This window comes from Kitasatospora sp. NPDC059673 (assembly GCF_042734215.1).
Taxonomy (GTDB): Bacteria; Actinomycetota; Actinomycetes; order Streptomycetales; family Streptomycetaceae; genus Kitasatospora.
In genome coordinates, this window is sequence record NZ_JBHWEN010000026.1 from 55658 (window position 1) to 98563 (window position 42906).

The 42906-nt window shown below is 73.4% G+C and carries 38 protein-coding genes and 1 pseudogene (1 of these 39 running past the window's edge); 22 read left to right on the forward strand and 17 right to left on the reverse strand.

The window, feature by feature from the left end; translation table 11 throughout:
• Both ACFV18_RS26365 and ACFV18_RS26370 read right to left on the reverse strand, forming a co-directional pair.
• Positions 1 to 1189: the 5' portion of an NtaA/DmoA family FMN-dependent monooxygenase gene (locus ACFV18_RS26365; RefSeq protein WP_380487227.1), read on the reverse strand. The gene continues 158 nt to the left of window position 1, outside the view; 1189 of the gene's 1347 nt are visible here — the first part of the coding sequence; its start codon is at positions 1187 to 1189; the stop codon falls past the left edge of the window.
• Between the two features lie 53 nt (positions 1190 to 1242).
• A complete protein-coding gene (locus tag ACFV18_RS26370; RefSeq protein ID WP_380487229.1) occupies positions 1243 to 2172 on the reverse strand; it encodes a ribokinase in 930 nt (309 codons plus the stop codon).
• A gap of 290 nt (positions 2173 to 2462) precedes the next feature.
• Here ACFV18_RS26370 and ACFV18_RS26375 point away from each other — a divergent pair, with 290 nt between their 5' ends.
• Positions 2463 to 3455, forward strand: coding sequence for a LacI family DNA-binding transcriptional regulator (locus ACFV18_RS26375; protein ID WP_380487231.1), 993 nt, complete (start codon positions 2463 to 2465; stop codon positions 3453 to 3455).
• Between the two features lie 159 nt (positions 3456 to 3614).
• Here ACFV18_RS26375 and mgtA read toward each other — a convergent pair whose 3' ends face one another.
• The 4 genes from mgtA to ACFV18_RS26395 form a co-directional block, all read right to left on the reverse strand.
• Positions 3615 to 6272 (reverse strand): magnesium-translocating P-type ATPase, encoded by a 2658-nt coding sequence (gene mgtA, locus ACFV18_RS26380; RefSeq protein WP_380487233.1) that lies wholly within the window; start codon positions 6270 to 6272, stop codon positions 3615 to 3617.
• Positions 6273 to 6304: 32 nt separating this feature from the next.
• The gene (locus ACFV18_RS26385; protein WP_380487235.1) at positions 6305 to 6811 is read right to left on the reverse strand and encodes a universal stress protein; all 507 of its coding nucleotides are present in this window, start codon (positions 6809 to 6811) and stop codon (positions 6305 to 6307) included.
• Positions 6812 to 6865: 54 nt separating this feature from the next.
• Positions 6866 to 7882, reverse strand: coding sequence for an alcohol dehydrogenase AdhP (gene adhP, locus ACFV18_RS26390; protein WP_380487237.1), 1017 nt, complete (start codon positions 7880 to 7882; stop codon positions 6866 to 6868).
• Positions 7883 to 8032: 150 nt separating this feature from the next.
• The gene (locus ACFV18_RS26395; protein WP_380487238.1) at positions 8033 to 8905 is read right to left on the reverse strand and encodes a universal stress protein; all 873 of its coding nucleotides are present in this window, start codon (positions 8903 to 8905) and stop codon (positions 8033 to 8035) included.
• A gap of 319 nt (positions 8906 to 9224) precedes the next feature.
• Between ACFV18_RS26395 and ACFV18_RS26400 the strand changes: the two genes are divergently transcribed.
• Together ACFV18_RS26400 and ACFV18_RS26405 are read left to right on the forward strand one after the other, a co-directional pair.
• Positions 9225 to 10073: a universal stress protein gene (locus ACFV18_RS26400; RefSeq protein ID WP_380487240.1), complete on the forward strand. Its 849-nt coding sequence runs from the start codon at positions 9225 to 9227 to the stop codon at positions 10071 to 10073.
• A 586-nt stretch (positions 10074 to 10659) separates the two neighbouring features.
• On the forward strand, positions 10660 to 11121 hold the full coding sequence (locus tag ACFV18_RS26405) for a hypothetical protein (RefSeq protein ID WP_380487242.1): 462 nt from the start codon (positions 10660 to 10662) through the stop codon (positions 11119 to 11121).
• Between the two features lie 64 nt (positions 11122 to 11185).
• Here ACFV18_RS26405 and ACFV18_RS26410 read toward each other — a convergent pair whose 3' ends face one another.
• From ACFV18_RS26410 to ACFV18_RS26430, 5 genes are all read right to left on the reverse strand, one after another.
• Positions 11186 to 12304, reverse strand: coding sequence for a hypothetical protein (locus tag ACFV18_RS26410; protein ID WP_380487243.1), 1119 nt, complete (start codon positions 12302 to 12304; stop codon positions 11186 to 11188).
• 28 nt (positions 12305 to 12332) lie between these two features.
• Complete coding sequence (locus ACFV18_RS26415) at positions 12333 to 12455, reverse strand: hypothetical protein (protein ID WP_380487245.1); 123 nt, start codon at positions 12453 to 12455, stop codon at positions 12333 to 12335.
• Positions 12456 to 12478: 23 nt separating this feature from the next.
• Positions 12479 to 13219 (reverse strand): VOC family protein, encoded by a 741-nt coding sequence (locus ACFV18_RS26420; RefSeq protein WP_380487247.1) that lies wholly within the window; start codon positions 13217 to 13219, stop codon positions 12479 to 12481.
• Positions 13220 to 13338: 119 nt separating this feature from the next.
• Complete coding sequence (locus ACFV18_RS26425; RefSeq protein WP_380487249.1) at positions 13339 to 13440, reverse strand: hypothetical protein; 102 nt, start codon at positions 13438 to 13440, stop codon at positions 13339 to 13341.
• A gap of 18 nt (positions 13441 to 13458) precedes the next feature.
• Complete coding sequence (locus ACFV18_RS26430) at positions 13459 to 13863, reverse strand: nuclear transport factor 2 family protein (RefSeq protein ID WP_380487251.1); 405 nt, start codon at positions 13861 to 13863, stop codon at positions 13459 to 13461.
• A 92-nt stretch (positions 13864 to 13955) separates the two neighbouring features.
• Here ACFV18_RS26430 and ACFV18_RS26435 point away from each other — a divergent pair, with 92 nt between their 5' ends.
• The gene (locus tag ACFV18_RS26435) at positions 13956 to 14543 is read left to right on the forward strand and encodes a TetR/AcrR family transcriptional regulator (RefSeq protein WP_380487253.1); all 588 of its coding nucleotides are present in this window, start codon (positions 13956 to 13958) and stop codon (positions 14541 to 14543) included.
• Positions 14544 to 14550: 7 nt separating this feature from the next.
• Here ACFV18_RS26435 and ACFV18_RS26440 read toward each other — a convergent pair whose 3' ends face one another.
• On the reverse strand, positions 14551 to 15747 hold the full coding sequence (locus tag ACFV18_RS26440; protein WP_380487254.1) for a hypothetical protein: 1197 nt from the start codon (positions 15745 to 15747) through the stop codon (positions 14551 to 14553).
• Positions 15748 to 15852: 105 nt separating this feature from the next.
• Here ACFV18_RS26440 and argC point away from each other — a divergent pair, with 105 nt between their 5' ends.
• The 7 genes from argC to argH all read left to right on the forward strand — a co-directional run bounded on the left by argC (position 15853) and on the right by argH (position 23605).
• Positions 15853 to 16881: an N-acetyl-gamma-glutamyl-phosphate reductase gene (gene argC, locus ACFV18_RS26445; protein ID WP_380487256.1), complete on the forward strand. Its 1029-nt coding sequence runs from the start codon at positions 15853 to 15855 to the stop codon at positions 16879 to 16881.
• A gap of 14 nt (positions 16882 to 16895) precedes the next feature.
• Positions 16896 to 18050 carry a bifunctional glutamate N-acetyltransferase/amino-acid acetyltransferase ArgJ gene (gene argJ, locus ACFV18_RS26450; protein WP_380487305.1) on the forward strand — a complete coding sequence of 385 codons (1155 nt, stop codon included), beginning with the start codon at positions 16896 to 16898 and terminating at the stop codon, positions 18048 to 18050.
• A 22-nt stretch (positions 18051 to 18072) separates the two neighbouring features.
• Positions 18073 to 19005, forward strand: coding sequence for an acetylglutamate kinase (gene argB, locus ACFV18_RS26455; RefSeq protein ID WP_380487258.1), 933 nt, complete (start codon positions 18073 to 18075; stop codon positions 19003 to 19005).
• The gene (locus ACFV18_RS26460) at positions 19002 to 20219 is read left to right on the forward strand and encodes an acetylornithine transaminase (protein WP_380487260.1); all 1218 of its coding nucleotides are present in this window, start codon (positions 19002 to 19004) and stop codon (positions 20217 to 20219) included. The genes argB and ACFV18_RS26460 overlap by 4 nt, the downstream gene beginning before the upstream one ends.
• A 25-nt stretch (positions 20220 to 20244) precedes the next feature.
• On the forward strand, positions 20245 to 20790 hold the full coding sequence (locus ACFV18_RS26465; protein ID WP_380487262.1) for an arginine repressor: 546 nt from the start codon (positions 20245 to 20247) through the stop codon (positions 20788 to 20790).
• 108 nt (positions 20791 to 20898) lie between these two features.
• The gene (locus tag ACFV18_RS26470) at positions 20899 to 22092 is read left to right on the forward strand and encodes an argininosuccinate synthase (RefSeq protein WP_043908647.1); all 1194 of its coding nucleotides are present in this window, start codon (positions 20899 to 20901) and stop codon (positions 22090 to 22092) included.
• A gap of 91 nt (positions 22093 to 22183) precedes the next feature.
• Complete coding sequence (gene argH / locus ACFV18_RS26475) at positions 22184 to 23605, forward strand: argininosuccinate lyase (protein ID WP_380487264.1); 1422 nt, start codon at positions 22184 to 22186, stop codon at positions 23603 to 23605.
• 46 nt (positions 23606 to 23651) lie between these two features.
• On the opposite strand, the gene ACFV18_RS26480 is transcribed toward argH, so the two are convergent.
• Positions 23652 to 24920, reverse strand: coding sequence for a VanZ family protein (locus ACFV18_RS26480; RefSeq protein WP_380487266.1), 1269 nt, complete (start codon positions 24918 to 24920; stop codon positions 23652 to 23654).
• A 73-nt stretch (positions 24921 to 24993) separates the two neighbouring features.
• Positions 24994 to 25479: a hypothetical protein gene (locus tag ACFV18_RS26485; protein ID WP_380487268.1), complete on the reverse strand. Its 486-nt coding sequence runs from the start codon at positions 25477 to 25479 to the stop codon at positions 24994 to 24996.
• Between the two features lie 349 nt (positions 25480 to 25828).
• Here ACFV18_RS26485 and ACFV18_RS26490 point away from each other — a divergent pair, with 349 nt between their 5' ends.
• The 11 genes from ACFV18_RS26490 to ACFV18_RS26540 all read left to right on the forward strand — a co-directional run bounded on the left by ACFV18_RS26490 (position 25829) and on the right by ACFV18_RS26540 (position 40790).
• A complete protein-coding gene (locus ACFV18_RS26490) occupies positions 25829 to 27193 on the forward strand; it encodes an FAD-binding oxidoreductase (RefSeq protein WP_380487269.1) in 1365 nt (454 codons plus the stop codon).
• Positions 27194 to 27484: 291 nt separating this feature from the next.
• Positions 27485 to 27976, forward strand: coding sequence for a GNAT family N-acetyltransferase (locus ACFV18_RS26495; RefSeq protein WP_380487271.1), 492 nt, complete (start codon positions 27485 to 27487; stop codon positions 27974 to 27976).
• Between the two features lie 421 nt (positions 27977 to 28397).
• On the forward strand, positions 28398 to 29441 hold the full coding sequence (locus tag ACFV18_RS26500; protein WP_380487273.1) for a methionine ABC transporter ATP-binding protein: 1044 nt from the start codon (positions 28398 to 28400) through the stop codon (positions 29439 to 29441).
• Positions 29438 to 30217, forward strand: coding sequence for a methionine ABC transporter permease (locus tag ACFV18_RS26505; RefSeq protein WP_380487275.1), 780 nt, complete (start codon positions 29438 to 29440; stop codon positions 30215 to 30217). Before ACFV18_RS26500 ends, ACFV18_RS26505 begins: the two co-directional genes overlap by 4 nt.
• 69 nt (positions 30218 to 30286) lie before the next feature.
• Positions 30287 to 31123: a MetQ/NlpA family ABC transporter substrate-binding protein gene (locus ACFV18_RS26510; protein WP_380487277.1), complete on the forward strand. Its 837-nt coding sequence runs from the start codon at positions 30287 to 30289 to the stop codon at positions 31121 to 31123.
• Between the two features lie 155 nt (positions 31124 to 31278).
• Positions 31279 to 31905: a GNAT family N-acetyltransferase gene (locus ACFV18_RS26515; protein WP_380487279.1), complete on the forward strand. Its 627-nt coding sequence runs from the start codon at positions 31279 to 31281 to the stop codon at positions 31903 to 31905.
• A gap of 162 nt (positions 31906 to 32067) precedes the next feature.
• Entirely contained in the window at positions 32068 to 33306 is a 1239-nt protein-coding gene (cbiE, locus tag ACFV18_RS26520; RefSeq protein WP_380487281.1) for a precorrin-6y C5,15-methyltransferase (decarboxylating) subunit CbiE, read from the forward strand.
• A 405-nt stretch (positions 33307 to 33711) separates the two neighbouring features.
• Positions 33712 to 37602: a nicotinate-nucleotide--dimethylbenzimidazole phosphoribosyltransferase gene (gene cobT, locus ACFV18_RS26525; protein WP_380487283.1), complete on the forward strand. Its 3891-nt coding sequence runs from the start codon at positions 33712 to 33714 to the stop codon at positions 37600 to 37602.
• A gap of 126 nt (positions 37603 to 37728) precedes the next feature.
• Positions 37729 to 38958, forward strand: a complete 1230-nt coding sequence (cobA, locus tag ACFV18_RS26530; RefSeq protein ID WP_380487285.1) for a uroporphyrinogen-III C-methyltransferase — start codon at positions 37729 to 37731, stop codon at positions 38956 to 38958.
• A 211-nt stretch (positions 38959 to 39169) separates the two neighbouring features.
• The gene (locus ACFV18_RS26535; RefSeq protein WP_380487287.1) at positions 39170 to 39973 is read left to right on the forward strand and encodes a TrmH family RNA methyltransferase; all 804 of its coding nucleotides are present in this window, start codon (positions 39170 to 39172) and stop codon (positions 39971 to 39973) included.
• A 64-nt stretch (positions 39974 to 40037) separates the two neighbouring features.
• Positions 40038 to 40790: a hypothetical protein gene (locus ACFV18_RS26540; protein ID WP_380487289.1), complete on the forward strand. Its 753-nt coding sequence runs from the start codon at positions 40038 to 40040 to the stop codon at positions 40788 to 40790.
• A 15-nt stretch (positions 40791 to 40805) separates the two neighbouring features.
• Here the strand turns inward: ACFV18_RS26540 and ACFV18_RS26545 are convergent, their stop codons facing one another.
• The 3 genes and pseudogenes from ACFV18_RS26545 to ACFV18_RS26555 form a co-directional block, all read right to left on the reverse strand.
• The gene (locus tag ACFV18_RS26545; protein ID WP_380487291.1) at positions 40806 to 41174 is read right to left on the reverse strand and encodes a hypothetical protein; all 369 of its coding nucleotides are present in this window, start codon (positions 41172 to 41174) and stop codon (positions 40806 to 40808) included.
• A 71-nt stretch (positions 41175 to 41245) separates the two neighbouring features.
• Entirely contained in the window at positions 41246 to 41803 is a 558-nt protein-coding gene (locus tag ACFV18_RS26550; RefSeq protein ID WP_380487293.1) for a hypothetical protein, read from the reverse strand.
• An 80-nt stretch (positions 41804 to 41883) separates the two neighbouring features.
• A pseudogene (locus ACFV18_RS26555) lies at positions 41884 to 42906 on the reverse strand (hypothetical protein); the annotation flags it as partial.

The following is a 42906-nucleotide window of genomic DNA, read 5'->3' on the forward strand; positions in this document are numbered from 1 at the left end:
AGGCCGGCTGCACGGGCGGCGAGAGCAGGAAGCCGTCCAGGTCCGCGCCCTCGGCGAGCGCGCAGATCTCGTCGGCGATCTCCTCGGCGGTGCCGACCACCGGGCGGGCGCCGACGCCGTGGGTGTGCCAGTCGGCGAGCACATCGCCGACCGTCTTGTCGGCGAACCGGGCGACCTGGGTCTGCGACATCTCGGTGGACAGCTCGCTCATCGGGGTGTCCGGCGCGTACGAGGACAGGTCCAGGCCGGTGAACATCGCGTACGAGGCGACGGTGACCTCCGGGCGCTGCGCGTCCAGGATCCGCTGCCAGCGGCGCTCGGCGTCCTGGGTGCTCGCGCCGACCACGCAGGAGAACGCCGACATGATCTTGACCTGGTCGGCGGAGCGGCCGGCCTTCACGGCCTCCTCGCGGATCGCCCTGGTGTGGCCCGCCAGCTGCTCGACGCTGCCGCTGCCGACGAACATGCACTCGCCGTGCCGCCCGCCGACCCGACGGCCCGCCGGGGACGCGCCGGCCTGGAACAGCACCGGGGTGCCCTGCGGGGAACGGGCCGTGTTGCCGTAGCCGTACGAGCGGAAGTACGGGCCCTGGTGCTCGACCAGGTGCACCTTCGCCGGGTCGGCGAACCGGCCGGCCTTGTCCTTCTCCAGGGCGTCCGGCTCCCAGGCGCCCTCCCAGTACTTGTAGACCAGGTCGAGGAAGTCCTCGGCCATCGCGTACCGGTCGTCGTGCGCCACCATGTCCATTCCGAAGGCCTTCACGGCGGTGTCGGCGGTGCCGGTGGTGACGATGTTCCAGCCCAGCCGGCCGCCGGACAGCTGGTCCAGGGTGGCCAGGCGGCGGGCGAACCCGTACGGCGGCTCGACCAGCACCGACCCCGTCACCACCAGGCCGAGGTCGGTGGTCGAGGCGAGCAGCGCCGAGGCGATCACGAACGGGTCCAGGCGCGGCAGGTCGAGGGTCTCCTCGGTGGCGATCGGCGGGCGTACCCCGTTGATCTCCGACCAGCCCCAGGCGTCCGCCAGGAACAGGAAGTCCAGCTTGGCGTCCTCGCAGAGCTGCGCGACCTCGCGCCAGTAGCCGAGAGTGTCGAACAGGTGCCGACGGCTGTCGGGGTGGCGCCAGGTGGCGGTGCCGCTCGCGTTGGTCTGGGCGTTCTCGAACAGTCCGAGCTTGAGGCTGCGCATGGGTGTTCTCCGTTGAACTGGTGATGCCTGGGAGCAGTAAAGTCTGTGTGACGTCAGTGAGCTGACGGTACGTCAGGGTCGGTCGGGGGAGAGTCGAGCTGCGCCGCGAACGGCATCGAGGACTGCGCGCCGAGCCCGGTGACGGCCAACGAGGCTGCCCGGACGGCGCGTTCGGCGGCGGCGAGCAGATCGGCGCCGCGGGCGAGGGAGTCGGCGAGCGCCCCGCAGAAGGTGTCGCCGGCGCCGACCGTGTCGACCGCGTCCACCTCGGGGGCGGGCAGGTGGACGGCGGGCCGGCCGGCCTGCTTGACCAGTGCCCCGTCCACGCCGAGCGTCACCACCACGGCCCCGCAAGGCAGTTGGGCATTCTCCAGCAGCTCGCGGGCGCCGTCGGGGCCGGTCGGACGCTCGACGCCCAGCAGGGTGGCGAGCTCGCCCAGGTTGGGGACCAGGACGTCCACCGCCGCCAGCACCTCCCGTTCGACCGGCCGGGCCGGGGCCGGGTTGAGGACGACCGTGCCGCCCTGCTGCCGGGCCCGCAGTGCTGCGGCGGCGACCACCTCGGATGCGATCTCGTGCTGCAGCAGCAGCACATCGCTCGCGGAGCCCGCGAGCCGCTCCGGCAGGTCGGCGACCGTGAGCGCCGCGTTCGCGCCCGGGTTGACCACGATGGTGTTCTCGCCCGCCCGGTCGACCACCACCGAGGCGATCCCGGTGTTGGCGTCCTCGGCCGGGAGCACCGCCGCGACGTCCACACCCTCGGCGGCCAGCGCCCGCAGAATCGGTTCCGCGTCCGCCCCGACCCGGGCCACCAGCCGCACCCGCGAACCGAGCCGGGCGGCCGCCACGGCCTGGTTGGCACCCTTGCCGCCGACACCCTCCACGAAGCCCTCCGCGAGCACGGTCTCGCCGGGTCGCGGCAGGTCCTGAACGGTCAGCACAAGATCGCGGTTGACCGAACCGACGACGGTGATGGACGGCATCTGTGCTCCTTGGGAGCTCCTCGGGAGATCGATTTCCCACACTCTGGCCCAGGCCCCGCCGACCGTCAAGTACCCTCGTGCTGCGCATTCCGCCAGCTCGGACATACCGGTCCGGCGCCGCCCGATCCGAGACCGCGCCGACATCGTTTCGACACCGAACCCGCGTCGGCGCCGCACCACGACCGTTCCCGACACCGCACCAGCACCGGCCCCGACACCGCACCACGACCCCACCCGACACCGCAGCAGCACCGTTCCCGACACCGTTTCCGACCGGGGAGGACCCCCACGTGACAGCGCCCCGACTCCTCGACGTGGCCGCAGCCGCCGGCGTCTCCCGCGCGACCGCGTCACGCGTCCTGGCCGGCACCCCGCGCAACGTCGACCCCGCACTCGCCCGCCGCGTCGAGGACGCCGCCCGCGAACTCGGCTACCGCACCAACCACTCCGCGAGGGCGCTGCGCACCGGCACCACCGGCACCGTCGGCGTGGTCGTCCCCTCCCTCGCCAACCCCTACTTCGTCCAACTCGCCGACGCCATCGCCCAGCAGGTCCGCGCCGCGGGCGGGCAGTTGGTCGTCTCCGACGCCGCGAACTCGGCGCAGATCGAGGCCGAGCAGATCGAGACCCTGCTCGGCGGACGGGTGGACGGGCTGGTCGTCGTCCCCGTCTCGGCCGCCGCCTCCGGCCCCGCCGTACGGGCCGCCGCCGAGCGGGCGCCGGTGGTCCTGTTCGACCGCTGGGCGGGCGGCTCCGGCACGGTCGCGGTCACCCTCGACAACGCCGCCGCGATGCGACTGCTCCTCGACCACCTCGACGCCCTCGGCCGCCACCGGATCGCCCTGGTCGCCGCCGATCAGGCGTCCTCCTCCGGCGCCGAACGCCTCGCCGCCTTCACCGCCGCCCGCGGCGAGGACGCCACCACCGTCCTGCTCCCCAGCTTCACCACCGACGCCGGCCGCACCGCCGGGCGGCGGATCGCCGAGCAGCGCGACGGCATCGACGCCGTCGTCTGCGGCGCGGACGTCCTCGCCGTGGGCCTGGTCAGCACGCTGCAGCGTTCGGCGGTGTCGGTGCCCGGGGAGATCGCCGTCACCGGCTTCGACGACACCGAGATACTCGAACTCCTCGACCCGCCGATCACCTCCATCCGCCACCCGCTCGCCGCGATGGCCGAACGCGCCCTGACGCTTCTTCAGGCCCCCGCCAGGGAACGGACCGAGACCGTGGAGCGCTTCGCCCCGCAGCTGGTCGTCCGGGCCTCCACCGACGCGAACGCCTGACGGCGCGTCGGGCGGGCGCCTGCCCGGCTGAACGGTGGCCGCCTCCCCGGCGGGGCCGAATACCGGTGGACCTCGATGCGGCCGCCCCCATGGTGCTCGCCTGCCCGCGCGCCGGTCACCGTCCTCGGCGCGGCGCGGCGGCATGCCGAGGCGCCCGGCTCAGCTCAGTGGCCCGGGGTGGCTGAAGCGGCTGGCCCTGCGGTGGATGCGGTGGGCCTGCTGCCGGTGGCGGGGTGCGCGCGGCAGCTCCACGGCGGCGGGGCGGGTGAAGAACCACCGCTTGACGCCCTCGATCAGGACGAGGTAGACGACGACCATCGTCACCAGGGCGAGGAAGAAGGCGGGCGGCAGAGCCGTGAATCCCAGCGTCGCGGCCACGGGTGAGAACGGGAGCGCGACGCCCAGGGCCACCACACCGAGCGACGCGGCCAGCAGCGGGATGCTCGGGCGGCTGCGCAGGAACGGGATCCGGTGGGTGCGGATGGCGAAGATCACCAGGGTCTGGGTGGCGAGGGATTCCACGAACCAGCCGGAGCGGAACAGCTCGGGCCCGGCGTGGAAGACGCCGAGCATCACCCAGAAGGTGAGGAAGTCGAAGAGCGAGCTGACCGGGCCGAAGCACAGCATGAAGCGGCGGATGAAGGCGATGTCCCAGTGCGAGGGGGCGCGCAGCTGCTCCTCGTCGACCCGGTCGGTGGGGATGGTGAGCTGGCCGGTGTCGTAGAGGAGGTTGTTGAGCAGGATCTGCGAGGGCAGCATCGGCAGGAACGGCAGCACCAGGGAGGCGCCGGCGGCGCTGAACATGTTGCCGAAGTTGCTGGAGGTGCCCATCAGCACGTACTTGATCGTGTTGGCGAAGATCCGCCGGCCCTCGGCGACGCCCTCGGCGAGCACACCCAGGTCCTTCTCCAGCAGGACGGCGTCGGCGGCGTCCTTGGCCACGTCGGTGGCGCTGTCCACGGAGACGCCGATGTCGGCGGCGTGCAGGGCCAGTGCGTCGTTGACGCCGTCGCCGAGGAAGCCCACGGCCCGGCCGCTGCCGCGCAGGGCGCGCACGACGCGGGCCTTGTCGTCGGGGGAGACCCGGGCGAAGACGGTGGCCTTGGCGGCGGCGTCGGCCAGTTGCTCGTCGCTCAGGGCGGAGATCTCCCGGCCGGTGAGGGTGGTTCCGGCGGGCAGTCCGAGGTCGGCGCACACCTTCTCGGCCACCACCGGATTGTCGCCGGTGCAGATCTTGACGGTGATGCCGAGGTCGGCGAGCCGGCGCAGGGATTCGGCGGCGCCCTGCTTGGGCGGGTCGCGGAAGACCAGGAACCCGGCCAGGTGCAGCCCGGTCTCGTCCCGCGTCGCGATCGCGTCGAGGCCGTCGGCGTCCTTGGCGGCCACCGCGACGACCCGGTGGCCGGCGGCGAAGAGGCCGGTCAGCACGGGGGCGGCCTCGGCGGGGACGGCGGCGCAGCGGGCGAGCACGGCTTCCGGCGCGCCCTTGGTGACGAGTACCCGGGTACCGTCCGGCCGCTGGAGGAGGGCGGAGGAGAGCTGACGCTCGTGGTCGAAGGGCAGGCCGGCCAGCCGCCGGTGTCCGGCCGTCAGTTCGGCGGCTCCGGGGGCCTGCCAGAGTGCGGTGTCCAGGGGGTTGTCGCCCAGGTGCTCGCCGTCCAGGTCTCCTTCGGTGGCGAGCAGGCCGAGCAGCAGCACGTCCTCCCCGGCGGCGCCGGCGGGGTCGAGGGCGCTCTCGAAGGTGATCCGGCCCTCGGTGAGGGTGCCGGTCTTGTCGGTCACCAGGATGTCCATGTCGCCGAGGTCCTCGATGCACACCAGGCGCTTGACCAGGACCTTGCGGCGGGCGAGGCGGCGGGAGCCCGCTGCCAGGCTGGTGCTGACCACGGCGGGCAGCAGCTGCGGGGTGATCCCGACGGCGATGGCCAGCGAGAACAGCAGAGCGTCCAGCAGCGGCCGGTGCAGCACCGTGTTGATCACGAAGATGCCGGTGGTGAGGACGGCGGCGACCTGGAGCAGGAGGACCGAGAACCGGCGCAGGCCGACCTGGAACGCGGTCTCCGGCTGCCGCTCCCCGAGGCCGAGCGCGATCCGGCCGAACTCGGCGCGCCCGCCGGTGGCGACCACCACCCCGGTGCCGCTGCCCGCGTGCACCACCGTGCCCATCAGCGCGCAGCAGGACAGCTCCGCCAGCTCCGGTTCGCCGTCCACCGCGGCCAGGTCCTTGTCCACCGGGGCGGATTCGCCGGTGAGGATGCTCTCGTCGCACTGGAGGCCGGTGCGTTCCAGCACCCGCACGTCGGCGGGCACGATCTGGCCGAGGGCCAGCCGCACCACGTCGCCGGGGACCAGGCCGGTGACATCCACCTCCTGCTCGTGGCCGTCGCGCAGCACCACGGCGGTGCGCCGCACCTGCGAGTGCAGGGCCTGCGCGGCCCGTTCGGCCCGGTACTCGTTGGCGAACCCGAGGGCGACGCTCAGCAGCAGGATCACGCCGATGATCACCGCGTCGGTGCGCTCGCCGAAGAAGAACGACACCACCGCGGCGGCCAGCAGCAGGAGCAGCAGGGCGCTGCGCAGCTGGCGGCCGAGCACCGCCAGGGCCCGCACCTGGTGGGTGCGGACCGCGTTTGGGCCGCCGGCCGCGAGCCGCCGCCCGGCTTCCGCGCCGGACAGCCCGGCGCGGGTGCTGCCCAGGCGGGCGAGCACCTGCGCGGCGTCCTGCGTGGCGGCCTGGCGGGCGGGCATCCCGGCGGCGGTGTCCTGCTGCCCGGCAGCCGGATGCACCGGGCCCGGCAGGGTGAGGGTCCGGTGCATCGGCTGGAACTCCTGTCCGTTGGGGGTTCGGGTCACCGACCGGTGGCGGGCACGTCGGTGTGCTCGGCGCGGGCGGTGTCGCGGGCGGTGTCCTGCTGTTCAGTGTCCCGGACGACGACGACCGGGCAGGTGGCGTGCTGGACGCAGTGCTGGCCGACCGAGCCGAGCAGCGCCCCGGTGAAGCCACCGTGGCCCCGGCTGCCGATGACCAGGAGTTCGGCACCCTTGGCGGCGTCCAGCAGGACGCGGGCCGCGTTGCCGCGCTCCACCCGGCGGCTTATCCCGACCGGGTGGGCCGGGTCCTTCTCCTCCTCGGCGACCTGGGCGAGCGTCTGCTCGGCGGCCGCGGTGAAGTCCGCGTCGGTCAGCGTCATTCCCCAGCCGTAGATGGCCGGGAACTCCCAGGAGATCACCGCTTCCACGGTGGCACCCGTCAGGGCCGCCTGGCGTACTGCCCAGCGCAGGGCGGCCCGGGACGCCTCCGAGCCGTCCACCCCCACCACGATGCGCCGCTGTGCCGTGCTGTCGGTCCCGTTCATGCTGGTGTCCTTCCGATCGCTGGGTTGTCGGGTTGTGCGGTTGCGCGGTGCGGTTCAGTCGCGCAGGTCGAAGACGAGGCGGGCGGCGACCTTGCCGTCCAGGACCTCGGTGATGCAGGCGTTGACGTCCTCCAGGCGACGGCTCTCGCGGATCACCCGGGTGCGGCCGAGGGCGTGCAGGGCGAACACCTCGGCGAGGTCCTGGCGGGTGCCGACGATGGATCCGACCACCTTGGTGCCGTTCAGCACCGTCTCGAAGACCGGCAGGGTCAGCTCGCCCTCGGCGGGCAGCGCGACCAGGACGAGGGTGCCGCCGCGCCGCAGCGCGCCGTACGCGGCGCGGAAGGAGTCGTTGCTGACGGCGAGGGCGATCGCCGCGTCCGCCCCGCCGAGCCGCTGCACCTCGGCGGCGACGTCCTGGACCCGGGCGTCGATCACGTGGTCGGCGCCGAGCTCGCGGGCGAGGGCCAGCTTGTCGTCGGTGACATCGACCGCGATGGTCTCGGCCCCGAAGATCCGGGCGTACTGCAGCGCCAGGTGGCCGAGGCCGCCGATGCCGGAGACCAGGACGCGGGTGCCGGGCCGGGCGCCGGAGACCTTGAGCGCCTTGTAGGTGGTGACGCCGGCGCAGGTGAGCGGAGCGGCGTCCAGCGGATCGACCCCGTCGGGGACGGGGACGACGTAGTCGCCGTGGGCGACGGCGTACTCGGCGTAGCCGCCGTCCACCGAGTACCCGCTGTTCTGCTGGCTGGTGCAGAGGGTCTCCCAGCCGTCCACGCAGTGGTCGCAGCGGCCGCAGGCCTCGGCGAGCCAGGGGATGGCGACCCGCTCGCCGACCCGGACGTGCCGCACGTTCTCGCCGGTCGCCTCGACGATGCCGACTCCCTCGTGCCCGGGGACGAACGGCGGGTTCGGCTTGACCGGCCAGTCGCCGCGGGCGGCGTGGATGTCGGTGTGGCACAGCCCGCAGGCCTCCAGCCGGACCAGCACCTGGTGCGGTGCCGGGGCCGGCACCGGCCGGTCCTCGATGACGAGCGGTGCGGTGAAGTCGCGGACGACGGCGGCCTTCATGGTGTTCCTGCCCTTCGTACGGAACGGCGGCGGTTTCCGGTCCGCGCCGGTTCTGCTGTGTCTCCATCCCACCGCCCGGGCCCGCCGTTCACAGGGGTCGAGCGGTGCACTCGCGGCGGGCTGAAGGTCCCCGGCCGCCGAGGCCGCTGGTCACCGGGGCTGCGCCGGGTCGTGCGGGACGACGGCCACCGGGCCGTGGGCGTGGTGGACGACCGCGTGTGCCAGGTGTCCCAGGTGCGGCGCGGCCAGCGGATGCGCGGGGGCGCGCCGGCCCAGGACCACCAGGGAGGCGTTGCGCGAGGCCTCCAGCAGGGCCCGGGACGCGTCCCAGCCGGTCACCTCCGCCACCGTGCGCACCCCGGGGAACTTCTCCTGCCACGGGGCCAGCGCGTCCTGCAGGCGGACCGTCTTCGCCTCCACCAGCGACCGCCGGATCTCCGCCGGCTCGATCGGGGCGTCGGTCCGCAGCGGCCCGCGCGGCTCCGCCCCGCCCTCCAAGGCCCGCAGCACGGCCCCGCGCCGGGCGGCCTCCTCGAAGGCGAACCCGAGGACGGCGCCGGACGGCCGCTCCCCCCGCACGCCGACCACGACCTCGCCGGGGCCGTCCGGGTCCGCGGCGCCTGTCGGCACCAGGACGACCGGGCACCGTGCCTCCGCGGCCGTGCGCAGCGCGACGGAACCGAGGAGCCGCCCGGCGACCTGGCCCGATCCCCGGGAACCGAGTACCAGCAGCCACTGCTTCTCACCGGCGGCGGCCAGCACGGACCACGGCTCGCCGGGGATCTCCTCGCAGGAGACGTCCAGCCCCGGCAGGGCGTGCACGAGTTCGGCCCGGAGCGCCGTCACAGACTCCGGCAGCCGGTGACCGGCCGGTTCGCGGTGCCCGAAGGCGCTGCCCGACGGCGCCGCCACGTACACCAGCCGGAGGGCGACGCCGCGCCGGAGCGCGTCGGCCGCCGCCCAGCGGGCCGCTGCGGCGCTCTCGGCAGAGCCGTCGACACCGGCCACGACGGAATCGCACATGGTGAACCTCCAGGGGGTGCGGATGGTCCGGGCGGCGGTCCGCCCGGCCTCGTGCTCCCGTCAGCGTCGCCGTGGCCCCGGCCGCCCGGACAGGGGTCGGAAGCCCCCGGCAGGTCCCGAAGGTCCCACGGGCCGTCGCCCGTCCCGGGCGGCCCCGCCGGACGGCCCGCACCGGCGCCCCGACCGGGCGGGACCATGGACCCGGCCCCGGGGCCGGGCAGGCCCTGGACTCGGAGGGGGCGCCTCGGCCAGGATGATCACGGACCCCCGGCGACCACGCCCGGGGCCGCCCCGAGCAACGGAGAGCAGGGACACCGCCATGGGCACGTTCGTTCTGGCCGGCACCGACGGTTCGGCCGAGAGCACCGCCGCAGCGCACTGGGCGGCCGACGAGGCGCTGCGCCGCGGCCTCGCCCTGCGCCTCGTCCACGCCTGGACCTGGGAGGACGACCTGCACGCCGATCCCAGCCAGCCGGCGTCCGTGCGCACCCTGGCGGAGCGCATGCTGGCCGACACCGCGCAGCAGGTGCGCGAGGCCCATCCGGGGCTGGAGCTGCACACCGGCCTGCTGACCGGCGGCGAGCCCGCCGCCGACCTGGTCGCCGCCGCCGCCGAGGCGGAGCTGCTCGCCGTCGGTTCGCTGGGCCTGGGCCGCTTCGAGGGCCTGCTGGTGGGGTCGATAGGCCTCGACGTCGCGGCGCGCTGCGAGGTGCCGGTCGTGCTGGTGCGGGCCGCGCAGCCGCAGCCGGGCGAGGCCCCCGGCGAGGTGGTCGTCGGGATCGACACCCACGCCCCGGCGGACGCCGTCGTCGAATTCGCCTTCCGCGCGGCCGAGGCCCGCGGCGCGGTGCTGCGCGCCGTCCACGGCTGGACTCCGCCCCCGGTCTGGGGCTACGCGGGCGGGGTGGCGCCGGAGACCGAGACCGAACAGTTCCGCGTCCTCGAGGCGGAACTGCTCACCCAGGCGCTCAGCGGGTGGCGGGCCAAGTACCCGCAGGTCACGGTGGTCGAGGACAGCCGGATCGGCAGCGGTGCCGGGGCAGTGGTGGACGCCTCCGCCGGCGCCGCCCTGGTGGTGGTCGGCCGCCGCCGCCACCGCCTGGGCCGGGTCGCCCACGCCGTCAGCCACCACGCCAAGTCGCCGGTCGCCATCGTCCCGCACGACTGACCCGACGCACCTGCCCGGCGCGTGGCCGGACAGCAGAACGCCCCGCTCGGCGCTTGCCCGAGCGGGGCGTTGCCGCTGTCGGGTCGCCCGCCGGGCCGGGCCTGGTTGACGGTGGCCCCATCGGCGCAGATGCCTGACGTATCGTCAACTGGCTCTCCCCTGGCCCTGGTTGCATCACACCACCGACGGCCGACGCGGGTCCGTCGGGTCGATCGCCTGCTCGTCGAAGAGCTGCTCCAGCGCCTCGTGCCCGTGCGTGCGACGGAACGCGATCTCGCTGGCCCCGCCGTGACGATCCGCAGTCCAGGGACGGCCTCCGGGCGGTGCGGGTGCACGTGCTGGGCGGCGGCGGAACGGACCTCGTGGCCCGCGAAGAAGGCCCGGACGTGCGACTCCACGGCCTCGGCCGGCTGCTGATCATGCGGTACTTCGAACATGCCTGCGATGGTCGCATGCCCGCGCCGGGCGCCACCCGCTCCCGTGCTCGGAGGCTTGAGTACCCGTACTCAGGCAGGGCCCGCCGGCGCCCGACGATACTTCGGGTACGTCGGGACTTCAGGGCCCGACCGCGACGGAGGGGAACATCATGAAGCGTGCGCGATTCGCGTGGGTGGCCGCGGTGGCGGCCGTTGTGGTGGCGGCGGGACCGGTGGCCGCCGGCGCGGTTCAGAGCGGGGACACCGACCGCGGGACGCCCGGAACGGGGGAGATCCTGCCGCACCCCGGCCCGGACGGGCTGATCTGGATCCCGGACTGGATCGGCAACGGCGGAGCCGTCACCGGCGGCGCCTTCCAGGGCGGCCCGCCCGTCACCGTCACGGTCGGCTGCCAGGGCGGCAACGGCAGTGCCGGTGAGGCGCGAGTCACCTACACGCCGTACTACGGCGACACCACCCCGGTCGAGTTCACCGTCTCCTGCCCGGCGGACACCGTCGGCCGGGGCTCGACCGTGGTGACGGCCGAACAGGGCCGGTCCTTCTCCGTCCAGGTGGAGACCTCGTCCCCCGACGTGCACTGGGGCCTGACGGTCACCCAGCCGGACGCCTGACCGGCGCCGGGCCGCACCGAACTGCTGCACCGGTGCGGCCCGGACCGGCCAACGTCCAACCGCCTTACGACATGGCCTGGTTGTCGTCGAGCTCCTGGTACTCCCAGGTGCCGCCGCCATCGGTGTACACCAGGTGTTCCTCCAACTCGCCCTCCAGCGGCACCTCGTCCGTCTCCGCCAGGAACACCGTGACGTCATCGGTCGGTTCGGGTACGGGGGCCGCCGGGCGCACCGACAGCAGGGCCAGTTCGCCGTTCGTGCGGGCGACCAGCAGGTCGCCGCTCGCGGTGGCGGCCAGCGCGGACACCGGGGCATCGGCCGGGAACGCGTGCTCGGTGGTTTCCTGCGCCTCGACGTCGAGTTCGAGCAGCGAGCCGGTGGGAGTGCCGATCCACAGTACGCCGGGCCGGGCGTCCCAGGCGAGGTTGTCGGGCGGCCACGGCTCCGACTGGTCCTCGGAGAACGTCCTCGTCAGGACCCTTCGCAGGGAGGGGAACGCGAAGACGTCGACCGATTCGAAGTAGGAGTTGCCGCGGATCGCGAGATGCCGACCGTTGGCGCTGAACAGCGGGGTGCCGTAGCCGTCGGCGGTGAAGACCAGCGCATGCCGCAACTGCCGCATCGCCTGGGCGTCCCCGTCGCCGGGCCGGGCGAACAGGCAGAAGGTGGCGGCCTGGTCGCTGACCAGGGTGGCGACCAGCTCCCCGGACGGGTGAACACCGACGCCGGTGTCCCAGTACGGGCCCGGAGTGGCGGCACCGGTGGCGAGATCGAGAACGTGCGAGCTGTCGCCGGACGGCTTCGCCCACAGCGCGCGGCCGTCCGGGCTGAACGCCAGGTGGTGGTAGACGGCCGGGGCCTGCGCGGCTGCCGCCGGACCGTCGGGCGTCCAGCGCGTCAGGGTGTTGCCGTCGGCGACGACGAGCAGGGGCTGTTCGGGATGCCACGCCACCGGGGGAGGGCCGTCGGGCCGCCACCAGTCGGCCGGATCCGGCTCGGGCGCCAACCCGAGGTCCACGGGAGCGAGTTCGCGCACCTGCCCGCCACCGCAGTCCCAGATCCGGACCAGGCGGCAGCCCGTTGCCGCGCCGGCCACCAGCGGAAGCCGGGGGTGGCGGGTGAGCCGCTCGACGGGGAGCCGGTCGTCAGCCGACAGGCGGGCCAGCAGGGCGAGTTGGGTCATGGCGCCACCGTAGCGGCGGGGTGTGACGTCAACGCCGGATCCGGACCGGACTGCGCGAGGTCCTGGCCGTGGTGGATTCCACCTGGCTCAGCAGCGCGTCGATGGATCTGCGCAGGTCGGCGAGGGAGATGGACAGCGGCTCACCCGTCATGGCGCCATCCTGGCGGACCGGCGTCAGTGCGGGGCGAGCACGCAGAACTCGTGGCCGTCCGGGTCGGTGAGGACCGTCCACGGCACCTCGCCCTGGCCGAGGTCGAGGGGCGTCGCGCCGAGCGCCCGGACGCGGGCGACCTCCGTGGACTGGTCGTCGCCGGGGTGGGGCAGCAGGTCGAGGTGGAGGCGGTCGGGGGCGGTGCGGCCGTCGGAGGAGCGGAGGAACTCCAGGTAGGGGCCGGTTCCGGTGGCGGCGCGCAGCGACGCGTGGTCGTCGGCGACCTCGTGCACCGTCCAGTCGATCGCTTCGCCCCAGAACCGGGCCATCTCCCGGGGGTCCGCGCAGTCGACCACGATCGCGGCGATCGGGCCGGTGTCCCGGTAGACCTCGCGGGGCTCCAGCACGCAGAACTCGTTGCCCTCGGGGTCCGCGAGGACCGTCCACGGCACCTCGCCCTGGCCGAGGTCGACCGGCGTCGCGCCGAGCGCCAGCAGGCGGGCGATCAGCTCCGCCTGGTGGGCGGGGGAGGCGGTGGCGAGGTCGAGGTGGGTGCGGTTCTTGACGGCGGACTTGCCCTCCGGGACGGGCACCAGGTCGAGGGCGACCGCGACCGGATCCGGCCAGACCGGCTCGCCGGGCGGCGCGACGTACGTGGTCACACCGGGATGGTGGGCCGTCCAGCCGAGGGCCTGCGCCCAGAAACGGCCGAGCGCCACCGGGTCGACGGCCTTGACGATCAGATGGGCGGGTCGCAGTGCCATGCCGGCGATCCTATGCACCGCGACCCGCCCCGGGCTGATCGGACGTCACGTCGTGACCGCGACCCGGAGCCGCGTGCCCGGGCAGCCCCGGCCCGGTACCGGCGGACCCGGGCCGTCGGTCACGCCCGGTGGCTGATGAGCACCTTGCCGAAGGCGGCTCCTGACGCGTAGTGGCGAAAGGCCTCCGGGGCTTCGTCGAACGGGACGGCCCGGTCGATCACCGGGCGCGGCCGCCGCTGCTACGCACGGGCGGACACCGGGCCGTCGGCGGCCGGCGGGACGGCATCGCCGGTCTTGCTGTAGCCGAGGGCCTCCACGATCAGGCCGTCCTCGACGCGCATGAGGTTCACGCCCCGCACGGAGTCGGCGGGCCCGTCGCCGAAGCGGTAGCGCCAGCGGATCGTCGCGCGGTCGCCCGCCACGGTGACGTCCTCGGGCCGGAACTGGGTGGTGCGGTCGGCCGCGAGCGCCCGCCAGAAGGCGAGGCAGGCCTCCCGGCCTTCGAGGCGTTCACCGTCCGGTGCCGGCTGGATCGCCTCCATGACGCAGTGCTCGCCCAGCAGGTCGTCGAGGGCGTCGGGGTCGTGGTGGACGAAGGCGTGGTTGAAGCGGTCGATGACATCGGTGGTCGTGCGAGCAGGCATGAGGATCCACTCCGTCGTAGATAGAACGGTCGGTCTACCAGGAATGTATAGAACGGTTGATCTACCGGTCAACCACTGGCAGGCTGGCACCCATGAGCACCCGGACGGAACCAGGACCGCGCGAGCGCCTGCTGGAGGCGGCACAGGAACTGACCTACCGCCACGGCGTCGGTGTGGGGGTGGACGCCCTGCTGAAGGGCGCGAATGCGGCCCGCCGCTCCCTGTACGAGCACTTCGGCGGGAAGGACGGCCTGATCGCCGAGGTCCTTCGCCGGAGCGCCGCCGAGGACGAGGCCGCGTACCGGCAGACCATGGCCGACGCCGGCGACGACCCGCGCGAGCGCCTGCTGGCCGTCTTCGACAAGCTCGCCGACGTCGTCACCGGGCCGGACTTCCGAGGCTGCCGGTACCTCGCCGCCGACCTGGCCCTGGCCGACCCCGACCACCCGGGCCACGCCGTCACCCGCTCCTACCGGGCGCGCGTGAGCCGGCTCCTGGCGGCCGAACTCGTCAGGCTCGGCCATCCCCGACCGGACCGCGCCGCCGATCAGCTGCTGCTCCTGATCGACGGAGCCCTGGCGGCCGCGGCCACCCGCCCGGACACCGACCCGGTCGCCTCCGCGCGGGAGCTGGCCGTCCAGATCCTCGAAGCCGGGACGGCCCGGCCCGCCCGGGGCTGATCGGACGTCAGGTGGCCCGAGCGCCCCGGAACCGGTTCATGCCGGCCTGGATCCGCAGCCAGGTCGGATCGCCGGGGCCGGTCTCGGTGACTTCCGCGAGCTCGTCGTCCGTCCAGCTGCGGGTGCCGTCGGTGACGGTCAGGTGCTCCTCCAGCTCGCCGTCCAGGGGTGCGTCTTCCGTTCCCGCGAGGAACGCCGCGACGTCGTCGTTCGGTTCGACGGCGGGCGCGACGGGCGCGGGCCGCACCGACAGCAGGACGAGTTCGCCGTCGTCGCGGGCGACCAGCAGGTCGCCGCTGGCGGTGGCGGCCAGGGCGGCGATCGGGGTGCCGTCGGGGGAGGCGTGCTCGGTGGCTTCCTGGGCCTCGACGTCGAGTTCGAGGAGCGAGCCGGTCGGCGTGCCGATCCACAGCACGCCGGGCCGGGCGCCCCAGGCGAGGTTGTCGCGCGGCCACTCCACGGAGTGGTCCTCGGCGAGCGTCGTCGACAGGGCCTTCCGCAGCGAGGGGAAGGCGAAGACCTCCAGCATGTCCACGTACGCGTTGCCGCGGATCGCGAAGTGCCGTCCGTCGGAGCTGAACAACGGGGCGCCGTAGCCGTCGCAGTCCAGGATCAGCGCCTGTCGCAGCGTCCGCATCGTCGCCGCGGGACCGTCGCCGGGGCGGGCGAACAGGCAGTAGGTGGCGCCCTGGTCGCTGGCCAGGGTGGCGGCCAGCTCGCCGGACGGGTGGACGGAGACGCCGGTGTCCCAGGGCCGGGCGGTGCCGGTGACCGCGCCGGTGGCGGGGTCGAGGACGTCCGAAGCCGCCCAGCCCTGGTCGGCGGAGGGCGTGGCCCACAGCGTGCCGCCGTCCGGGCTGAACGCCAGCGCGTCGTACGCCGTCCCGGCGGGGGTGCGCACCGGATCCGACGACCCGTCGGGGGTCCACCGCAGCAGGAACTCCCCGTCGGCCACGGCCAGCAGCGGCAGGTGCGGATGCCAGGCCACCGCCTGCGGCGCCGAGTCGCCCCAGGGCGCGGTGCCCGGCTCGACGTCGAGCGCGGCAAGCTCGCGCAGCCGCCCCTCGCCCCAGCCGAAGATGCGGACGGTACGGCAGTCGGTCGACGTGCCGACGGCCAGCGGCAGCCGCGGGTGGCAGCTCAGCTGCTCCACCGGGAAGTCGCTGTCGTCCAGTAGGCGGTCCAGTACGGCGAGTTCGGTCATGGCGGCAGGCTAGGACGGGTGTACGACAGCCGGTACGACAGTCGTCATTCTTGCATGATTTTGCTGGACTGCGTATATTCATGCTGGGCTTCAGGAGGGAATGCCATGGTATTGCGAGTTGCCGTCGCCGGAGCGAGCGGATACGCGGGCGGTGAGGTGCTGCGCCTGCTGCAGGGGCATCCGGAGGTGGAGATCGGGGCGCTGACCGGCGGCTCCAACGCGGGTCAGCGCTTCGGTGCGCTGCAGCCGCACCTGATCGGGCTGGCCGACCGGGTGCTGGAGCCGACGAACGCGCAGACGCTGGCGGGGCACGACATCGTGTTCCTCGGCCTGCCGCACGGCCAGTCCGCCGAGATCGCCGCCCAGCTCGGCGAGGACGTCCTCGTCGTGGACCTCGGCGCCGACCACCGGCTGAGGTCGGCGGCCGACTGGGAGCAGTTCTACGGCTCCCCGCACGCCGGCACCTGGCCCTACGGCCTGCCCGAACTGCCGGGCCACCGTGACGCGTTGAAAGGCAGCAGGCGGATCGCGGTGCCGGGCTGCTACCCGACGGCCGTGACGCTCGCGATGTTCCCGATGTTCGCCGCGGGCCTGGCCGAGCCGGAGGCGGTGATCACCGCCGCGTCCGGTACCTCCGGCGCCGGAAAGGCCGCCAAGGCGCACCTGCTGGGCAGCGAGGTGATGGGCTCGATGAGCCCGTACGGCGTCGGCGGCGGCCACCGGCACACCCCGGAGATGGCGCAGAACCTCACCCCGCTCGCGGGCGAGCCGGTCACCGTCTCCTTCACCCCGACGCTCGCGCCGATGCCGCGCGGCATCCTCGCCACCTGCTCCGCCAAGGCGAAGCCCGGCACCACGGCCGAGAAACTCAGAGCCGCGTACGAGCAGGCGTACGGCGACGAGCCGTTCGTCCACCTGCTGCCCGAGGGCCAGTGGCCGCACACCTCCTCGGTCTACGGCTCGAACGCGGCCGTGCTGCAGGTGGTGCTGGACGAGCACGCCGGGCGGATCATCGCGATCAGCGCGATCGACAACCTGGTGAAGGGCACCGCCGGTGGCGCGGTGCAGAGCATGAACATCGCCCTCGGACTGCCCGAGGAGCTCGGCCTCCCGCTGAACGGAGTCGCACCATGACGGACACCCAGAACATCGGCGTCACCGCGGCGAAGGGCTTCCGCGCGGCGGGCGTCACCGCCGGCATCAAGGCGTCCGGCACCCCGGATCTCGCGCTGGTCGTCAACGACGGCCCGCTGCACGCCGCCGCCGGCGTGTTCACCTCCAACCGGGTGCACGCCGCGCCGGTGAAGTGGTCGCGGCAGGTGCTGAAGGACGGCGAGCTGACCGCCGTCGTCCTCAACTCCGGTGGCGCGAACGCCTGCACCGGCCCGGAGGGCTTCCAGGACACCCACGCCACCGCCGAGAAGGTCGCCGCCGAACTCGGCGTCGGCGCGATCGAGGTCGCGGTCTGCTCCACCGGCCTGATCGGCGTCCGGCTGCCGATGGACAAGCTGCTGCCCGGCATCGAGCAGGCCGCAAAGGCGCTCAGCACCACCGGCGGCGAGGCCGCCGCGATCGCCATCAAGACCACCGACACCGTGCACAAGACCGCCCAGGTCACCAGCCCGGCCGGCTGGACGGTCGGCGGCATGGCCAAGGGCGCGGGCATGCTCGCCCCGGGCCTGGCCACCATGCTGGTCGTGGTCACCACCGACGCCGTGGTCGAGTCCGCGCAGCTGGACGCCGCGCTGCGCGACGCCACCCGCACCACCTTCGACCGGGTCGACTCCGACGGCTGCATGTCCACCAACGACACGGTGCTGCTGCTCGCCTCCGGCGCGTCCCAGGTCACCCCCGAGCAGGCCGAGTTCGCCGAGGCCGTGCGCACCGTCTGCGCCGACCTGGCCCGCCGGCTGATCGGCGACGCCGAGGGCGCGTCCAAGGACATCCGGATCGACATCGTGAACGCCGCCACCGAGGACGAGGCCGTCGACGTCGCCCGCACCATCTCCCGCAGCAACCTGCTCAAGTGCGCCATCCACGGCGAGGACCCGAACTGGGGCCGGGTGCTGTCCGCGATCGGCACCACCTCCGCCGCCTTCGACCCCGACCAGCTGGACGTCGCCATCAACGGCGTCTGGGTGTGCCGGAACGGCGGCGTTGGCGAGGACCGCGACCTGGTCTCCATGAAGGGCCGCGAGGTCGTCATCACCGCCGACCTGAAGGCCGGCCGGGCCAGTGCCAGCATCTGGACCAACGACCTGACCGCCGAGTACGTGCACGAGAACAGCGCCTACTCCAGCTGACCCGGGGGAATCGACACAAGCCATGCAGATCGCACCCAAGGGCGAACAGGCCCGCAGCAACGCCGCCCTGCCCAAGGCCCGCACCCTGATCGAGGCGCTGCCCTGGCTGGAGCGCTTCCACGGCAAGACCGTCGTCATCAAGTTCGGCGGCAACGCCATGGTGGACGAGGACCTGAAGGCCGCCTTCGCCCAGGACGTGGTCTTCCTCCGCTACGCCGGCCTGCACCCCGTCGTGGTGCACGGCGGCGGCCCGCAGATCAGCGCCCAGCTCGACCGGCTCGGCCTGGAGTCCTCGTTCACCGCCGGCCTGCGCGTCACCACCCCCGAGACCATGGACGTGGTCCGGATGGTGCTCGCCGGACAGGTCCAGCGCGAACTGGTCGGCCTGCTCAACGCCCACGGCCCGTTCGCCGTCGGCATGACCGGCGAGGACGCCCACACCATGACCGCCGTCAAGCGCTACGCCGTGGTCGAGGGCGAACAGGTCGACATCGGCCTGGTCGGCGACATCGTCAACATCGAGGCCGGCGCGGTCAAGGCACTGATCGCCGACGGCCGCATCCCGGTGATCTCCTCGATCGCCCGCGGCGCCGACGGCCACGTCTACAACATCAACGCCGACACCGCCGCCTCCGCCCTGGCGTCCGCGCTCGGCGCCGAGATGCTGGTCGTACTCACCGACGTCGAGGGCCTCTACAAGGACTGGCCGAACTCCGACGACGTGATCAGCCAGCTCAGCGCCTCCGAACTGGAGGAGATGCTGCCGACCCTGGCCAGCGGCATGCTCCCCAAGATGGAGGGCTGCCTGCGCGCCGTCCGCTCCGGCGTGGGCACCGCCCGCGTGCTGGACGGCCGGGTCCAGCACAGCCTGCTGCTGGAGATCTTCACCGACGAGGGCATCGGCACCATGGTCGTGCCCGACGACGAGACCACCGTCCTGGGGGGCCTGGCATGAGCAACGAACCGGTCAGCAGCAACGCGTCGATCACCGAGCGGTACCGGCACACCCTGATGCACAACTACGGCACCCCGCGCATCCCGCTGGTCCGCGGCGAGGGCGCCCTGCTGTGGGACGCCGACGGCAACGAGTACCTCGACCTGGTCGGCGGCATCGCCGTCAACGCGCTCGGCACCGCGCACCCGGCGATCGTCACCGCCGTCACCGAGCAGATCGCCACCCTCGGCCACGTCTCCAACCTGTTCATGGCCGAGCCGACCATCCAACTCGCCGAAAAGCTCGTCGAGTTGGCCGGCCGCCCGGCGCGGGTGTTCTTCTGCAACTCCGGCGCCGAGGCCAACGAGGCCGCCTTCAAGATCTCCCGGCTGACCGGCCGCACCCACCTGGTCTCCGTCCAGGGCGCCTTCCACGGCCGCACCATGGGCGCCCTCGCGCTCACCGCCCAGCCCGCCAAGCAGGAACCCTTCAAGCCACTGCCCGGCGAGGTCACGCACGTCCCGCTCGGCGACATCGAAGCCCTGCGCCAGGCCGTCACCACCGACACCGCCGCCGTCTTCATCGAGCCCATCCAGGGCGAGAACGGCGCCATCCCGATGCCCCCGGGCTACCTGTCGGCCGCCCGCGAGATCACCCGCGCCACCGGCACCCTGCTGGTCCTGGACGAGATCCAGACCGGCATCGGCCGCACCGGCCACTGGTACGCCCACCAGGCCGAGGACGGCGCCGACCCGGACATCGTCACCCTCGCCAAGGGCCTCGGCGGCGGTCTGCCGATCGGCGCCGTGCTCGCCTTCGGCGACACCGCCGAACTCCTCGCCCCCGGCCAGCACGGCACCACCTTCGGCGGCAACCCCGTGGTCGCCGCCGCCGGCCTCGCCGTGCTGCGCACCATCGAGGAGCAGGGCCTGCTGGAGCACGCCACCAAGCTCGGCGAGCGCCTGCGCCACGGCATCGAGGCGATCGGCGACCCCCTGGTCGCACAGGTGCGCGGCAAGGGCCTGCTGCTGGGTATCGTGCTCACGCAGCCCGTCGCCGCCCAGGTCCAGGCCGCCGCGCAGGACGCAGGTTTCCTGGTCAACGCGGCCGTCGCGGACGCCGTACGGCTGGTTCCGCCGCTGATCCTGACCGAGGAGCAGGCCGACCGGTTCCTCGCCGCACTGCCCGCGATCCTCCGAACGGTCCGCGAAACGGCCCCCGACGCGAACAGCTGAGCGTCTTTCAGGAGAATCTTCAGTTATGACCGAACCCCGCCCCGAGTCGACCGCGGCACCCACGCCGCAGGTCCCGCAGACCCGCACCGCGCGCCACCGCCGCATCGTGGACCTGCTGACCCGTCAGCCCGTCCGCTCGCAGAGCCAGCTGGCCAAGCTGCTCGCCGACGACGGCCTCGTGGTCACCCAGGCCACCCTCTCCCGGGACCTGGACGAACTCGGAGCGGTGAAGATCCGCAACCGGGACGGCGCGCTCATCTACGCCGTCCCGGCCGAGGGCGGCGACCGCACCCCGCGCGCCCCCATGGGCGAGTCCGCCAGCGAGGCCCGGATGGCCCGGCTGGCGGGCGAGCTGATGGTCTCCGCGACCGCCTCCGGCAACCTGGTCGTGCTGCGCACCCCGCCCGGCGCCGCCCAGTTCCTGGCCTCCGCGATCGACACCGCCGAGGTGTTCGAGATCATCGGCACCATCGCCGGCGACGACACCGTCCTGCTGATCAGCCGCGACGCGGCCGGCGGCCAGGCGCTCGCCGACCACCTGATGCAGCTCGCCCAGGCCAAGTCGCAGTAGCCCTCCACCCCTTTCCGTTCCACCGAGTGCCACCGGTTTGGCAATGCATACGCACTCGTGCATACTTATGCCTAACGCCGCATGAAACCTGTACTGAAGGAGAAAGCCGTGACTGAGCGCGTCGTACTCGCCTACTCGGGCGGTCTGGACACGTCCGTCTGCATCGGCTGGATCGCCGAGGAGACCGGCGCCGAGGTCATCGCCGTCGCGGTCGACGTCGGCCAGGGCGGCGAGGACCTGGAGGTCATCCGCCAGCGCGCGCTCGACTGCGGCGCCGTCGAGGCCGAGGTCGCCGACGCCCGCGACGAGTTCGCGAACGAGTACTGCCTGCCCGCCCTCAAGGCCAACGCCCTCTACCAGGGCCAGTACCCGCTGGTCTCCGCGCTGTCCCGGCCGGTGATCGTCAAGCACCTGGTCGCCGCCGCGCAGAAGCACGGCGCCACCACCGTCGCCCACGGCTGCACCGGCAAGGGCAACGACCAGGTCCGCTTCGAGGTCGGCATCCAGTCGCTGGCCCCGAACCTGAAGTGCATCGCCCCGGTCCGCGACTACGCGATGACCCGCGACAAGGCGATCGCCTTCGCCGAGGCCAAGAACCTCCCGATCGTCACCACCAAGAAGAACCCGTACTCGATCGACCAGAACGTCTTCGGCCGCGCCGTCGAGACCGGCTTCCTGGAAGACATCTGGAACGCCCCGATCGAGGACGTCTACGAGTACACCCAGAACCCGGCCACCCCGCGCGAGGCCGACGAGGTCGTCATCACCTTCGACGCGGGCGTCCCGGTCGCCATCGACGGCCGCAAGGTCTCCGTCCTGCAGGCCATCGAGGAGCTGAACAAGCGGGCCGGCGCCCAGGGCATCGGCCGCCTCGACATGGTCGAGGACCGCCTGGTCGGCATCAAGTCCCGCGAGATCTACGAGGCCCCCGGCGCGATCGCCCTGATCACCGCCCACCAGGCCCTGGAGAACGTCACCGTCGAGCGCGAACTCGCCCGCTACAAGCGGCAGGTCGAGCAGCGCTGGGCCGAACTGGTCTACGACGGCCTGTGGTTCTCCCCGCTCAAGCGCGCCCTGGACGGCTTCGTCAACGAGGCCAACCAGGCCGTCTCCGGCGAGATCCGGATGGTCCTGCACGGCGGCCGCGCCGTCGTCAACGGCCGCAAGTCGGACCAGTCGCTGTACGACTTCAACCTCGCCACCTACGACACCGGCGACACCTTCGACCAGTCCATGTCCAAGGGCTTCATCGAGATCTTCGGCATGTCCTCGAAGATCGCCGCCCGCCGCGACCTGGCCTGATCCCTCCCGCAGTACCCGCCCCGGTCGCCGTATCCGCCACGGCGGCCGGGGCACCGCCACACCCAGACCCGCCTTCGAAGGAGCCCACGCGATGACCGCCGAACAGCCCGCAGACGTCCGCCTCTGGGGCGCGCGCTTCGCCGACGGCCCCTCCGAGGCCCTCGCCAAGCTCTCCGCCTCCGTCCACTTCGACTGGCGGCTCGCCCCCTACGACATCGCCGGCTCCAAGGCCCACGCCCGGGTGCTGCACCAGGCGGGCCTGCTCAGCGACGAGGAACTCACCGGCATGCTCGGCGGGCTGGACCAGCTGCTGGCCGACGTCGCCTCCGGCGCCTTCGTCGGCACCGTCGCCGACGAGGACGTGCACACCGCCCTGGAGCGCGGCCTGCTGGAGCGCCTCGGCGCCGACCTCGGCGGCAAGCTGCGGGCCGGCCGCTCGCGCAACGACCAGATCGCCACCCTGTTCCGGATGTACCTGCGCGACCACGCCAAGACCATCGGCGCGCTGATCCTCGACCTCCAGCACGCCCTGGTCGGCCTCGCCGAGGCCCATCCGAACACCGCGATGCCCGGCCGCACCCACCTCCAGCACGCCCAGCCCGTGCTGTTCGCCCACCACGTGCTCGCCCACGTCCAGTCGCTGGGCCGGGACGCCGAGCGGCTGCGCCAGTGGGACACCCGCACCGCCGTCTCCCCGTACGGCTCCGGCGCGCTGGCCGGCTCCTCGCTGGGCCTCGACCCGCAGGCCGTCGCCGCCGAACTCGGCTTCGAGCGCGGCTCGGTGGGCAACTCCATCGACGGCACCGCCTCCCGCGACTTCGTCGCCGAGTTCGCCTTCGTCACCGCGATGATCGGCATCAACCTCTCGCGGATCGCGGAGGAGATCATCATCTGGAACACCAAGGAGTTCGGCTTCATCACGCTGCACGACGCCTTCTCCACCGGGTCGTCGATCATGCCGCAGAAGAAGAACCCCGACATCGCGGAGCTCGCCCGCGGCAAGTCCGGCCGCCTGATCGGCAACCTGACCGGCCTGCTCGCCACCCTCAAGGCGCTGCCGCTGGCCTACAACCGCGACCTCCAGGAGGACAAGGAGCCGGTCTTCGACTCCTGCGACACCCTGGAAGTCCTGCTCCCCGCCTTCACCGGCATGATCGCCACCCTCACCGTGCACCGCGAGCGCCTCGAAGAGCTCGCCCCCGCCGGCTTCTCGCTCGCCACCGACATCGCCGAGTGGCTGGTCAAGCAGGGCGTCCCGTTCCGCGTCGCCCACGAGGTGGCCGGCGCCTGCGTCAAGGTCTGCGAGGCCGAGGGCATCGAGCTGTCCGACCTGACGGACGAGCAGTTCGCCGCCATCTCCACCCACCTGACGCCGGACGTCCGCACCGTCCTGTCCGTCCACGGCGCCATCGCCTCCCGCAACGGCCGCGGCGGCACCGCCCCCTCGGCGGTCGCCGTGCAGCTCGCCGAGATCAAGCAGGACCTGGCCGTCCAGCAGGCCTGGATCGGCTAGCCCGCAAGGCAAAGGGGGCCGGACGAACCGTCCGGCCCCTCTCCCGTCAGTTGCTCGCGTTGGCGACGATCTCCTCGCCGGTGAGCGCGTCAACGACGTACGACACCCCGGGCTTGCCGGGGTCGGGATCGACCAGCAGGGTGACCGCCCAGCACGCCCGCCAGCGGCCGCCCGTCCTCAGCGCCAGCAGGAACGCGCCCTTGACCGGCCCGGAGTGCTTGGACGTCACCGCCGCGATCGCCGCCTCCTTGGTGACGGTCACCGCGGGCAGGTCGGGGTCGGCGACGATGCGCGAGTTGACCTGGGCGACCAGGCCGCCCGGGTCCACGTCGATGTCCAGCCGCATCGGCAGCAGCAGCCCGTCGGCCCGGAAGCGCCGGTACTGCACGGTGCGCCGGGCGGTCGCCGGGTTCGCCCGGTAGACGTCCACGTTGGCACCGCTCGTGACACCGGGGAACCACTTCGCGGCGAACGCGTCCGCCGCCGCCCGGGCCTCCTCGTCGCTGCCGCCGGTCGGTGGGGCGAACGGGATCATCGACCCGTAGATGAGCCGGCCCGACGGCCACTCCAGATGGAACGAACCGTTGGCGGCGGTGACGAAGAGCTGCTCCGGCGTCTCGCCCATCGCTGCCGAGTGCTTCACGCTGATCACGGCTGTGCCCGGCCCGAAAAGCAACTCCGCGTTCCGGCGCGCGAGTTCGAGCTGGTCCGCGTCGTGGGCCGGGGACAGCGCGGCATCGCTCCAGGTCGGCGTCACCGCCGCCCGCTGTACCACCGCCACGGGTACCAGCGCCACCAGCGCCGTCACCGCGCCCACCGACCACTCCCGCCGCGACGGCCACGCCCGTCGGAGCGCCACCGCCAGCGTCACGCCCAGCAGCGCCCCGGCGGAGTTGGCCACGAAGTCGCCGGAGTCGCAGGCCCGGCCGATCCCCGGCGTCAGCGACTGTACGGTCTCGGTGACGGCCGACCATCCGACGCACCCCGCGAGCACCAGTACCGGCCGCCGCGTCGCGTGCGCAGCGAAGAACGCTGCCGGAACGAACATCGCGACGTTCATCAGCCCCTGCTGAGTGGTGAACGCCGCCGTGAAGTCCCGGCTGTACAGGCACATCTGCGAGGCCGACCCCGACCCGCCGGTCGGGTACAGCGTGGCCGTCAGCACCCCGGCCAGCGACACCCCGCCGAGCACCGCCGACCAGCGCGGCAGTCCGCGGGCCTTCCCGAGATAGAACGAGAGCGCCCCGAGCAGCAGGGCGGTGACCAGGAACGCGGGCAGCAGGCCGGGGTTCCCGTTGAAGATCGCGCGAATCATTGTGCATCCAGGTCGGCGGGGAAGGAACGAACGGCCCGCGCCCCCTTCGGGCGCGGGCCGCAGGCAGCGCGTGTCAGCACATGTACACCGGCGGGGTCTGGAACGATGTCTGGCCGCTCACCTCGAGGATGCCGACCACCTGTGCGCAGTAGTCGATGGTCTGGTTCTGCCAGCGGAAGTACTTGGTCTGGCCCGCCGACTGGGTGAACCAACCCTGGTCGTACTGCGTCCCGTGGCCGGCGTTGTACTCGAAGCGCGCGGTGATCGTTCCGCCGCCGGTCTTCTCGAAGGTGTCGTGTATGTCGTTGCCGAAGTTCGTGCCCTGGTAGACCCCCACATACAGGGTGCCGTTGGTCAGCTTGGTGCAGGAGACCTCGTAGTTGCAGTTGCCCCCTGCCTCCTGGACACCCTTGGCGGCCGGCTCGGTCACGGCGACGGAGGCCGAGCCGATCAGCTTGCCCGGCTGCTCCTCCGCAGAGGCGGTGGTGGCCGCTCCGGACAGGGCCAGAACGGAGACCGCCGCGGCAGTGGTCGCGGCAAGACGGTGAACGAGTCGCATACTTTCCCCCACAGAAAAGAAGGTGAATGAAGGCGGTGCTCTGGGCGGCCGCGGCGGATTTCCCCCGGGCCGGGACGATGATGTCCGGGTGCGCACGAGGACAGCAAGCAGGCCTGGCTTGGCCGAACATGGCAGTTGTGACCATCCGTGACAGTGTGGTGGCGGACCGAAATGGGGCATCCGCGACGGATGGCGGGATAATTCGTTCGCATGATCACCGTCCGCGAGAATGATCAGTGACGGGCATCACTCCGGCAAAGCGCCGCTATTGCCTTCGTCATCAGCTTCCGGATTCCACCCCTCCGATTCCGGTGGAGCGGGCGGCGCGGGCCCGGCCTAGGCTGGATCCATGTCCGATGCAGCCGTGGCGCTTGCCGAGGGGTTCCGGGGCGAGATCGTGGTGCCCGGGGACGCCGGGTACGACCGGGCGCGGGAGGTGTGGAACGCGGCGGTGGACCGCCGGCCCGAGGTGATCGCCCGGTGCACCGGGGTCGCGGACGTGCTCCAGGCCGTCGTGGTGGCCCGCGAGCACGGCCTGCCGGTGGCCGTCCGAGGCGCGGGGCACAGCCTGGCGGGGCTCGGGACGGGCGAGGGCGCGATGCTGATCGACCTGTCCGGCCTGACGGGGGTGCGGGTGGACCCGGAACGGCGGACCGCCCGGGCGCAGCCCGGTGCGACCTGGGGCGGGTTCGACCACGAGACGCAGGCCTTCGCGCTGGCCACGCCCGGCGCGCCGTACTCGGCGGCGGGCATCGCCGGGACGACGCTGGGCGGCGGCATCGGCTGGCTGACCCGGGCGTACGGGCTGACCTGCGACAACCTGGTGGAGGCGGACGTGGTGACCGCCGAGGGCCGGCTGCTGACGGCGAGCGCGGCCTCGCACCCGGAGCTGTTCGCGGGGCTGCGCGGCGGTGGCGGGAACTTCGGGGTGGTCACCTCGTTCACGTACCGGCTGCACCGGGTGGGCCCGCACGTGCTGTGCGGGGCGCTGTACCTGCCGGGGGAGGCGCTGGCGGCGACGGTGGCGGCGGTGCGGGACTTCATGGCGCAGGCCCCGGACGGGTTGACGGTGGCCTGCGAGTTCGGCCACCCGCGCGGGGTGCCGGAGCTGCCGTCGGGGGCGGCGGTGCGGATCGGCCTGTGCTGGGCCGGCCGGGCCGATCGCGGCCGGGAGGTGGTGGCGCCGCTGCGCGCACTGCCGGGCGTGGTGGCGGACACCGTGCAGACCCGCCCGTACACGCTGTGGCAGCAGATGCTGGACCCCGGCCGGGGCCCGGGCGCGGGCGTGTTCGGCCGGTCGGAGTTCCTGTCGGTGCTGGACGACGCGGCGATCGGCCGCCTGGCCGAGCAGGTGGCGGCCCTGCCCTCGCCGGACGCGCACGCCCAACTGGCGTTCCTGGGCGGCGCGGTGGCCCGGGTGGGCGCGGAGGACAGCGCGTACACCTACCGGCAGGCCCCGTACCTGCTGAGCGCGGTGGGCCGGTGGACCACCGGCCCGGCGGAGCCGCAGGTGGCATGGGTGCGGCAGTGCCTGGAGGCGATGCGGCCGTTCTCCTCGGGCGGGGCGTACGTGAACCTGATGGGTGTGGAGGGCCAGGGGCCGGTGGTGGAGGCCTACGGGCTGGCGAAGTACGAGCGGCTGGTGGCGCTGAAGGACCGCTACGACCCGGGGAACCTGTTCCGGGTGAACCAGAACATCCGCCCGAGCGGGTGACGGCCGGCCCGCGCCGGGGGGAGGCGTGACGCTCGCCACGTCGGGCGTCCGGGAGGTTGAGAACAGCGGTCGGCTGGGTAGAGCGGTGGCGAACGTCTCTCTTGACCGTGGTCCGACCGTCCGGATGCTGAGCGTGAGCGCGTCAGTTCCGGTCCGTCAGGCCGCCGTCCGGTGGGACGTGTCGCGCTTTTCCCGGGCCGGGCCGATCCTCGTCCGGGCACACCTCGGACAAGGCCGGTGCCAGACCCTCACTCGTGCGCGCCGGGCGATTGACGATGGAGGCCCCCGCACATGGGCATGAGTGTGATCATCGCAGCGGCAGGACCTGATGAAGCGGAGCAGATCCTCAAGCTCCAGTACCTCGGCTACCAGAGCGAGGCGGAGCTGTACAGCGACTGGACCCTCGAACCGCTGACCCAGAGCCTGGAGAGCCTGAAGACCGAACTCGCCGGGCACCGCGTCCTGGTGGCCCGCCTGGGCGAGGAGGTGGTCGGCTCGGTGCGCGGCTCGGTGGACGAGGCCGGGGTCGGCCGGATCGGCAAGCTGGTGGTGCACCCGCGGATGCAGCGGCACGGCCTCGGCCGCCGCCTGCTGACCGCGCTGGAGGCGCAGCTCGCCGAGGACGGCGCCGCCCGCTTCGAAGCGTTCACCGGCCACCGCAGCCTCGGCAACATTCGGCTGTACCAGAGCCTCGGCTACCGCGAGACCGAGGTGCGCGAGGTCTCCCGCCGGCTGTCGATCGTCACCCTGGCCAAGTCCGGCGAGACCTCGCTGGCGGCCTGAACGACCCATTTCGGCACCCGCCCCGGACCGGGGTCGGGTGCCGTTTCCCTTGCCCCGCAAGGGCCGTGTCCACATGTCGGACGGTACGTCCTGGGAGTTGGGACGTTCACCAATTGTCTGATTTACTGGGTTCCATGACCACGACGACGACATGCATCCCCACCGGCGCGACGCCGGCAGGTGAGCGACGCATGTGCCGTCGAATGTGTTGTCGCTGAGAGCCTTCGCCCAGCGCACCCGCTGACGTCCCGTCCCGCCGATGACTCGCCAGGGCCACGCCACCCCGCGCGGCCTGTCCGACCGGCAGCCCTGACCGACCCGACGACAGCCCCCCGATCCTCTTCCCGGCACCAGGTGCCGTTCCCCGCCATTGCCGCGGATGCCCCAACGGTCGTCCGCCGACGAACAAACGGAAGCAGCTGTGATCACCACCAAGGACCTGATCAAGGTCTACCGTTCCCGGGGCCGTGACGTCCTGGCGCTGGACAGCGTCGACCTGCACGTGCGGCAGGGCGAGGTGTTCGGGGTCGTCGGCACCAGCGGCGCCGGCAAGTCCACCCTGATCCGATGCATCAACCTGCTGGAGCGGCCCACCTCCGGCACCGTCACCGTGGACGGCGTCGAGCTGACCGCGCTGGCCGGCAGCGAACACCGGGCCGGCCGCGAACTGCGCGAGGCCCGGCGCCGGATCGGCATGGTGTTCCAGCACTTCAACCTGCTGTCCTCGCGCACCGTGCAGCAGAACGTCGAACTCCCGCTGGAGATCATCGGCCTGGACCGGCACGACCGCCGCCGCAAGGCCGCCGAACTGCTCGACCTGGTCGGCCTCGCCGACAAGGCCCGCAGCTACCCCGGCCAGCTCTCCGGCGGCCAGAAGCAGCGCGTCGGCATCGCCCGCGCCCTGGCCGGCGACCCCAAGGTGCTGCTCTCCGACGAGGCCACCAGCGCCCTCGACCCGGAGACCACCCGCTCGATCCTGGGCCTGCTGCGCGACCTCAACCAGCAACTCGGCCTCACCGTGCTGCTGATCACCCACGAGATGGACGTCATCAAGTCGGTCTGCGACTCCGCGGCCCTGATGCGCGGCGGCAAGGTCGTGGAGAGCGGACAGCTCACCGACCTGCTCGCCGACGGCCACTCGCGGATCGCCCGCGACCTGTTCCCGCTCGGCGACCTCGGCTCCGGCGCCGTGTCACTGGGCGCGGGCGACGACCACACCGTCCTGGAGATCACCTTCCAGGGCGACGCGCCCGCCCAGCCGTTCGTCTCCCAGCTGGCCCGCACCTACCAGATCGACATCAACATCCTCGGCGCCGCCGTGGAGACCATCGCCGGCCGCCTGGTCGGCCGCATGCGGGTCGAACTGCCCGGCAGCCACACCGACAACGTGGTGCCGATCGGCTACCTGCGCCAACAGGGACTCCAGGTGGACGTCCTCGACCTGTCGAACGGAGCGGCGGCATGACCTGGGACCGGATGCAGGAACTGTTGTGGCCCGCCACCTGGGAGACCCTCGGGATGGTCGGCATCGCCGGCCTCGCCACCCTGGCGATCGGCCTGCCGCTCGGACTGCTGCTGGTGCTCACCGACAAGGGCGGCCTGCTGCAGAACCTCGCCGTCAGCCGGGTGCTCGGGGTGATCGTCAACGTCGGACGCTCCATCCCGTTCGTCATCCTGATCGTCGCGGTGGTGCCGTTCACCAAGCTGTTCACCGGCACCTCGCTCGGCTGGCAGGCCGCCACCGTCCCGCTCGCCATCGGCGCCATCCCGTTCTTCGCCCGGCTGGTGGAGACCGCGCTGCGCGAGGTGAGCGGCGGCCTGGTCGAGGCACTCAAGGCGATGGGCGCCGGCACCGGCACCATCGTCCGCAAGACCCTGCTGCCGGAGAGCCTGCCCTCGCTGGTCTCCGCCGTCACCACCACCCTGATCGCGATGATCGGCTACTCCACCATGGCCGGCGTGGTCGGCGGCGGCGGACTCGGCGACCTCGCCGTCCGCTACGGCTACCAGCGCTTCGAGACCGCCTTCATGTGGGTCATCGTCGCCGAACTCGTGATCATCGTCACCGCGCTGCAACTGCTCGGCGACCTGATCGCCCGCCGGCTCTCCCACCGCGGCAACTACCGCAGCCCGCTGAGCCTCTTCCGCTCCGCGAAGGCCGCGAAGGCCGCGCCGCGCGCGGAGAAGAGCGCCGAGGAGAGCACCGAGGCGATCGAAGAGGACCTCGTCTCCTCGCACTGAACCACCGCTCCCCACCGGAGCGGCCCCCGGCCCACCCGGGCCGTTCGCACCCGCAGAAAGGCACTTTTCGTGCGTAAGTTTCTGAAGACCACCGTCCTGACCGCCACCGCCGCCGGCCTCGTCGCCGGCCTCACCGCCTGCTCCAGCGGCGGCTCCGACTCCGCCGCCCCGGCCGACCCCAACAAGCCCCTGGTGGTCGCCGCCAGCTCCACCCCGCACGCGCAGATCCTCAAGTTCGTGCAGGACAACCTGGCGGCCCAGGCCGGTCTCAAGCTGGACATCAAGGAGGTCAGCGACTACGTGACCCCCAACACCTCGGTCCAGGACGGATCCGCGGACGCGAACTTCTTCCAGCACCAGCCCTACCTGGACGACTTCAACAAGAAGAACGGCACCGACGTGGTCTCCGTCGAGACCGTCCACCTGGAACCGCTCGGCGTCTACTCCAAGAAGGTCAAGAGCATCGCCGACCTCAAGGACGGCGCCCAGATCGCCGTCCCGAGCGACGCCACCAACGAGGGCCGGGCGCTCAAGCTGCTCGCCGACAACAACATCATCACCCTCAAGGACGGCGCCGGCACCACCGCCACCGCCGACGACATCGCCTCCAACCCCAAGCACCTGAAGTTCAAGGAGCTGGAGGCCGCCCAGCTGCCGCGCTCCCTGGACGACGTGGACGCCGCCGTCATCAACGGCAACTACGCGCTCGGCGCCAACCTCAAGCCGGCCACCGACGCGCTGGTGCTGGAGAAGGCCCAGGGCAACCCGTACGCCAACATCCTGGCCGTCAAGAAGGGCCACCAGGACGACCCGCGGGTCAAGAAGCTCGCCGAGCTGCTGCACTCCGACGCCGTCAAGAAGTACATCGACGACACCTTCCAGGGCGCCGTCATCCCCGCGTTCTGAGTCACCCGCTGAATCACCGTCAGCCCCCGCGGTGCCCCCGGCCTCCCCGCCGGGGGCACCGTGCCGACCAGCCGCCAGGACCGGAACAGGTACGCTGACACGCCCGACAAGGGCGGGGCGTACGGTGTGTCCACGACCCGGCGAGGAGAGACGGCATGGTTGCGAACTTCCCCGAGACAGCCATCAGCACCGAAAGGCTGCTGCTGCGCGCCCTTGAGGACCAGGACGCCCCCGGCCTGACCGCGATGCTCTCCGACGAACTCGTCCAGACCTGGACCGAGCACCCCCGGCCCTACACCCAGGCCGACGCCCACGACCTGATCACCCGTCAGGCACCCGAGCGCCGCACCCGGGGACGCGGAATCGTTTTCGCCGTCACCGAACACCTCACCCAGCGCCTGGTCGGACTCCTCGAACTCGACCGCACCGACTGGCACTTGCGCGCCACCGAGATCCGCTGCGTCACCGCCCCCTGGGCCCGCGGCGAGGGCTACGCCCCCGAAGCCGTCCTCGGCACCGCCCAGTGGCTGTTCGAGGACCGCGGCTTCCAACGCCTCGAACTGCGCACCGCCGCCGGCAACACCGCCGCCCAGCAGGTCGCCCAGAAGACCGGCGCGATCAGCGAAGGCGTCCTGCGCAACGCCGCGATAGTCCGCGGCGGCGAATGGGGCCCCGGCCCGGAGGAACACACCGACCTGATCGTGTGGAGCCTGCTCCCCGAAGACCTCGACCCGCCCGAACCCGCCCACCCCGCCGACCAGCACCACGCGCTGCGCCACTGACCGGCGCCCACCCCGCGCCGCTGAGCGCGCCCCCCGGCGCGTGCCACTGCTCCGCACCACCCCGGCCAGGCGGTAGCCTCTGCCCAGGGAACACCGGCGGCGGAACCACAGCACCGGCACACCCACCAGGGGCGGAACACGGCATAGGGAGAACAGCCGCAGATGGCTGACCGGATCACGGTCATCGGGTGGGACGGCACCCCACTGACCCAGGCAGCCGCCGGCGCACTCGCCGCAGCCACCCTGGTCGCCGGAGCGGGCTACCAGCTCGCCGCACTCCCCGTCCCCGAACGCGCCGAACGCATCGGCCTCGCCGACCTGCGGGCCGCCGCCCGCCGCCTCGCCGACCACCGCGGCACCGCCGTCGTCGTCGCCGAGGGCGACCCCGGATTCTTCGGCGTCGTGCGCACCCTGCGCCGCCCCGAGTACGGCCTCGAACTCGAAGTGCTGCCCGCCGTCTCCTCGGTGGCCGCCGCCTTCGCCCGGGCCGGCATGCCCTGGGAGGACGCCCAGGTGGTCTCCGCCCACGGCGGACGACTGCGCCGCGCCGCCAACATCTGCCGCGCCCACCCCAAGGTCGCCGTCCTCACCACCGCCGACGCCGGACCCAGCGAACTCGCCCTGATGCTGCGCGGCGTCCCCCGCACCTTCGTGGTCTGCGAAGCCCTCGGCACCCCCGAGGAGGACGTCACCGTCCTCACCTCCGAACGCGTCCCCGACCACGACTGGCGCGACCCCTCCGTCGTCCTGGTCATCGGCAACGTCCCACCCACCGAGGCCGCCGCCGGCTGGCTGGCCGGCAAACCCCTCGACCACCCCGGATCGCAGCGCGGCTGGGCACTCCCCAACCGGGCGTACGCCGGCGCGGACGCCGACACCAGACGCCCCCGCGCACTGCCCCCGCACGTCCGCGCGCTGGCCCTCGCCCGCCTCGCACCCACCCCCGGCGACCTGCTGTGGACCGTCGGCGCAGGTGACGGCGCCCTCGCCGTCGAGGCCGCCCGGTTCGGCGCCGCCGTGGTCGCCGTCGAAGCCGAACCCGCCGACTGCGCCCGGATCACCGCCAACGCCCGCAAGGCCGGCGTCGAGGTCGAGACCGCCACCGGCACCGGACCCGACGTCCTCGGCGCCCTCCCCGAACCCGACGCCGTCGCCGTCGAACACGGCGGACCCGCCATGGTCCGCGCCGTCGTCGCCCGCAAACCCGAACGTGTCGTCGCCGTCGCCCGCAGCCTCGCCGAAGCCGGCGAAACCCGGCAGATCCTCGACACCGCCGGCTACCGCACCGACGGCCTGCTGCTCCAGTCCGCCCCGCTGCGCGCCGAACCGGCCGCCGGCGCCGGACCCTCCTTCGGACGTGGCGACTACACCCTGCTGATCTGGGCCGAACCGCACGACTGACCGTCAGGCCCGGGCGGTACGGTGATCCCCGTCGCATCCGGACAGGGTTTCGAGAACGGTTCGGTCGCGGCCGGTAGGGTTTCCCCGGGGCGCAATTCGTCACGGCAGCACCGTGTCCGATCCGGCATGATTACGGCCGATTTGACGCACTGCAACCCGAACAGCCCGCTTCGCGGGCATTCGACGCGGTGCGCACCTGCCCGGAAGAATGCCGTGAGGGTCCGAAAGCGGCCGCGCCGTCGTGCCGGTTGCCCGGGGCTGTCGTTGTTTCTGATGGCACGCCACCCCTGAGGGTGACGACCGATGGAGTAAGGGACGGGTCGGTGCGGCTCCGCCCCGGCGAAGTGGGCGGGGCCTCTGGGACACCCGCCAAGGACGCGCAAGCGGCCTGGAAGGAGCATTGACATGACCGACGGCGGCCACGCCCCCCACGCCGGTCCCCTCGCGCCCGAAACCGGGCCCGGCGGGCCCGCGCCGGAGCACCACCTCGGCGCGCCCCTTCCGCCCGCTGCCGGATGGCACGGCGAGCAGCGGCCCGCCTACACCTTCCTCGACCAGCCCGACGGCGACGAGGAGGACGACGTTCTGCTGATGCCCGGCCCCCAGACCGCCTGGGGCGATGCCGTGCACGGCACCGTCGAGGCGACCGAGGCCGCCGACGCCCCGGCAGCCGCCGCCGAACCCGTCACCGAACCGGCCGCCGAGCAGCCGCCCGGTACCCCCGTCGAGCCGTCCTGGCCGCCGCTCGCGCCGCCGGTGCTCACCGCGGAGCCGGGCGCCGAACCGGCGGAGCCGGTGGCGGAGAGCGCTCCCGTGGCCGGCACCCCGCAGGTCGCGGCCCCGCAGGCGCAGCCGGCTGCCGCCCCGCTGCTGACGCCGCCTCAGCAGCGCCGCCCGCTGCACGCCGGCCCGCCGATCCCGGACCCGTCGCTGATGACCGGCCAGGTCCCGGTCCGCTCGCTGGCCGACCGCGGCCCGTCCACCCCGGGCGGCACGCCCGCGTTCGGGGTGCCCGTGGTCAACGCCGAAACGGTGCAGCAACCGCAATCGCAACCGGCCCAGCCGCAGGCCGTACAGGCCCAGCCGGTGCCGGTGCCCGCACAGGCCGGACCCGCACAGGCCGGACCCGCACAGGCCGGACCCGCACAGGCCGGACCCGCGCAGGCCGCCGCGCCGGTGCCCGCGCCCGTGCAGCCGCAGGTGGTGGAGGCCGCTGCGGCCGCAGCCGTCGCCGAGCCGGTTACCCCGGCCGAGCCGGTCGCGCCCACCGAGGAAGCGCCCACCGGGGAAGCGCCCGCCGGGGAGCCGGAGGCCGCCGCCGCGCAGCCGATCGCCGTCGAGCCGGTGGCCGCCGAGCCGATCGCGGTCGCTCCCGCCGCCCCCGTCGCGGCCGAGCCCGAGCCCGCTGTCGCCGAGGTCCACGCGCAGCCCGCGCCGGAGGCCGTGGCGGTCCCCGCGCCCGCCGCGAACCTGGCGCCCGTGTTCGTGGAGCCGGTCGAGTCCGCCGCCCCCGTGAACACCCTGGCGCCCACCGCCGGGACCGCCCCGGTTGCCGAGACCCCGGCCGTCGAGACCCCGGCCGTGGAGCAGCTCGCTGCCGCAGAGCCGGTGGCCGAGGCACCCGCCACCGAGGCGGCCCCGGCGGAGACTCCGGCCGCCGAAGAACCGGCCGCCGAAGCCCCGGCGGCCGAGGCCCCGGCCACTGAGGCCCCGGCGGCCGAGACGCCTGCCGCCGAGCCCGAGGCTGAGCCGATTGCCGCTGAGCCGATTGCCGCTGAGCCGGTTGCCGCTGAGCCGGTTGCCGCTGAGTCCGTCGCCGTCGAGCCCATCGCGGCCGAGCCGGTCGCGGCCGAGGCGGCTGACGCGCCGTCGGAGCCGCAGCCCGAGGCCGCCGTCACTGACGTCCCGCCGGCCGAGCAGCCGGAGGCCGCCGCCGCCGAGCAGCCCGCGCCGCAGGCCGCCGATGCGCAGGCGCCCGAGGGCGAGGCCGCGGAGCAGCCGATCCCCGCGCAGGCCACGAAGTCGGGCGGACGGGGTGCGCACCGCCGCATCTCGGCGTTCCTCGCCGCGCCCGCCGGGCTGCCGCTGCTGACGCCCGAGACGCCGTCGGCCGAGCCGCAGCCCGCCACCGAATCCGTCGAGGCCACCGCGACCACCGAGGCCGTCCAGGCCGCCGCGCCGACCGAGGAAGCGCAGGCCGTCGCGCCCGCTCAGGCGGCGGAGGCCGAGACCCCGGCCGAACCCGCCACCGAGACGCCGGAACCCGCCGCCGAGCCGACCCCCGAGGCCACCGCAACCCCGGAACCCGCTCCCGAGGCCGAGCCCGCCGCCGAACCGGAGGCCGCGCCGCAGCCCGCCGAAGCTCCCGAGCCCACCAACTCCGAGGAAGCCCCGGAGGCCGGCGAAGCCCCCGAGCCCGTTCCCGTCCAGACCACCGAGGCCGCCGCCGAGGCCGCCGACGCCGCCGCCGAGGCCGAGCCCGACGCTGCGTCCGTCCCCACCGAGACCGCCGACGTCCCCGCCGAGCCTGAGGAGCCCCGCGGCCCCGCCGCGCCCGGCTTCGACGAGGCGGGCCGGGAGGCCGTGCATCAGGTGATCCGCGAGCGGCGCGACGTCCGCAACGGCTTCCGGCCGGACCCGATTCCGCACGAGGTGCTGATCCGGGTGCTGGAGGCGGCGCACACCGCGCCGAGCGTCGGCTACTCGCAGCCGTGGGACTTCGTGGTGATCCGGTCCGCGAAGACCCGCAGGAAGATGCACGAGCTGGCGGAGCGTCAGCGCGAGGCGTACGCGGACTCGCTGCCCAAGGGCCGGGCGAAGCAGTTCAAGGAAATCAAGATCGAGGCGATCCTGGAGACGCCGGTCAACATCGTGGTGACCGCCGACCGCACCCGCGGCGGCCGGCACACGCTGGGCCGGCACACCCAGCCGCAGATGGCCCCGTACTCGGCGGCCCTGGCGGTGGAGAACCTGTGGCTGGCGGCCCGCGCCGAGGGGCTGGGCGTCGGCTGGGTGAGCTTCTTCGACGACGAGGAGCTGGTCCGCGAACTCGGCCTGCCCGAGCACCTGGAGGTCGTCGCCTACCTGTGCGTCGGCTTCGTGGACGCGTTCCCGGACGAGCCGGAGCTCCAGCAGCAGGGCTGGGCGAAGAAGCGCCCGCTGTCCTGGGTGGTGCACGAGGAGCAGTACGGCAACCGCGCGCTGCCCGGCGAGGAGCCGCATGACCTGCTGTCCGACACGCTGCGCAGCATCCGCCCGCTGGACGCCAAGGCGCTCGGCGAGGCGTGGGACCGGCAGAAGCGGATGACCAAGCCCGCCGGGTCGCTCGGCGTGCTGGAGGTCATCGCGGCGCAGCTGTCCGGCCTGGCCCGCCAGTGCCCGCCGCCGATCCCGGAGCCGGGTTGTGTGGCGATCTTCGCCGGTGACCACGGGGTGCACGCCCAGGGTGTGACGCCGTGGCCGCAGGAGGTCACCGCGCAGATGGTCGGGAACTTCCTGGCCGGGGGAGCGGTGGTCAACGCGTTCGCCGCGCAGGTCGGCACCGAGGTGTGCGTGGTGGACGTCGGTGTGGCCGCCGAACTCCCGGACGCCATCCAGCAGGGCCGCACCACCGGCCTGCTGCCGCGCAAGGTCAAGCCCGGCACCGACGACATGACGCAGGGCCCGGCGATGAGCCGCGACGAAGCCGTCCGCGCGATCGAGGTCGGCATCGAGACCGCCCGCGACCTGGTCGCGGCCGGCAACAAGGTGCTGATCACCGGCGACATGGGCATCGCCAACACCACCGCCTCCGCCGCGCTGATCTCGGTGTTCACCGAGACCGACCCGGCCGAGGTGACCGGACGCGGCACCGGCATCGACGACGCCACCCACACCCGCAAGGTCGAGGTGATCCGGCAGGCCCTGGAGCTGCACAAGCCGGACCCGGCCGACCCGATCGGCGTGCTCGCCGCCGTTGGCGGGCTGGAGCACGCCGCGCTCGCCGGGTTCCTGCTCGGCGCGGCCTCACTGCGCATCCCGGTGATTCTGGACGGCGTCATCGCCGGCTCGGCCGCACTGGTCGCCAAGGCCATCGCGCCGGAGGTACTGGCCGCCTGCATCGCGGGGCACCGCTCCGCCGAGCCGGGCCACCAGACCGCGCTCGCCAGGCTCGGCCTGCGCCCGCTGATCGACCTGGACCTGCGCCTGGGCGAGGGCACCGGTGCCCTGCTCGCCCTGCCGCTGGTGCAGAGCGCCGCCCGGGCGATGCACGATGTAGCCACCTTCGACTCCGCCGGAGTCACCGAGAAGGCCTGATCCACCACCGGCGTCCGGCCCGTCCCCGCTGTTGAAACGGGACGGCCGGACGCCGGCCCGTACCCGGCCCGAGGGCGCGTCCGGTACGGGGTTCCCGCACCGCCGCCCACCCAGGAGCTCCCGCCGATGACCGCGCCCCACCCGCACCCGTCCACCCAGGGCCTCACCCCGTACCCCGTCGGGCTGCTGCTGGCCGGCCGCCGCGTCGTGGTGATCGGCGGCGGCCAGGTCGCCCAGCGCCGCCTGCCCGCACTGATCGCCGCCGGCGCCGACCTGCACCTGATATCCCCGTCCACCACCCCGGCCGTCTCCGCGATGGCCGACGCCGGTGAACTCACCTGGCACCAGCGCCCGTACCAGGACGGCGACCTCGCCGACACCTGGTACGTGCTGGTCGCCACCGACGACCCGGACGTCAACACCGCGGTCTCCGCCGAGGCCGAACGCCTGCGGGTGTTCTGCTCCCGCAGCGACGACGCCTCCGCCGCCACCGCCTGGACGCCCGCCTCCGGCCACGACGCCGGTGCGACCGTCGCCGTCCTCACCGGAGACCCCCGGCACTCCGCCGCGCTGCGCGACTCCATCGTGGCCGGCCTGCGCGACGGCTCCCTCGCCGCCCGCCAGTACCGCGCCCGCGGCGCGGGCGTCGCCCTGGTCGGCGGCGGACCCGGCGACCCCGATCTGATCACGGTGCGCGGCCGCCGCCTCCTCGCCGACGCCGACGTGGTGGTCGCCGACCGGCTCGCCCCGCGCGAACTGCTCGCCGAACTGCCGCCGCACGTCGAGGTGATCGACGCCTCGAAGATCCCCTACGGCCGCTACATGGCCCAGGAGGCGATCAACCAGACCCTGATCGACCACGCCAAGGCGGGCAAGTTCGTCGTCCGCCTCAAGGGCGGCGACCCGTACGTCTTCGGCCGCGGCGGCGAGGAACTCCTCGCCTGCCTGGACGCCGGCGTACCTGTCACCGTCGTCCCCGGCATCTCCTCCTCCATCAGCGTCCCGGCCGCCGCCGGCATCCCCGTCACCCACCGCGGCCTCACCCACGAGTTCACCGTCATCTCCGGCCACGTCGGCCCCGGCGAACGCTCCCTCACCAACTGGCAGGCCGTCGCCGGCATGACCGGCACCCTGGTCCTCCTGATGGCCGTCGACAAGATCGCCAAGATCGCCGCCGAGCTGTTGAAGCACGGCCGCCCCGCCGACACCCCCGTCGCCGTCGTCCAGGAGGGCACCACCACCGCCCAACGCCGCATCGACGCCACCCTCGCCACCATCGGCGAAACCGTCCTCACCGAGGGCATCAAGCCCCCGGCGGTCATCGTCATCGGCGACGTGGTCAACGTCCTGGGGTAGGGAGCGGCAAGAGCCCCGCCCGAGAGCCCCGCCAGGGGCTCGGGGAACGGCGAGGCCAAGTCTGCGGTTGGTCACGGGGGCGCTGAGCGTTCCGTAGTTTCGGGCCCCCGCCGTAAGGCCCGCCCGCCACAGCCGCGACCAACCGCTCCGAGTCCCTGGCTTCGCACCCACCAGCCCCTGAAGGGCCTCTCCGACGTGCGAAAATCATCAAGTGTCTGAGCCATCCACCGTCACCGACGCCGCCGACCCCCGGCTGAGCGACTACACCGACCTCACCGACGTCGAGCTCCGCCGTCGGCGCGAACCGGCCGAGGGCTTGTTCATCGCCGAGGGCGAGAAGGTGATCCGCCGCGCCCTTGCCGCGGGCTACCGCATGCGGTCGATGCTGCTCACCGCCAAGTGGCTCGGCGTGATGGGCGACGTGATCGCCGCCACCGACGCCCCCGTCCACCTCGTCGAACCGGCCCTCGCCGAGCGCGTCACCGGCTACCACGTCCATCGCGGCGCCCTCGCGTCGATGGAACGCAAGCCCCTGCCGACCGCCGCCGAGGTCCTCGACGGCGCCCGCCGGGTTGCCGTGCTGGAGGGCCTGGTCGACCACACCAACCTCGGCGCGATCTTCCGCTCGGCGGCCGCTCTCGGCATGGACGCCGTGCTGCTCTCCCCGGACTGCGCCGACCCGCTCTACCGCCGCGCCGTGAAGACGTCCATGGGCGCGGTGTTCTCCGTCCCGTACGCCCGCCTCGATCCGTGGCCGGATTCTCTCGCTGCCGTCCGCGAGGCCGGCTTCGAACTGCTCGCGCTCACCCCGTCCGGCGCCGAGGACTTCACGGTCGCCAAGTCCCATCTCCTCCCCAGGGCGGCCCTGATGCTGGGCGCCGAGGGCGACGGCCTCACCCCGAAGGCCCTCGCCGCCGCCGATCAGCGGGTCCGCATCCCGATGGCACACGGCATCGACTCCCTCAACGTCGGCGCCGCCGCCGCGATCGCGTTCTACGCGGTGAATCACGGCTGACTCCCGCCGCTACAACGGAAGTTGAGGGTTCCGCGCCGGGCAGATCTACGGTAGACATGGCGCCATGATCACCAACGGCGCCGCCGCTCTCCGCCGCCTGACGTTCCCGGGCTTCCGCGGCCCGATCCTGGTCGCGGCCATGCTGACCGCCGTCGTGGCGCTGCCGGACGGGCGACTGCACAACCAGTTCACGCTGCTCCCGCTGTTCATGATCGGGCTCGCCTTCCCCCTGCTGCTGATCGGCGTGGTGGTGGTCGGCGCGACGGTGTCCTGGCCGCTCACCCGGCTGCGTCGCCCCGGCACCAGCGCACTGCTCGGCGTCGCGCTGGGCTGTGCCGCCGTCGTGCTGGGCATCAGCGTCCCCGGCCAGGACATGGCGCTGCTCAGCGTCGGCGTGCTAACCCTGATCGGCCTGCCGTTCGCCTGGCTGCTGTGGCAGCAGTGGCCCGTTGCCGGGCCCGCCGGAGGCCCGGCCGGCCGTTGGCGCTGGGCGGTGGCTCCGCTGCTGGTGGCCGCCACCGCGCTGACGGTCACCCAGACCGACCCGGCCGAGGCCCGCTTCGCGCTGGCCCGCCCGGCACTCACCGACTGGGCCGAACACGCCCTGGCCACCCACGAGGCGCGCCCCGAATGGGTCGGGGGCTACCGTCTCACCGAGACCGAAGTTACCCACGACGGCGTCAAGTTCGCCATCGCCGGCACCGGCCTGTTCGCCCACCACGGCTACGCGTACTTCCCGTCCGGCGCGCCCGCATTCGGCTACTACACCCCGCTGGGCAACGACTGGTACGAGTGGTCCGGCCCCGACCGCTTCTGACGGCCCGAAGCGTCCTCAGAGCGCCTTCAGCACCGTCTCGTCCGCCGCGTCCAGCACGTACCCGTTGTCGAAGCGGACCCGGACGGACACCTGCGGCCCGCGCTCGCCGTACGCCTCCCAGTGCGGCTCCAGGGACGCGATCTGCCCCTCCAGCGCCTTGCGGCTCTCCGCGGGCATGGTGTGCCCGTAGTCGTCGAACAGCGCCCGCAGCCGCTGGTACTCGCGGACCTCCTCGGACGGCGGCACCTCGGCCACCTGCTCGACGGTGCCCTCGACACCCGCCGCCAGCAGCAGGAACCCGACTGCTGCCTCCCCGTCACCGAACGCCTCACCCAGCGTCAGATCCGTCACCAACGTGACGCGCTGCCCTGCCACCAGCGTCATTGCTCCGCCACCTCCCGGCTCGCCGTGCACTGCGGATCATTATCCGCCGCCACCGGCCACCGGCCCGCAGGTCAGGCCGCGCGACGCGCCGCCGGAGGCGATATCGGCTGCGGCGCGGGCCGCCGCGGGTTGTGGTGGCGGCGGCCCGTCAGGTCGCCGACCCGCAGCACCAGGTCGGGGGCCGGGGGAGCGGGCCAGAGCGTCAGGCGGTGTTCCTCGACGGGGCGGGCGGCGGTGTCGGTCTCCCGGCCGCGGTCGCGGCCCCGGGTCTGCACCCGGACCCGGTACCAGCCGCGGCCGGCGTGCGCCAGGTTGCCCGCCTCGGTGATGTCCACGCCGTCCCAGGCCCGCAGCCGCAACTCGCCGCTGCTGTACAGGGACAGCTCCACCGCGCTCTCCCACTCCGGCCCGGGCTCGGCCGGACGTTCCGCCGCGCGCTCCACGCCGAGCCGGATCAGCCCGGTGTGGGTGCCGCACAGCACCGTCAGGTGGTCCGGGCACCCGGCCGCCACCCCGTTGCCGTGGAACAGCCGGGCCAGCGCATGCGCGTCCCAGCCGTCCGGCAACTCCGGGCCGTACAGGAAATACTGGCAGTACGCGACATGCATCGCGTCGGTCGTCCACATCATGCGGCACATGCTCCCGCCGGGCACTGACAGACCGTCACCGGCAGTTGAACGGCGGGCCCCAGGCGGGCCTCAGGCGGGCCTCAGTTCCCGGACACGCCCGCGCCCGGCCAGGACTCCTCCAGGCTGCCGTCCTGCCGGACGGTGTAGCGGGTCGAGGAGACCGCGCCGGTGCGGTCCACCCGCTCCTCGCGGATCAGGGCGCCGTTCTCCACCCGCCACACCGCCCCTGCCTCGGGGTTGGCGGTGGACGCCCGGCCGCCGATCAGCACCGGGGCGTCGCCCGTGAAGCCGTACAGCTGCACCAGGTCGACGGGGACGGAGCCCTCCACCCGGCGCAGCACCACCAGCGTCGCCGGGGCGTCCCGGTAGCGGGCCGGCAGCACGGCGGTCAGCGTGACGGGCGCGCCCGCGTCGGTCGAGTGGCCCTCGCGCAGCTGGATGGCCGGTCCGACGGACGGGTCCGGGTAGCTGCGGTTGAGCCAGTCCACGGACGGCGGGCTGCCGAGCGCCGGGCCCAGGCCCGAGCCGCCGTGGCCGACGGTGTTCAGGCTGTCCACCGACAGCGTCGCGCCCGAGGTCGGCTTCACGGGGGCGGTCGCCGTCGGCGCCGGCCCGAGGCTGTGCGTGGCACGGCTCTCGCAGCCCTGCGCGACCGCGATGGCCAGCGCCACCCCGAGCGTCACGGTGACGAACACCACCAGCCGCTGGCGCATCAGCCGCTGACGTGCCGTCGGCCGGGTGGTGCCCATGGGACGTCCGGGCGGGGGAGTGCGGTCGCGGCCGGGCACCGGGGTGCGCTCCCGCCCGGCGGGGGCGGCGGGCCGGCGCTCGCGCACCGTGTCGCCGTCCCGGACCGGGCGCCGCACCCGCTCGGTGCGGGCGTCCGGACGTACCTCCGGCCGGGCCGTCGCGGGCGCGGCCGCCACCGGCCGTCCCCCTGCCACCGCCGCACCGTCGGCATTCGGCGGCGGTACGGGGGACGGGCGGACGGGCGGCGCACCGGCCGCCGCGCGCGGAGGGTCGGCGGGACGGCGGCCCGCGCCGGGAGCGGCGGCGCCCTGCTGGCCGGCCGGGCGGCGCGCCGGCGCACCGTCCGGCCGCCC

Bases quoted from the DNA above. Each gene is read 5' to 3' on its own strand.
- ACFV18_RS26515 (WP_380487279.1), top strand. From the start codon at position 31,279: ATGGTTGCGAACTTCCCCGAGACAGCCATCAGCACCGAAAGGCTGCTG.
- ACFV18_RS26430 (WP_380487251.1), bottom strand. From the start codon at position 13,863: ATGCCTGCTCGCACGACCACCGATGTCATCGACCGCTTCAACCACGCC.
- ACFV18_RS26465 (WP_380487262.1), top strand. From the start codon at position 20,245: ATGACCGAACCCCGCCCCGAGTCGACCGCGGCACCCACGCCGCAGGTC.
- ACFV18_RS26480 (WP_380487266.1), bottom strand. From the start codon at position 24,920: ATGATTCGCGCGATCTTCAACGGGAACCCCGGCCTGCTGCCCGCGTTC.
- ACFV18_RS26440 (WP_380487254.1), bottom strand. From the start codon at position 15,747: ATGACCGAACTCGCCGTACTGGACCGCCTACTGGACGACAGCGACTTC.
- mgtA (WP_380487233.1), bottom strand. From the start codon at position 6,272: ATGCACCGGACCCTCACCCTGCCGGGCCCGGTGCATCCGGCTGCCGGG.
- argB (WP_380487258.1), top strand. From the start codon at position 18,073: ATGCAGATCGCACCCAAGGGCGAACAGGCCCGCAGCAACGCCGCCCTG.
- argH (WP_380487264.1), top strand. From the start codon at position 22,184: ATGACCGCCGAACAGCCCGCAGACGTCCGCCTCTGGGGCGCGCGCTTC.
- cobT (WP_380487283.1), top strand. From the start codon at position 33,712: ATGACCGACGGCGGCCACGCCCCCCACGCCGGTCCCCTCGCGCCCGAA.
- argC (WP_380487256.1), top strand. From the start codon at position 15,853: ATGGTATTGCGAGTTGCCGTCGCCGGAGCGAGCGGATACGCGGGCGGT.
- ACFV18_RS26495 (WP_380487271.1), top strand. From the start codon at position 27,485: ATGGGCATGAGTGTGATCATCGCAGCGGCAGGACCTGATGAAGCGGAG.
- ACFV18_RS26415 (WP_380487245.1), bottom strand. From the start codon at position 12,455: ATGACGGGTGAGCCGCTGTCCATCTCCCTCGCCGACCTGCGCAGATCC.
- ACFV18_RS26540 (WP_380487289.1), top strand. From the start codon at position 40,038: ATGATCACCAACGGCGCCGCCGCTCTCCGCCGCCTGACGTTCCCGGGC.
- ACFV18_RS26385 (WP_380487235.1), bottom strand. From the start codon at position 6,811: ATGAACGGGACCGACAGCACGGCACAGCGGCGCATCGTGGTGGGGGTG.
- cbiE (WP_380487281.1), top strand. From the start codon at position 32,068: ATGGCTGACCGGATCACGGTCATCGGGTGGGACGGCACCCCACTGACC.
- ACFV18_RS26485 (WP_380487268.1), bottom strand. From the start codon at position 25,479: ATGCGACTCGTTCACCGTCTTGCCGCGACCACTGCCGCGGCGGTCTCC.
- adhP (WP_380487237.1), bottom strand. From the start codon at position 7,882: ATGAAGGCCGCCGTCGTCCGCGACTTCACCGCACCGCTCGTCATCGAG.
- ACFV18_RS26370 (WP_380487229.1), bottom strand. From the start codon at position 2,172: ATGCCGTCCATCACCGTCGTCGGTTCGGTCAACCGCGATCTTGTGCTG.
- ACFV18_RS26435 (WP_380487253.1), top strand. From the start codon at position 13,956: ATGAGCACCCGGACGGAACCAGGACCGCGCGAGCGCCTGCTGGAGGCG.
- ACFV18_RS26400 (WP_380487240.1), top strand. From the start codon at position 9,225: ATGGGCACGTTCGTTCTGGCCGGCACCGACGGTTCGGCCGAGAGCACC.
- ACFV18_RS26550 (WP_380487293.1), bottom strand. From the start codon at position 41,803: ATGATGTGGACGACCGACGCGATGCATGTCGCGTACTGCCAGTATTTC.
- cobA (WP_380487285.1), top strand. From the start codon at position 37,729: ATGACCGCGCCCCACCCGCACCCGTCCACCCAGGGCCTCACCCCGTAC.
- ACFV18_RS26420 (WP_380487247.1), bottom strand. From the start codon at position 13,219: ATGGCACTGCGACCCGCCCATCTGATCGTCAAGGCCGTCGACCCGGTG.
- ACFV18_RS26490 (WP_380487269.1), top strand. From the start codon at position 25,829: ATGTCCGATGCAGCCGTGGCGCTTGCCGAGGGGTTCCGGGGCGAGATC.
- ACFV18_RS26545 (WP_380487291.1), bottom strand. From the start codon at position 41,174: ATGACGCTGGTGGCAGGGCAGCGCGTCACGTTGGTGACGGATCTGACG.
- ACFV18_RS26460 (WP_380487260.1), top strand. From the start codon at position 19,002: ATGAGCAACGAACCGGTCAGCAGCAACGCGTCGATCACCGAGCGGTAC.
- ACFV18_RS26505 (WP_380487275.1), top strand. From the start codon at position 29,438: ATGACCTGGGACCGGATGCAGGAACTGTTGTGGCCCGCCACCTGGGAG.
- ACFV18_RS26405 (WP_380487242.1), top strand. From the start codon at position 10,660: ATGAAGCGTGCGCGATTCGCGTGGGTGGCCGCGGTGGCGGCCGTTGTG.
- ACFV18_RS26410 (WP_380487243.1), bottom strand. From the start codon at position 12,304: ATGACCCAACTCGCCCTGCTGGCCCGCCTGTCGGCTGACGACCGGCTC.
- ACFV18_RS26395 (WP_380487238.1), bottom strand. From the start codon at position 8,905: ATGTGCGATTCCGTCGTGGCCGGTGTCGACGGCTCTGCCGAGAGCGCC.